The following is a 56,432-nucleotide window of genomic DNA, read 5'->3' as shown; positions in this document are numbered from 1 at the left end:
GTACTTGAAGCCGCCGTCGGCCGGCGGGTTGTGCGACGGGGTGACGACCACGCCGTCGGCGAGGCCCGTGGTGCGGCCCCGGTTGTAGGTCAGGATCGCGTGCGAGACGGCGGGCGTGGGCGTGTAGCCGTCCGCGCTGTCGATGAGGACGGTCACCTCGTTGGCGGCGAAGACCTCCAGCGCGGTGGCCTTGGCCGGCTCGGACAGGGCGTGGGTGTCGGCGCCCAGGAAGAGGGGCCCGTCGGTGCCCTGGGCGGCCCGGTACTCGCAGATGGCCTGGCTGGTGGCGGCGATGTGGTCCTCGTTGAAGGCGCTCGCCAGGGACGAGCCGCGGTGGCCCGAGGTGCCGAACGCCACCCGCTGCCCCGGGTCGGCCGGGTCGGGGTGCAGCGTGTAGTACGCCGTGACCAGCCGGGCCACGTCGACAAGGTCCTCGGGACCGGCCGGCCGGCCGGCGCGCTCGTGCGCCATGAGTCCGTTCCTCCGCTTCGGTGGGGTCGTTCGCTCACCGCCCATCTTTCCTCGCCCGGGGCGTGCCGTGCGAGTGCGCCCCACCAGCCACCCCGACACCGGTGAGCAGGGCGCGGCAGGCCGCCGGACCGCGCCCCCCGGTGTCGGGGTCCGCGCCCGCCGGCCCGCCGCGCCCCACCCGGCCGAGGTCAGCCGATGTGGTAGCTGTCCCCGTACACCTTCCAGTCGAGCGGCGTGTTCAGGTCGAGGTTGCCCTTGCGCAGGAAGACCCGCTGCGCGGTGTCGACGCGGCTGGTGTCGCTGTGGGCCTCCTCCTGTTTCATGGCCCACACCCGGGCGTCCAGGAAGGCGTTGAGGTACGTCGTCTCGTCGCCGCCCTGGGCCGGCGGCTTGGCGTTGCGCAGGGCGCGCTTGCGGATGTTGCGGAAGCTGGTCGGGGCGTCGCCGTCGCCGTGCATGACGATGGCGTCGTAGTAGATGAACTGACCCAGCGCGCGCAGCCCGTCCGTCTTGCCCTGGGCGACGGCGGGGTTGAAGTAGACGCGGTCGCGTTCGTCGTTCTGCGCCTGCTGGAAGGCGGTGTCCTGGGCGGCCTTGCGCCAGTCCTTGGGGTAGTTGGGGTCCAGGCCCTCGTGCGAGTCGGTGCCGTTGACCTTGCGCAGGGCGGGCAGGTACTTGGCCAGGACGTTGCCGGGCTTGCGGTCGGCGTAGAGCTGGACGAGGTCGAGCATGTCGCCGGTGCCGGAGCAGAAGCCGATGATGCCGGCCGTGTAGCCGCGGCCGTCGCCGATGTCCTCGATGTACTTGTACTGGGCCTTCCAGTCGAGCGAGGAGTTCTCCGCGCTCGACACCAGCTTCATGGCGATCTCCTTCTTCGCCGGGTCGTCCAGCCCCGGCGCGGCGGCCGAGGCCGTGCCGGCGCGGGAGACTCCGAGGAGGGCGCCCGAGGCGACGGCGCCGAGCGCGGCGACGACGGTCCGGCGGGAGAGACGGGAGAGGCCGACGGGGCTCGCGGGGGCTGCCGCTTCGCGGTCTGCGTTCACCACAGGGGCTCCAAGTGGGAGTGGGGGGTGGGAAGTTGGTCCGTACCGATACTGGTAGGAAAGTTTCCTATCAAACGCGGTGCGGGCCGGTAACCCGGCGGACGAGAAGTTCGTAGGATCGGACAAGCCCCCGACCCGGCCTCGGCTCAGCCGCGCCGCGCCTTCTCCCGCTCCTGCGTGAGGGCGTACAACTCCCTGGATGTCACGATGAGTTCGCGCCTCTCCTCGCTCGAACCGACCATCGGCTGCGAGCCCTTGAGCGGGACCTGGGCGCTCTCGGGCAGGAACCGGACGGTGAGCAGGCCGATGGCGCCGGCCAGCATCAGGTAGTAGGCGGGCATGAGGTCGTCGCCGGTGACGTCGACCAGAGCGGCGGTGACCAGCGGGGTGGTGCCGCCGAACGCGGCGACGGCGAAGTTGAAGCCGATGCCCATGGCCGCGTAGCGGACGGCGGTCGGGAACAGGGCGGGCAGGGTGGCCGCGCTGGGCGCGGCGAAGCAGGCCAGCAGCGTGGCCAGGAGCAGCACCCCGAGGATCGGCGGCCAGGTGCCGTGCGCCTTGATGAGCAGGAAGGCGGGGACGGCGAGCACGATCATGGCTGCCGCGGCGACGGCGTAGAGCGGCCGCCGGCCGACCCGGTCGCTGAGCCGGCCGAGGAAGGTGATCAGGACGACGATCCACACCATCCCGACGAGCACCAGGACGTCCGCGGAACCGCTGGAGCGGTGCAGGGTCTCGGTCTGATAGGTCGGCAGATAGCCGGTGACCATGTAGTTGGTGACGTTGTAGAGCAGCACCAGGCCCATGCAGACGAGCAGGGGCCGCCAGTGGTTCCTGACGATGTCCTTGAACTCGCCGCCCGCCGACTCCTGCGCCAGGGCCTTCTCGTGGTCGTCCAGTTGCTGCTGGAAGGCCGGGGACTCCTCCAGCTTCAGCCGCATGTAGAGGCCGATCACGCCGAGCGGCCCGGCGATCAGGAACGGCACGCGCCAGCCCCAGGAGAGCATCTGGTCATCCGTCAGGGCCAGGTTGAGCACGGTGACCAGGGCCGAGCCGAGTGCGTAGCCGGTGAAGGTGCCGAAGTCGAGCCAGCTGGAGAGGTGACCGCGCCGGCGGTCCGGGGAGTACTCGGCGACGAAGGTGGTGGCTCCGCCGTACTCGCCGCCGGTGGAGAAGCCCTGGACCATCCGGGCCAGCAGGAGCAGCACGGGCGCGGCGATGCCGATGGTGGCGTAGCCCGGGATCACCCCGATGGCGAAGGTGCCGATCGCCATCATGATCATGGTCGTGGCGAGCACCTTCTGCCGCCCGATCCGGTCGCCGAGCGGCCCGAAGACCAGCCCGCCGAGGGGCCGTACGACGAAGGCGGCGGCGAAGGTCGCGAACGAGGAGATGACCTGGGCCGCCGGGGAGGCCCCGGGGAAGAACACCTTGCCGATGGTGGCGGCGAGGTAGCTGTAGACACCGAAGTCGAACCACTCCATGCAGTTGCCGAGCGCGGAGGCGCCGACGGCGCGCCGGAGCAGCGGGGGCTCGACGACCTGGACGTCGTCCGCGCGGAAGGCGCCCCTGTTGCGGCGCAGCCTGCGGGTCAGCTCCTCCCGGACCTGACGCGGCAGCCGCGCCACCGCCCCCGCCGCCCGCATCCCGTCCCGGTCCTGCCGTTCCCCACCGGACCGCGCACCGCTCATGAGCGCCTCCTTGCTCTCGCTCCGTCGATCACCGCCTGCCCGGGTGTCCGATTCAGAAACGGAACCGCTCAATCCCATCCGGGACGACGGTTGGACTTGAGCGGCGCCACGGAGCAGGGTGGACGGGCCCGCGCGTACATGCGGGGCACCCCTACGGCACCACCCGGAGAAGACCCGATGACGTACGTCGCGGACCCCGCTCGCTACGACGGCATGCGCTACCGGCGCACCGGCCGATCCGGACTGGACCTGCCGGTCCTGTCCCTGGGCTACTGGCACAACTTCGGCGACGACCGCCCGTTCGAGGCCCAGCGCGAGATCGCGCTGCGCGCCTTCGACCTCGGGATCACCCACCACGACCTCGCCAACAACTACGGCCCGCCGTACGGCTCGGCGGAGGTGAACTTCGGGCGGCTGCTGAAGCGCGACCTGGCGCCCTACCGCGACGAGCTGGTGATCTCCACCAAGGCCGGCTGGGACATGTGGCCCGGCCCCTACGGGCAGGGCGGCGGCTCCCGCAAGTACCTGCTGGCCTCCCTGGACCAGTCGCTCGGCCGGATGGGCCTCGACTACGTGGACATCTTTTACTCCCACCGGCTGGACGCGAGCACGCCGCTGGAGGAGACCATGGGCGCGCTCGACACCGCCGTCCGCCAGGGAAAGGCCCTGTACGTCGGCATCTCCTCCTACGACGCCGAGCGGACCCGGCAGGCCGCCGCGATCCTGCGCGACCTCGGCACGCCGCTGCTGATCCACCAGCCCTCGTACAGCATGCTCAACCGCTGGATCGAGACCGACGGCCTGCTGGACGCGGCCCAGGAGGAGGGCTTCGGCGTCATCGGCTTCACGGCGCTCGCCCAGGGCCTGCTCACCGGCCGCTATCTGGACGGCGTCCCGGCGGACTCGCGGGCCGCCCGGGGCACGTCCCTGGACGCCTCCTGGCTGACGGACGACCTGCGGGGCCGGCTGCGCGCCCTGAACGACATCGCGGCGCGGCGCGGGCAGACGCTGGCCCAGCTGGCGCTGGCCTGGGCACTGCGGGACGAGCGGGTGACCTCGCTCGTCATCGGCGCCTCGCGGGTCGAGCAGCTGGAGCAGAACGTCGCCGCGCTGCGGAACCTGTCCTTCAGCGACGAGGAGCTGGCCGAGATCGACCGGTACGCGACCGAGGGCGGCGTGGACCTGTGGCGCGACGCCCGGCTGGGGAACCTCGGCTGAGGCGTCGGGGGCGGGTTCGCGGTCGTGGCCGCCCGGTGAGCGCGGTGGCCCCCCGCGGCGCGCGGTGGCACCCGATGACATCCCGGTGACATTCCATGACATTTGTCACTGACATGGGGGAATAAGTAGGACATAATGGACGTCGTTCAGATCGCTCGCCCTGTCCCGCGCACCACGCCCCGCGACTGCAAGGAGCCGCTCACCGTATGGCGCACGGAGCCCACCGCAGCCCCTTTCTGCCTCCCCACCCCGATCTGACCCTCGCCCGCGACTGCGAGCAGTGCCTGGGCTGGGGGACCGTCGTCACCCGCGACGGGGATCACGAGCTGTGCCATCTGTGCCAGCCCGATCGCGACGGCGACCAGGACACCGCGACCTTCGGTTCGTGACGCTCCACCCCCGCCCGCCCAGCCCCGCCCGCCTGTCCGCTCCCCTGCCCGCACCGGCCCCCTCCCCCGGACGATCAGGCTCCGGGGTAGGGTTCGGTTAAAAGTTTCACCAAGAAACATTCAAGCCGGGCAGGGGGGCAGCCATGAGCGCCGCACGCACCAGCAGGACACCGTTGCCGGGCATCGGCGTCCGGTACGACCTGACGACACGCGAACACCGCAATCTGTCGGTGGTGGCCCACCGGGACGGTTCGCGCACCCTCAGCGCCTACCGGCGCGACGATCCGGACGCCTGTGCCCTGTCGGTCCACCTCAGCGGACAGGAGGCGGAGGCGCTGGTCGACGCCCTGAAACCGACCCACCACAGCCCCACCCTGCTCTCCACCACGGAGCTGGGTCTGGTGGCCGAGCGGATCGAGCTGTCCGGGACCTCGCACTGGAACGGACGGCTGCTCGGCGAGACCCGGATGCGCACCGAGACCGGCGTGTCGATCGTGGCCGTCCTGCGCCGCGCCGAGGCGATCCCCTCCCCCGGCCCCGGTTTCCGGCTGGCCGGCGGGGACACGCTGATCGTCATCGGCACCCGCGAGGGCGTCGACGCCGCCGCCGCGATACTCGGGCGGGAGTGATCCATGCACTCCTCCGCGGTCTTCCTGATCGAGTTCGGCGCGATCATCCTGGGCCTCGGGCTGCTGGGCCGGCTCGCCGCCCGCCTGAGGTTCTCGCCCATCCCGCTGTACCTGCTGGCCGGACTGGCCTTCGGCGAGGGCGGTCTGCTGCCGCTCGGCACCAGCGAGGAGTTCGTCGCGATCGGCGCCGAGATCGGCGTGGTCCTGCTGCTGCTCATGCTGGGGCTCGAGTACACGGCCGGTGATCTGGTCTCCAACCTGAAGACCCAGTACCCGGCCGGGATCGTCGACGCCACCCTCAACGCCCTGCCCGGCGCCGCCATGGCCCTGCTGCTGGGCTGGGGCCCGATCGCCGCCGTCGTCCTGGCCGGCATCACCTGGATCTCCTCCTCCGGCGTCATCGCCAAGGTCCTCGGCGACCTCGGCCGGATCGGCAACCGGGAGACACCGGTGATCCTCAGCATCCTGGTGCTGGAGGACCTGTCCATGGCGGTCTACCTGCCCGTGGTCACGGCCCTGCTGGCCGGAACCGGGCTCGCCGCCGGCAGCGTCACGCTGGCCATCGCGCTCGGCGTGGCGGGCCTGGTGCTGCTCGTGGCGGTCCGCTACGGCCGCCACATCTCCCGGTTCGTCTCCACCGACGACCCCGAGAAGCTGCTGCTGGTGGTCCTCGGGCTGACGCTGGTGGTGGCCGGCGTCGCCCAGCAGCTCCAGGTCTCGGCGGCGGTCGGAGCGTTCCTCGTGGGCATCGCCCTGTCCGGCGAGGTCGCCGAGGGCGCCCACAACCTCCTCGCCCCGCTGCGGGACCTGTTCGCCGCGGTGTTCTTCGTCTTCTTCGGCCTGCACACCGATCCGGCCAGCATCCCGCCGGTGCTGCTGCCCGCCCTCGCCCTGGCCTTCGTCACCACCCTGACCAAGATCGCCACCGGCTACTGGGCGGCCCGCCGCGCGGGCATCTCGGCCCGGGGCCGGTGGCGGGCCGGCGGCACCCTGGTCGCCCGCGGCGAGTTCTCCATCGTCATCGCGGGGCTCGCCGTCACCTCCGGCATCGACTCCGACCTCGGCCCGCTGGCCACCGCCTATGTGCTGCTGCTGGTCGTGCTGGGCCCGCTGACCGCCCGGTACACCGAGCCGCTCGCCCGGCGCCTGACCGGCCACTGGGACCGGCGAACGGCGGCCGGGGCCGGCCCGGACCCCGTCACGCGGGACCAGCAGGACGAGCGGGACCAGCAGGACCAGGAAGCCTCGGTCAGCCGGCCCTGATCGCCGCACGGCCGACCGACGTACCGTTGAGGCATGTCGCCTCCCCTTCCGGGCCCGCTGGCCCACCTGGAGCCGCTGCTCGGCCACTACGGCTACTGGGCCGTGGGGGCGGTGGTCCTCGTCGAGGACTTCGGCGTCCCCGCACCGGGCGAGACCATCCTGCTCGCGGCGGGGGTCTACGCGGGCGCGGGGCGGCTGAACATCGTGGCCGTGGGGCTGATCGCGTTCGTCGCGGCGGTCGCCGGGGACAACCTCGGCTACCTGATCGGCCGGGTCGGCGGGCGGGCCTTCGTGCACCGCTGGGGCAAGTACATCTTCCTGACGCCCAAGCGGTTCGAGGCCGCCGAGGCGTTCTTCACCCGGCACGGCGGCAAGATCGTGACGGTGGCGCGGTTCGTCGAGGGCCTGCGCCAGGCGAACGGCGTCATCGCGGGCACCACCGGTATGCACTGGCGCCGCTTCCTCGCCTTCAACGCCCTCGGCGCGGCCCTGTGGGTCGGTCTGTGGGCGACCCTGGCCTACCTCGCGGGCAGCCACATCACCGCGATCTACGACGAGATCCGCCGCTACCAGCTCTACGTCGTCATCGCCCTCGCCGCCGTCGTCGCGGCCTTCGTCGTACGGCACGTCGTACGGCGTCGCCGCGAGCGCTGACCCGCACATGGGTTTGGACGGCGGCACAGCGGCAATTCGGATGGCGACCAGAGACCACGTCGATGTGGGGATGTGACACGTGATGGCCGGCAACCAGAAGGCGAAGGCCAAGGCGGAGCAGGCCAAGGGCAAGGCCAAGGAGGCCGCGGGCCGCGCCGTCGGCAACGAGAGCGTGGAGGCCGAGGGCCGCATGAAGGGCGCCAAGGGCGACGCCCGGCAGGCCAAGGAGAAGATCAAGGACGTCTTCAAGCACTGAGAAGGGCCGAAGGACGATCCGGCCGCACCACGGGCCCGGAGATCCGCGCGAGCGGGTCGCCGGGCCCGTCGCGCTGTGTGCCCACGCCGCCCGCGCCACCCCTCAGCAGGCGTTCGTGAGCATCCGGAGGATTCCTCGGAGACGTCCCCTTGACCGGCGGCCCAGCGGGTAACCGAGCAGGGACGGTACGACCCCCCTGTGCACAGGAAGGGCCCCTGACCCCAGAGGAAAAGGGCAACGAGGTATGGACATCCCGCTCAGGACCCACGCGACGACGCAGGACCGCGCCGCGCCCCTGCGCTACAGCCGCACCTGGGACACCGGCGTATCCAGCATCGCCGAGGCGAGAGACGCCGTCGTGGCCCTGCTGGCGCGAGCGCGGCCCGCACCCGGGCGGCGCCCGCTGCAGGATGCCCAGCTCGTCGTCAGCGAACTCGTCACCAACGCGGCCAAGCACGCGCCCGGCCCGTGCGCGCTGCGCCTGGAGCTGCTGCCCGACGCCACCGCGCTGCGCATCTCCGTCACGGACACCTCCGAGGAGCCGCCCCGGCGGCGTCCTCCGGATCCCGGGCGGGTCGGCGGCCACGGTCTGCATCTCGTGGCGATGGTCTCCCGCGGCCTGGAGGTGACCTGGCTGTCCCGCGGCAAGCGGGTCACCGCGACCGTGCCGCTCGGCCAGGCCGCCGCCTGACCGGCGGCGCCCAGCCGGTCGGACAGGTCACGCCACCCTGATGCCGACGATGCAGGTGTCGTCGTCGGTGTCCGACCTGCTGTAGGTGAGCAGCCGGTCCAGTTGCTGGTCCAGCGTGCTGGGCGCCGCGCGCGCCGTGTCCAGCAGATGGGACAGCGACTCCTCCACCGAGCGGTCCCGGCGCTCGATCAGGCCGTCGGTGTACATCAGCAGCGTGTCCCCGGCGGCCAGCTGCACCTCCGTCTCCTCGTAGCGCGCCTCCGGGACGGCCCCCAGCAGCAGCCCCTTGACGGGGGACAGCGCGGTGGCGTCCGCCTCGCGCACCAGCACCGGCGGCAGATGGCCCGCCCGTGCCCAGCGCAGGGTCCGTCGCTCGCCGTCGTACAGGCCGCACACGGCCGTCGCGGTGACGGCACCGGTCAGATGGTGGGCGACGATGTTCAGCCAGGACAGCAGCTGCGCCGGCCCGGCGCCGGTCACCGCGAGCCCGCGCAGCGCGTTGCGCAGGACGACCATGCTGGTCGCCGCCTCGATGCCGTGCCCGGCGACGTCGCCGACGCACAGCAGGACCAGTCCGGAGGGCAGCACCACGGCGTCGTACCAGTCGCCGCCGACCAGGTGCTCGGTCTCGGCGGGCCGGTAGCGCACCGCCACCTGGAGGCCGGGCACCCGCAGCGGGGCCTGCGCCGGGGGCATGATGGCGTGCTGGAGCTGGAGGGTCAGCCGGTTGCGCTCCACGGCCTGCTGCTCGGTGTGGGCCAGCTGGTCGCGGGTGGCGGCCAGGGCCACCTCGGTCCAGTGCTGGGCGGAGATGTCCTGGTAGGCGCCGCGGACGACGAAGAGCTGGCCGCCGGTGTCGAGGACGGGCTCGGCGACCACCCGGATGTGCCGGGTCACGCCGTCCGGGCGCAGCAGCCGGAACGCGGCGGAGGCGGGCCTGTGGCGGTGCAGCAGGGTGCGCAGGAAGCGGCCGAGGACGACGGCGTCGTCGGGATGGGCGTGGGCCGGCAGGTCCTGCAGCGCGACCGGGGGGCTCGTGGGCGGGCGGCCGTACAGGCTGAACAGCTGGCCGTTCCAGGTGATCTCGCCGGTGAGCAGGTTCTCCTCGAAGCCGCCGATCCGGCCGAGCCGCTGGGCGTGCTGGAGCAGGCTGGCCAGCCGCGCGGTCTCGTCCTCGATGCGCCAGATCAGCAGCACGCTGGAGCCGTGCCGGCTGACGCTGATGTCGGCGACGGCGGACAGCGGCACCTGGTCGACCAGGGCGGTCAGCCGCATCCGGCGGGCGCGGAACGGCTCGCCGGTGGCGTAGACCCGTTCCACCCGCTGGAACAGCTCGCTGTCGCCGGCGGCCATCGGGTAGGCCTCCAGCAGCAGGGCGCCGCCCACGACGGCCCGGGGCCGCCCCGCCGGGTCCAGGAAGCGGCTGTTGACGTGCTGGATGCGGAAGTCCACGAGCTGCCCGGTGTCGTCGAGGTGCGGCACCAGCACCAGGGCCGGGTCGTGCAGCCCGTCGGCCAGGTCCATCAGCTCGACCACGTCGGGCAGCAGCCCGGGTTCCGGTCCGGTGCCGGGCGACGGCACGAAGGTCTCCAGGGAGTGCGCGCACAGCTCGGCGAGTGCCTCCACCTGCCGGACGACGGGGCGCGGCAGCGGTTCCTCCGGCTTCGGCCAGGCGATCTCCAGGACGCCGTGGATCCGGCCGCCCGCCCCGGCGGGTACGGCGATCCGGGCGCCCTCGGCGTACTCGCGGCGGCCGATCGTGGGCAGTCCGGACCCGGCGAGCGACGGCAGCCACTGCCCGTCGGGCTCGGTCAGACCGCGCCGGGCCACGGTGGCCACGTCGGGCGGGACGTAGTGCCAGCGGGCCGCCTCGCCCGGCGGGAAACCGGCGCTGCCCGCGAGGGTCAGCGAGCCGTCGGAGCCGACCGACCAGATCGCCACGGCGACCGCGCCCAGCGGGCGCAGGGCGTGGTCGAGCAGGGAGTCGGCCATCGCCTGGGTGTCGTGTGCGGCCAGGAGACCGCTCTCGGCGGCGCGCAGCCGTACGGCGGCGGACCCCTCGACGGGCCCGGACGGGTCCGCGGCGACGGACAGGAACGCCTCGGTGACCTCCGCGACGCGGTCCCGGGCCGCCTGGTTGATGACCTCCACCGCGAACTCCAGCGGGGTCACCTGCGCCTGCTCGGTGAGTTCGGCGAGCTGACGGGCGGCCTGGGCGGGTCCGCAGCCGAGGCGTTCGACCAGGATGCCCTTGGCCAGTTCGATCAGCGCCCGGCCCTCCGCCTCGGCCTGCGCCGCCCGTACCTCGCGGCGCAGCCGCTCCACGGTGGCGGCGAGCCGGCCGACCGGGGAGGTGGCGGGTGCGTCGGACTGCGCCGCGTCGGCGGCGGGGAGCTGGGCGGGCACGCTTGCCGGCGTGCCCGGTTCGTACGCGTTCACCGGATCGGTACTCCTCGGCCTGCGGTGGGGCGGGCGCACTGTGCCGTGCTCGTCGCGGTGCTCATGCGGGGAGCCAGCGCCGGACACAGGCGATGAGGTCATGGGTGTCGACCGGCTTGGTGACGTAGTCGCTGGCGCCGGAGGCGAGGCTCTTCTCCCGGTCGCCCTGCATGGCCTTGGCGGTCACGGCGATGACCGGCAGGTCGGCGTACTGCGGCATCTTGCGGATCTCGGCCGTGGCGGTGTAGCCGTCCATCTCGGGCATCATCACGTCCATCAGGACGAGTTCGACGTCCGGGTTGTTCAGCAGCGTCTCGATGCCCTTGCGGCCGTTCTCCGCGTGCAGGACGCGGAAACCGTGCAGTTCGAGGATGCCGCTGAGCGCGAACAGGTTCCGGGCGTCGTCGTCGACGACGAGGACGGTACGGCCACGGGTGTGCTCGTCGATCAGGTGGGGTGCGGTGTGCTGGGTCTCGTCCCCGCGGACCAGGGTGAGCACCTCGCCGGGCTCCTCGGCGGACAGGTGCAGCGCGATCCGTTCGCGCAGCTCGTCCAGGCTGAACAGGTACTCCAGCGAACCGCCCGCGGTGTCCTCGGCGAGGGGCTCGGTACGGTGCGAGCCGTGCACCAGCACCGGGACGCCGGTCAGGGCCGCGTCGGCGCGCAGCGCCTCCAGGAACCGGGCCGACTCCCCGTCGGGCATGCCCAGTTCCACGACGACGCAGTGGCAGGGTTCGGCGGCGAGGGCACCGGCCGCCTCCTGGGCACCGACCGCGGTGATGATGTCGACGGGCGTGCCGTCGCCGTCGGTGCGGCCGGTTTCCAGGTCCCGGACGACGCTCTCGGCGACGAGCGTCAGCAGCCCGCGCGGGCGCTCCTCGACGACGAGCAGGCGGCGTGGCCGTTCACGCCGTGCGAGGGCCGGCGTCCGCTGCTGAACGAGGCCGTCCGGCGCGTCCGTGCCGTCCTGCCCGGTCCTCGGGAGGGAGCGGCCACTGCGCAGGAGTTCGTCGAAGTCCGGCCGGGCCACGGGCAGGAAGAGGGTGAAGGTGCTGCCCCTGCCGGGGGTGCTGTCCACAGTGACGGCGCCGCCGAGCAGGTGGGCGATCTCCCGGGTGATGGACAGGCCGAGCCCGGTGCCGCCGTACTTGCGGCTCGTGGTGCCGTCCGCCTGCTGGAACGCGCCGAAGATGGTCTCCAGTTGCTGTTCGGGGATGCCGATGCCGGTGTCCTTCACCCGGAAGGCGACGACCGCGCCGCCGCGTACGACGCCGCCTGGCACCTCGTCGTCGGTGGCGGGTTCGACGCGCAGTTCGACGCCGCCCTGCTCGGTGAACTTGACCGCGTTGGACAGCAGGTTGCGCAGGATCTGCCGGAGCCGGGAGTCGTCGGTGAGCAGGTCGGCGGGGGCGCCGGGGGCCGTGGTGACGGTGAAGTCGAGGCTCTTCTGCGAGGTCATCGGGCGGAAGGTGGCCTCGACGTAGTCGATGAGCTGCCGCAGCGGGACCCGTTCGGGGCTGACGTCCATCTTGCCGGCCTCGACCTTGGACAGGTCCAGGATGTCGTTGATGAGCTGGAGCAGGTCGGAGCCGGCCGAGTGGATGATGCCCGCGTACTCGACCTGCTTCGGGGTGAGGTTGCGGGAGGGGTTCTGGGCCAGCAACTGGGCGAGAATGAGCAGGCTGTTGAGCGGGGTGCGCAGCTCGTGGCTCATGTTCGCGAGGAACTCGGACTTGTACTTGGAGGCGAGCGAGAGCTGCTGGGCGCGCGCCTCCAGTTCCTGCCGGGCCTGTTCGATCTGGAGGTTCTTCGCCTCGATGTCCCGGTTCTGCTCGGCCAGCAGCGAGGCCTTCTCCTCCAGTTCGGCGTTGGAGCGCTGCAGTTCCTCCTGCCGGGCCTGCAACTCGGCCGAGCGGGACTGCAGCTCGCTGGTCAGCCGCTGCGACTCCTCGAGCAGTTCGTCGGTTCGGGCGTTGGCGACGATGGTGTTGACGTTCACCCCGATGGTGTCCACCAGCTGCTGCAGGAAGTCCCGCTGGACGGCGGTGAAGGGGGTGACGGCGGCCAGCTCGATGACGCCGAGGACCTGCTCCTCGAAGACGATGGGCAGCAGCAGCAGCGCGGTCGGCTCGACCTGTCCGAGCCCGGAGGAGATGGTGACGTATCCGGGCGGCAGCTCGTCCACGGCGATGGTACGGCGGCTGCGCGCGGCCTGGCCGACCAGGGAGCGGCCGAACGCGATGCGGACCGGCCGGGTGTCGTCCTCGGGCCGGCCGTAGGAGCCGACGAGCCGCAGTTCGGGCCCGGAGTCGTGCTCCTCGGCGAGGTAGAAGGCGCCGTACTGGGCGGACACCTGCGGCACCAGCTCGTCCATGATGAGCTCGGCGACGACGGGCAGGTCGCGGTGGCCCTGCATGAGGCCGGAGATCCGGGCGAGGTTGGTCTTGAGCCAGTCCTGTTCCTGGTTGGCCCGGGTGGTCTCGCGCAGGGACTCCACCATGGAGTTGATGTTGTCCTTGAGGTCGGCGACCTCGCCGGAGGCGTCGACGGTGATGGAGCGGGTCAGGTCGCCCTCGGCGACGGCGCTGGCGACGTCGGCGATGGCGCGAACCTGACGGGTGAGGTTGCCGGCGAGTTCGTTGACGTTCTCGGTGAGCCGCTTCCAGGTGCCGGAGACGCCCTCGACCTCGGCCTGTCCGCCGAGCCGGCCCTCCGTGCCCACCTCACGGGCGACTCGGGTCACCTCGTCGGCGAAGGCGGAGAGCTGGTCGACCATCGTGTTGATGGTGGTCTTCAGTTCGAGGATCTCGCCGCGGGCGTCGACGTCGATCTTCTTCGACAGGTCGCCCTTGGCCACGGCCGTGGTCACCAGCGCGATGTTGCGCACCTGGCCGGTGAGGTTGTTGGCCATGGAGTTGACGTTGTCGGTGAGGTCCTTCCAGGTGCCGGCCACATGGGGCACGTGCGCCTGCCCGCCGAGGCGGCCCTCGGTGCCCACCTCGCGGGCCACCCGGGTCACCTCGTCGGCGAACGCGGAGAGCGTGTCGACCATGGTGTTGATGACGTCGGCGAGGGCGGCGACCTCGCCCTTGGCCTCGACGGTGATCTTCTGGGAGAGGTCGCCCTTGGCGACGGCGGTGGCGACCTGCGCGATGGAGCGGACCTGGCCGGTGAGGTTGGAGGCCATCACGTTGACGTTGTCGGTGAGGTCCTTCCAGGTGCCGGCGACCCCGCGCACCTGGGCCTGACCGCCGAGCCGGCCCTCGGTGCCCACCTCGCGGGCCACCCGGGTCACCTCGTCCGCGAACGCGGAGAGCTGGTCGACCATCGTGTTGATGGTGTTCTTCAGCTCCAGGATCTCGCCCCGCGCGTCCACGGTGATCTTCTGCGACAGATCACCCTGCGCCACCGCGGTGGCCACCTGGGCCACGTTGCGCACCTGCGCCGTCAGGTTCCCGGCCATGAAATTGACCGAGTCCGTCAGGTCCCGCCAGGTGCCCTTGACGCCCTTGACGTCCGCCTGACCGCCGAGCCGGCCCTCCGTACCCACCTCACGGGCCACCCGGGTCACCTCGTCCGCGAACGCGGAGAGCTGGTCGACCATCGTGTTGATGGTGCTCTTCAGCTCCAGGATCTCGCCCCGCGCGTCCACGGTGATCTTCTGCGACAGATCACCCTGCGCCACCGCGGTCGTCACCTGGGCCACGTTGCGCACCTGCGCCGTCAGGTTCCCGGCCATGAAGTTCACCGAGTCCGTCAGGTCCCGCCAGACCCCGGCGACCCCCGGGACCTGGGCCTGCCCGCCGAGGCGGCCCTCGGTGCCCACCTCGCGGGCCACCCGCGTGACCTCGTCCGCGAACGCCGACAGCTGGTCCACCATCGTGTTGACGGTTTCCTTCAGCTGGAGGATCTCGCCGCGTGCGGGCACGTCGATCTTCTGGGACAGGTCGCCCTTGGCCACGGCGGTGGCGACCTGCGCGATGTCACGCACCTGGGTGGTGAGGTTGCCCGCCATCGCGTTGACGGAGTCGGTCAGATCGGCCCAGGTGCCGGAGACGCCCGGCACCTGGGCCTGCCCGCCGAGGGTGCCCTCGGTGCCGACCTCGCGGGCCACCCGGGTGACTTCGGAGGTGAACACGGAGAGCTGGTCGACCATGCCGTTGAAGACGGTGGCGATGTCGCCCATGAGCCCGGTGGAGTCGTCCGGCAGCCGGGTGCCGAAGTCTCCGTCGCGCACCGCGGTCAGTCCCGCGAGCAGCATTCTCAGTTCGTGGTCACCCGGGACAGCCTCGGTCGTCCCGGTCGCCTTGCCGGCCATGCGCACCCTCGATCCGCTCCCCAAGAGCCCCCGCGGCGAGGGCTCGGAACCGCGGCCGGGAGCACAGCGCCGCCCGGCCGATGGTGTGTGCATTTCCGCAGTTCACGGATTTGCATGATGAGAAAAATACGCCGAAGGCTAACCCACCTTCACGGCCTCGGACAAAGCATTCGGCCAACCCTCGACGACCATGAAATTCACCGGCCCGTCACAGGTGTGAAGGCGAGTCGACCGGGTATCCGCATCAGTTTGACCGGGGGTGCGCTCAGCCGGACACGCGCAGGAATCTCGTCAGGGGCGTGCGGAGCGGGGCCGGGCCGGATCCGTCCGCCGTGCCCACCGCGGCAGCCCAGTCCGGGGGCGTCTCGCCGTCCACCACGAACTCCAGCAGCAGCGGCCCGCGTCCGGCGAGCACGTCGGCCCAGACGGAGCCGACGTACCGGGGCCGGTCGCAGCGGACGGCGGGCAGTCCGGCGAGGCGCGCGCATTCGGCGTACGGCAGGGCGGGGACCTCGGCGGAGAGCGGGATCAGCGGGCGCAGCGTCCCCGGACCCGGCGGGGCGAGGCAGCAGCCGGGCCGGCCGGTGAGCTTGGCCTCGGCGCAGGCCATGAGCGCGGCGGACTCCGCACCGCGCGCCTGCACGAACTCGGGGGCGTCCGGACCGCCGCACAGGGCGCCGACGAGCGGGTCCACGGCCGTCCCCGGCACCCCGTACACCCGGTGCACGCCGAACTCCCGCAGCCGGGCGGCGACCACTTCGGACACGTTCCCCACGGCGACCTCCTCGCGCCCGGCCGTCACTCGTCCGCACCACCGGGTAGCCGCGCGCCTCCCCGCGCAAACGGCCCGCGCGGACGGCCCGGCCGTTTCGGGCGAGCGGAGCGGGGGCACCCGTGCCAGGCTCGAAGCAGAGAGTGAGGCATCCAGCACCGGGCGGAAGGCGAGCGCGCAGTGGCGGTGTCGGAGGAGCAGCGGCCGTCCCGGCCCGAGGGACGCGGCGAGCGCCTGGTGACGGCGCTGGACCAGCGGCTGCCGGTCACCTCGGCGGGCCGCGAGTTCCTGCGCAAGTCCTTCCCGGACCACTGGTCGTTCCTGCTGGGCGAGCTGGCCCTGTACAGCCTGCTCGTGCTGGTGCTGACGGGTGTGTACCTGACGCTGTTCTTCCATCCGGACATGACGGAACGGCCGTACACCGGCTCGTACGCGCCGCTGCGCGGCACGATGACGACCGACGCGTACGCGTCGGTGCTGCACATCAGCTTCGACGTGCGCGGCGGTCTGCTGGTCCGGCAGCTGCACCACTGGGCGTCGCTGGTGTTCGTCGCGGCGATCGGCGTCCACCTGCTGCGGATCTTCCTCACCGGCGCCTTCCGGCGGCCCCGGGAGATCAACTGGACGGTCGGGGTGACGCTGTTCCTGCTCGCCCTGCTGGAGGGCTTCTGCGGCTACTCGCTCCCCGACGACCTGCTGTCCGGCACCGGCCTGCGCACCTCGCAGGGCATCGTGCTGTCGATCCCGGTCGTCGGCACCTACCTGTCGTTCCTCCTCTTCGGCGGTCAGTTCCCGGCGCACGACATCATCTCCCGGCTGTACGTGGTGCACGTCCTGCTGGTGCCGGGCCTGCTGCTCGCGCTCGTCGGGGTGCACCTGACGTACATCGTGGTGCACAAGCACACCCAGTGGCCGCGGCCCGGCCGGACCAACCGGAACGTGATCGGCAAGCCGCTGTTCCCGCAGTACGCGGCGAAGTCCGCGGGCCTGTTCTTCCTGCTGGCGGGCGTGCTGACGCTGATGAGCGCGCTGTTCCAGATCAACCCGGTGTGGGCGTTCGGACCGTACCGCGCCGACCAGGTCTCCCTGGACTCGCAGCCCGACTGGTACGTGGGCTACCTGGAGGGCGCGCTGCGGCTGATGCCGGCCGCGGAGACGGACCTCGCCGGGCACACCATCGCCTGGGACGTGTTCCTGCCGGGTGTGATGCTGCCCGCGGTGCTGTTCCTCGTCCTGTACGGCTATCCGTTCTTCGAGCGGTGGCTCACCGGCCCCCGCCCGGAGCAGCACCTGTGCGACCGGCCGCGCAACCAGCCCACCCGGACGGCGCTGGGCGCGGCGGCCGTCTCGGTGTACGGCGTGCTACTGATGGCCGGCGGACAGGACGTGCTGGCCTACCGGTTCGACCTGCCGGTGGAGTTGCTCACCCGTACCTTCCGCGCGGCGGTGTTCGTGGTGCCGTTCGTGGTGTACCACGCCACCAAACGCGCGTGCCTCGGTCTTCAGGCGGCCGACCGGCGGCGGTTGCTGGACGGGGCGGCGACGGGCGAGGTGCGGCGCACGGCGGGCGGCGGCTACGAGGAGGCGTACACCCTGCTGTCCCGCGAGGAGGCCTACCGCATCCTCGTGCGGGACACGCCCCGGCCGCGGGCCGAGGGCACGGAGGCGTGGCGCTGGTTCCACCGGCACCGGCTGCGCAACGCCCTCAGCCGCTGGTACTTCGCCCGGAGCGTGGAGATGCCGGCCACCGGCTGGCAGCGGCGCCGGGTGGATCACGTGCGGGCCGCGCCGGGCGAGACGTCCGAGGAGGCCGGCGAGACCGGCGGGACAGGCGAGTCGTGAGCGAGGAGGACGGTATGAGCGACGGCGATGGGGGCCACGGGAATCTGCTGTACGGCCCGCAGCCGGACGTGGCCGGCGCGTCCGGCTACCCGGACGCCCCGCCGCGGGTGGGCTTCTTCACCGACACCTCGGTGTGCATCGGCTGCAAGGCCTGCGAGGTGGCCTGCAAGGAGTGGAACGCCATCCCGGAGGACGGCCTGGCGTTGTCGGGCATGTCCTACGACAACACGCTCGGCCTAGGCGCCGACACCTGGCGGCACGTGGCCTTCGTGGAACAGCGGGCGCCGTTCGGCGGGCCGGAGCCGGGGGACGCGCACGACGACGTCGACGTCTTCAGCGCCGCGGCCCGGCTCGGCACCGAGGCCCCCTCCCCCGGCCCCGCCCCGGAAGGCGCGCCCGCGGGGCGGATCTCGCCCGTCTCCCCCGACGGCCGCCCCGAACTGCGCTGGCTGATGGCCTCGGACGTGTGCAAGCACTGCACCCACGCGGCCTGTCTGGACGTGTGTCCCACGGGCTCGCTGTTCCGCACCGAGTTCGGCACGGTCGTCGTCCAGGAGGACATCTGCAACGGCTGCGGCTACTGCGTGCCGGCCTGCCCGTACGGCGTCATCGACCAGCGCAAGGACGACGGCCGGGTATGGAAGTGCACCCTGTGCTACGACCGGCTCGGCGTCGGTCTGGAGCCCGCCTGCGCCAAGTCCTGCCCGACGGAGTCCATCCAGTTCGGGCCGCTGGAGGAACTGCGTGAGCGGGCGCGGGCCCGGGTGGCGCAGTTGCACGCGGCCGGTGTGACCGACGCCCGGCTGTACGGGGACAGCCCGGACGACGGGGTCGGCGGCGCGGGCGCGTTCTTCCTGCTGCTGGACGAGCCCGAGGTGTACGGCCTGCCCCCGGACCCGGTGGTCACCACCCGGGACCTGCCCGCCATGTGGCGGCGGGCCGCGCTGGCCGCCGTCTCGCTGGCCGCGCTCGCGGCCGGCAGCTTCGTGAGGAGGCCGCGATGAGCGAGTCGGATGTCACCCGGGACGGCGTGCGCGGTGCGCGGCCCGGACGGGAGGCGGTGACGAGCGCCCACGCGGGCCGCCGCAGGGGGCGGCGCGGCCGGGGCGAGCAACCGATGGTGCCGGAGGCCGAGTTCGCGTCGTACTACGGCACCCCCGTGCTCAACAAGCCGGTCTGGAAGCCGGTGGACATCGCCGGGTACCTGTTCCTCGGCGGGCTGGCCGGGGCGTCCTCGCTGCTGGCGGCCGGGGGTCAGCTGACCGGGCGGCCGGGGCTGGCGGCGCCGGCCAAGTTCGGCGCGGCCGGGGCGATCTGCCTCTCCCTGGTGGCGCTGGTGCACGACCTGGGCCGCCCGGCCCGGTTCCTGAACATGCTCCGGGTGTGCAAGCCCACCTCCCCGATGAGCGTGGGCTCGTGGCTGCTGGTGGGGTACGCGCCGCTGTCGCTGACCGCCGCGGCCACCGAGGTGGCGGGCCGGTACCGGATGCTGGGCTCGGCCGCCACGGCGGCCTCGGCCGTCCTGGGGCCGGCCGTGGCGACCTACACCGCGGTGCTGGTCTCGGACACGGCGGTGCCGGCCTGGCACGAGGGGCACCGGGAGCTGCCGTTCGTCTTCGCGGGCTCGGCCGCGAGCGCCGCGTCGGGGCTCGCCCTGGCCGCGGCCCCGGTCGCCGAGGCGGGGCCCGCCCGCCGGCTGGCCGCGCTGGGGGCCGCGCTGGAACTGGGTGCCTTCCAGGTCATGAAGCGGCGCATGGGCCTGGCCGCCGAGGCCTACGAGCAGGGCAGGCCACGCCTGTTGCTGCGCGCGGCGGAGGCGCTCACGGCGGGCGGAGCCGCCCTCACGCTGTGTTCCGGACGGCGCCGGAGCCTCGCCGTGGCCGCCGGTGCCGCGCTGCTCGGCGGGTCGGCGGCGCTGCGCTTCGCCGTCTTCCACGCCGGGGTGGCCTCGGCGGAGGACCCGAAGTACACGGTCGTGCCGCAGCGGGAACGGCTGTCGGGGCAGGGCGGCTGACGTCAGCCCTCCGCCCCTCGGACCGCCTCCCGTTCCTCCCGGTTCACCCAGGACCAGGTGACCGCCGCCGCGGCGATGCCGATCGGCAGCATGCCGGTGATCATGGCGAGTCCGGCCGCCGTGCGGCCCGCCGCTACGACGGCCACCGCGGGCAGGTCGAGCAGCGGTGTGGCGAGGAACAGGTACAGGCTCCGGCCGGCGTCGTCCAGCCGGTGCCGGGTGCGGGCGACGACCGGCAGCCAGAACAGCACGGCCGCCGCGAGCAGCAGCGGTTCCGTGACGAACGCGCCGCCCGGCAGCCGCGGTCCGGTGAGGTCGCCGAGGACCGCCCAGGCGTGCGTGAGCACCAGCAGAGGCAGGGCGACGGGTGCGGGGACGCTGATCCGCTCCCACAGCGGGGAGCGCCGCAGGGCGCGGACGGCGGCCGGGACCACGACGGCGACCAGCAGTGCCGACCAGGCCATCGGTACGACGGACGGGTGGCCCGCGTGTTCCATGGCCCGCCTCACCTCTCCCGGGCCGTCGTCCCACGCACCGCGAGGGCCGCCGCCACGGCCAGCAGAGGCAGGGCGACGGCCAGCAGCCAGCGGCCGTAGACGAAGCACAGCGCGACCAGCAGCAGCCCGGCCGCGGCGGGCAGGACCGCGCCCGCTCCCCGGTCCGGGACGCGGTAGCGGACGTGCTGGTCGGGGGCCGTGCGGGAGGACAACAGCACGGCGAGGGCTGCCAGTTGGAGGAGGACGAGGACGCCGCCCCACAGCCAGTACACCATCGGGCTCTCGCCGTAGACCGCGAGGACGGCGAGCAGGACGCCGTTGAACAGTCCCCAGCCGGCGACCAGCGCGGGGGACAGGTGCCGTCTCATGGGCGGCTCCCCTCGCGGCGCTTGAGGTCCAGCAGCGGGGCGAAGCTGGTGACGGGCGGGACGGGACGGTCGGCGGGGAAGTTGAGGCGCGGGGGCGGAGACGGGGTGGCCCACTCCAGGGTGTGCGCGTCCCACGGGTCGTCGCCGGCCGGTTCCGCACGGCCGAGGTACAGGCGGCGCAGGGTCCACAGGACGTTGACCACGAACACCGTCATGCCGGCGGCGAGGAGGGCGGCGCCGATGGTCGCGAGCAGGTTCAGCGGGCCGAAGCCGTCGAAGGAGGCGTAGGTGGCGACCCGGCGCGGCATGCCGAGGTAGCCGAGGGCGAACATGGGCAGGAAGGTCAGGTTGGTGCCGGCGACCAGCAGCCAGAAGTGCAGGCGGCCCATGCCCTCGTCGAGCAGGGTGCCGGTGACCTTCGGGAACCAGTAGTAGACCGCGGCGAAGAGACCGAAGGCGCTGCCCGCGAAGAGCACGTAGTGCAGGTGGGCCACGACGAAGTAGCTGTCGGTGACGTGATAGTCGATCACCGGGGTGCCGACCATGATCCCGGTGAGGCCGCCGATCAGGAACTGCGGGACGAACGCGAGCGCGAACAGCATGGGGGTGCGCGGCCGCAGCCGGGCGCCGAGGATCGTGCCGAGCATGCCGAAGTACTCGACGCCGGCCGGGACGAGCAGGGCGATGGAGGTCAGGGAGTAGTAGTCGTTGGCCGCCTGACCGGTGGCGAACATGTGGTGGCCCCACACGCTCATGGACAGGGCGGCGAACACCAGCAGCGACAGCACGGTGCCCCGGTAGCCGAAGAAGCGGCGGCCGGAGAACACGGCGAGCACCTCGGCGACGGCGGCGAGGTACGGGAAGAACATCACGTACACGACGGGATGACCGTAGAACCAGAAGATGTGCTGGTAGCCGATGTTCCACACGTTGGACGCGAACACCGAGGGATCGGCGCGGCCCACGGCGAGCAGGGTGAGCGCGGCGAGCAGCGCCGGGAAGGCGCCGATCACCATCAGGCAGGTGGCGATCATCGCCCAGCAGAACAGGGGCAGCCGCAGCATGGTCATGCCGCGGGTGCGGCGGCGCAGGACCGTCCACAGCACCGCCCAGCCCTGGAGGATGGTGCCGGTGACGGCGAGGAACACACCGACGATCCACAGGTCGGTGCCGGCGCCCGGCGAATGCTCGCTGTCGGCCAACGGCGGATAGGAGAACCAGCCGCCGGCGTGCGCGCCGACCGGGGTGGCGAAGCCGGCGAGCATGGTCAGGGCGCCGAAGACGTAGAGCCAGTAGCCGAGCAGGGTCAGGCGGGGCAGCGCGATTCCGGGGGCGCCGATCTGCAGCGGTACCAGGTAGATGCCCATGCCGATGGCGAACGGGGTCATGACCATGTAGATCATGCCGGAGCCGTGGATCGTGAAGAGCTGGTCGTAGGTGTGCGGGGCGAGGAACGTCTCCTCGGGCTGGGCGAGCTGACCGCGCATGAGCAGGGCGAACACGCCGTACACCAGCAGGAGGACCAGGGAGGTGCCGGCGGTGAGCAGGCCGATGCGCTTGTGGTCGGTGGTGGCGACCCAGCCGCCCGGCGGGACGGGCCGGCCGGAGTCGTCCCGCTGTGCTTCGGCGGAGGGCGCGACCGTCATGCCGGGGCCGTCCCGCCGTGGGCCCAGCGGTCGTACTCCCGCGGGGGGACCGCCTTGATCCAGAAGTCCATCGTCCAGTGCCGCTGCCCGCAGAACTCGGCGCACCGGCCGCGCCAGCGGCCCGCCCGGTCCAGGGTGAAGGTGAAGGTGTTCACGTGGTGCGGGAAGGCGTCCATCTTGTAGCGCAGGCCGGGCACCCAGAGGGAGTGGATGACGTCCCGTGAGGTGAGCCGGAGCTGCACGCTGCGGCCGGTCGGGACGACGAGGGTGGGCATGTCCTCGCCCTTGCAGGTGCCGGAGACGCTGCGGCGGTCCGGGGCCTCGGGGTACCGGAAGGTCCAGCACCACTGGAAGCCGGTGACGTCGACGCGCAGCGGCTTCGGGCCGACCGCGGGGTGTTCCTCGTGGTTCTGCCAGGCCGTCCAGGCCACCAGGAAGACCGCGAAGGCGGCGAGGGCGCCGACGTAGTACGCCTCCAGGCGGGGCCGCTCGGACCGCTCGGCGGCGCTCCCGGTCCGCCGCCGTACCAGGGCCAGGACGAGGACGGCGAGCACGGCGAGGAAGACGCCGGCGGCGACCACCGCCTCCACGGTGAACACGGTGCCGAAGACGTGACGCTGCCTCACCGCGCCGCTGCCTTCGCCCCGACGCCGCCGACCACCACGCGGACGCCGCTGACCACCATGCGATCGCTCCCGTCACTCGTTCGGGACCGTGACGACCCGGACATTACGGGCACCCTGTCCGGTCCATGTGCCGACACACCGCAGCGCTGAGTCCCCCGGAACCGGCCTCCGACACCCCCCGGGCCGTTTGGCGGCACCCGGCGCGGGTACTCCGCGCCCCGGCGACGGCCGAGATGCCGTGCCCGCACGGGCGCGGGAGAATCGAGGAAGCGAGCGGGAGGAGGCCTGTCGTGGGCGTACGCACCTGGATCGACTCCTGGCCTGTGTACCGCCAGCTCACCGGCACGGACCCGCTCGGCCGCGGCGCCGCCGCGAAGAGCGGGCACAGCGCACGGCTGACACCCCGGGTCGCCTCGGCCGACCGCGTGGTGAAGTCCGTCTGCCCGTACTGCGCCGTCGGCTGCGGCCAGAACGTGTACGTGCAGGACGAGAAGGTCACCCAGATCGAGGGCGACCCGGACTCCCCGATCTCACGCGGACGGCTGTGCCCCAAGGGGGCGGCGAGCCTCCAGCTGACCACCGGGGACGCCCGCGAGCACCAGGTCCTCTACCGGCGCCCGCACGGCACCCAGTGGGAGCGGCTGGACCTGGACACGGCGATGGACATGATCGCCGACCGGGTGATCGAGGCCCGCAGGGCCGGCTGGCAGTGGGAAGTCGACCAGACCCGCACCCGGCGCACCCTGGGCATCGCCAGCCTCGGCGGGGCCACGCTCGACAACGAAGAGAACTACCTGCTCAAGAAGCTGTTCACCGCGCTGGGAGCGATCCAGATCGAGAACCAGGCGCGTGTTTGACACTCCTCCACCGTTCCCGGTCTGGGAACCTCGTTCGGCCGCGGCGGCGCGACCACCTTCCAGCAGGACCTGCAGCACGCGGACTGCATCGTCATCCAGGGCTCGAACATGGCCGAGTGCCATCCGGTCGGGTTCCAGTGGGTGATGGAGGCCAAGGCCCGCGGCGCGAAGGTGATCCACGTCGACCCCCGGTTCACCCGCACCAGCGCGCTCGCCGACCTGCACGTGCCGCTACGCGCGGGCACGGACATCGCCTTCCTCGGCGGGATCGTCAACTACGTGCTCCAGCAGGAGAAGTACTTCCGCGAGTACATCGTGGCGTACAGCAACGCGCCGATGATCCTGCGGGAGGACTTCCGGGACACCGAGGACCTGGCCGGCGTCTTCTCCGGCCTGGACGCCGACAACCGCAGCTACGACAACGCGAGCTGGCAGTACGAGGGCACCGAGGTGCAGGCGGCCTCCGGCGAGCGCGACCAGGAGTACGAGAAGCGCACCCGCGGCGGCAGCTCGGTGTCCGAGGCGGCGCGCGGCGAGGCCCACGGCTCCGGCGGCGCGGCGATCGGCAAGGGGGAACCGGAACGGGACGAGACGCTGTCCCACCCGCGCTGTGTGTTCCAGGTGCTGAAGCGGCACTACGCCCGCTACACGCCCGAGCTGGTCGAGCAGGTCTGCGGGGTGCCGCAGGACCTTTTCCGTCAGGTCTGCGAGCTGGTCACGGAGAACTCCGGACGCGACCGGACGACGGCCTTCGCCTACGCGGTCGGCTGGACGCAGCACACGGTCGGGGTGCAGAACATCCGGGCGGCCTCGGTCCTGCAGACCCTGCTCGGCAACATCGGCCGGCCCGGCGGCGGCATCCTGGCCCTGCGCGGGCACGCCTCCATCCAGGGGTCCACGGACATCCCGACCCTGTTCAACCTGCTGCCCGGCTACATTCCGATGCCGCACGCCCACCAGAACCAGGACCTGGACGCCTTCGTCGAGGCCGAGGCCGCGCACAAGGGCTACTGGGGCAACATGCGGGCGTACGTGGTGAGCCTGCTCAAGGCGTACTGGGGTGACGCGGCGAGGGCCGACAACGACTTCTGCTTCGACTACCTGCCCCGGCTGACGGGCTCGCACTCGACGTACGAGACGACGATGGCCCAGCTGGACGGCGTCTGCAAGGGCTACTTCCTGCTCGGCGAGAACCCCGCCGTGGGCAACGCCAACTCCAAGCTGATGCGGCTCGGCATGGCCAACCTGGACTGGCTGGTCGTCCGCGACTTCTCCCTGATCGAGTCGGCGACCTGGTGGCAGGACGGCCCCGAGATCGAGACCGGGGAGCTGCGCACGGAGGACGTCCGCACCGAGGTGTTCTTCCTGCCGGCCGCCGCGCACACCGAGAAGGACGGCAGCTTCACCAACACCCAGCGGCTGCTCCAGTGGCACCACCAGGCGGTCGAACCGCCCGGCGACGCGCGCAGCGACCTGTGGTTCGCCTACCACCTGGGGCGGATCATCCGGCGGAAGCTCGCCGGGTCCGCCGACGAGATGGACCGGCCGGTGCTCGACCTGGCCTGGGACTACCCGACGAAGGGCCGGCAGGCCGAACCGGACGCGGAAGCCGTCCTCGCCGAGATCAACGGCCGGGACGCCGAGGGGAATCCGCTCTCCTCCTACGAGCAGCTCAAGCCCGACGGCTCCACGGCCTGCGGCTGCTGGATCTACTGCGGGGTGTACGCCGACGGCGTCAACCAGGCGGCCCGCCGCAAGCCGGGCCGGGAGCAGGACTGGGTGGCGGCCGAGTGGGCGTGGGCCTGGCCGGCCAACCGGCGGATCCTGTACAACCGCGCCTCCGCCGACCCCGAGGGCAGGCCGTGGAGCGAGCGGAAGGCGCTGGTGTGGTGGGACCCGGAGCGCGGCGAGTGGACCGGGCACGACGTCCCCGACTTCAAGAAGGACAAGGCGCCGGACCACGAGCCGCCCGAGGACGCGAGCGGGCCGGAGGCCCTGTCCGGCACGGATCCGTTCATCATGCAGGCCGACGGCAAGGCCTGGCTGTACGTGCCGTCCGGACTCACCGACGGACCGCTGCCCACCCACTACGAGCCGCAGGACTCCCCGTTCCCGAACCTGCTCTACGACCAGCAGCGCAACCCGGTACGGCAGTTGCTCCGGCCGCACCCGGACAACCGCTACCAGCCGAGCGGCGACGAGCCCGGCTCCGGGGTGTTCCCGTACGTGGCCACCACCTACCGGCTCACCGAGCACCACACGGCGGGCGGCATGTCCCGCTGGCAGCCGTACCTCGCGGAACTCCAGCCGGAGTTCTTCTGCGAGGTGTCCCCGGAGCTGGCCGCCGAGCGCGGTCTGGCGCACACCGGCTGGGCGACGATCGTCAGCGCGCGCGGCGTGGTCGAGGCGCGGGTGCTGGTCACCGACCGGATGGCCCCGCTGACCGTGCACGGCCGCCGGCTGCACCAGGTGGGGCTGCCGTACCACTGGGGTCCCAACGGCTACAGCACCGGGGACGCGGCCAACGAGCTGCTGCACCTGTCCCTGGACCCGAACACGCACATCCAGGAGACGAAGGCGTTCGCCGTCGACATCCGGCCGGGCCGGCGGCCCCGGGGCCCGGCCGCGCCGGCGCTGGTGCGGGCCTACCGGATCCGGGCTGGCATCGACGAGCACACGGGGACGGAGCCGTGAGCGCGGTGACCGCGCGACTGCCGTGAGCGTGTGAGTGCCGTGAGCGTGTGAGTGCTGTGACCGGTGTGAGCGGTTCTACCTGAGCACGACGGAGTGGGTTCCGCGCGGCACCAGCTCCCCGACCACCGGAGCCCCGGGCACCTCCCCGGCGACGAGCAGCCCGCCGGAGGTCTGGGCGTCGGCGAGCAGCAGCCGGGTGTCCGCGTCGGTGTCCCCGAAGTCGGTGTGCGGGGCGACCCACTCCAGGTTCCGCCGGGTGCCACCGCTGACGTACCCGTCCCGTACGGCCTCCCGAGCCCCCTCCAGGTACGGCACGGCGGCGGTGTCGACCACGGCCGTGACGCCCGAGGCGCGGGCCAGCTTGTGCAGGTGGCCGAGGAATCCGAACCCGGTGACGTCGGTGGCGCACTCGGCGCCGGCGGCCAGCGCGGCCTCGGAGGCCTCCCGGTTGAGGGCCGCCATCGTGGCGACGGCGTGCTCGAACCGTTCGCCGGTGGCCTTGTGCCGGTTGTTCAGGACGCCGATGCCCAGTGGCTTGGTCAGCGACAGCGGCAGCCCGGGCCGGCCGGCGTCGTTGCGCAGCAGCCGCGCCGGATCCGCGATGCCGGTGACGGCCATGCCGTACTTGGGCTCGGGGTCGTCGACGCTGTGCCCGCCGCCGACGTGGCAGCCCGCCTCGGTGGCGACGTCCAGTCCGCCGCGCAGCACCTCGCGGGCGAGGTCGAACGGGAGCCGGTCGCGGGGCCAGGCGAGCAGGTTGACGGCGAGCACGGGCCGGCCGCCCATGGCGTACACGTCGGACAGGGCGTTGGCGGCGGCGATCCGGCCCCAGTCGTAGGGGTCGTCCACGACCGGCGTGAAGAAGTCGGCCGTGCAGACCACGGCGGTCCCCCGGTGCGTGACCACGGCCGCGTCGTCGCCGGTGGCGAGGCCGACGAGCAGCGGGGTGTCACCGCCGGCGAGCGGCTGTGCCGTCAGCCCGGCGACCACCTCCTCCAGCTCCCCGGGCGGGATCTTGCAGGCGCAGCCGCCGCCGTGGGCGAACTGCGTGAGTCGAACGGGCGCCTGATGGGTCGGTGTCGTTGTCATACCGGCGGTCTCCTGGGGCAGTAGCCTGACGTGCGGTGGAGGCGTGTGGGTGCCTGGTGGCCCTCCCGGTCTTCAAAACCGAGGTGCCCGAGGATCTCGGGCAGGCGGGTTCGATTCCCGTCCGCCTCCGTTCCCCGCCTCGCTCCGACAGCGCCGGCGCTGGTCGTCGACGCGTTCCGTGTGGCCGCGGGCGTCCAGGAACTCCAGCAGCGGTACGGCAACCCGGCGCGTGGTGTCGAGGGCGCGCCGGGCCTCGCTGAGCGTGAACGGCTGGGGCAGCGCCCGCAGGACGGCGGCGGCGTCGGCGTCCGCGCCCGGCAGCAGCACGATCCCGTCGGCGATCCGCAGCAGCGCCCCCGCTGCCGCCGCCGCGGCCAACGCACGGCGGTCGAGGCCCAGTTCGGCGAGCCGCCCGGCCTCCGGGGCGCGGAACGGGGTACGGGCGAGGTCCCGGCGCAGGGCGTCGACGGCGGCGCGGACGGGTGCGGGCAGGGCGGGCCCCGGGCTGTCGGCGGGGTACAGCCGGCCCTGCCTCGCCCCGAGCCGGGGCTGTGCCGCCGCCAGCGCGTCGACCAGGGCGCGGTCGGGCAGGCCGAGCAGCCGGCGGGCCGCCTCGGCGGGCAGGCCGGGGTCCAGCGGATGGGCGCGGGCGTGTTCCAGGACGTGGCCGGCCAGCCGGTCCTTCAGGAGGGTCCAGTGCGCCGGGTCGGCGAGCCAGTCACCGGCGACGGGGTCGCCGGGCGCCGGGACGCCCATCGCCCGCAGGTCGGCGCGGCGGACGAGCTTGCGGCGGCGCAGTTCGGCGGCGCCGTCCGGACGTCCGGTCATCGTCTCCAGTTCGGCCGCGCGGGCCCGGCCGGCGCCGCGCCGGGTCAGCCGGGGCGGCCGTACGTCGAGGACGGTGACCCCGCAGGGCGTGCGGGTGCCGCCGGGTTCGCGGAGCACCGCGCGGTCGCCGACCCGGAGGGGCAGCCCCCGGCTCAGGGTGAGCCGGGCGGTGTCCGGGCCGAGCGGGCGGACCGTCACCGGCACGGCTGCCGTTCCGATGTGCAGGGTGACGTGCCGGGGCAGCTCGGCCACCGGCTCCCCGGTGACCCGTACGTCGGCGGCCTCGGTGCACAGCCAGCGGTCCGGGGTGAGCAGCACCTGACCGCGGGCCAGGGTGGTGTCGCCCTGGCCGTGCACGTTGACGGCGACACGGGCCACCGCGCCGACGGCCGTCCGCTCCTCGTGCAGGCTCTGCAGGCCGCGCACCCGCACGGCCGATCCGTCCGGGGTCACCAGCCGGTCACCGACGCGCAGGGTGCCGGCGCCGAGGGTGCCGGTCACCACGGTGCCGTGGCCCCGGACCGTGAAGGCCCGGTCGAGCCACAGGCGTACGTCGGCGTCGGTGTCGGGCGCGGGCAGCCCGGCCGCCAGCCGGGCCAGTTCGTCGCGCAGGTCGTCCAGTCCCGCGCCGGTGACCGCGCTGACCGCGACCTGGGGAACCTTGCCGAGGGAGGTACCGGCCAGCCGCTCGACGGCGTCGGCGCGGACCGGCTCCGGGTCGGCCAGGTCGCTGCGGGTCACCGCGAGGACGGCGTGCCGGACGCCGAGCGCGTCGAGGATGGCCAGGTGCTCCTGCGACTGGGGCTGCCAGCCCTGGTCGGCGGCGACCACGAACAGCACGGCGGGGACGGGGCCGACACCGGCCAGCATGGTCGGCACGAACCGCTCGTGACCGGGTACGTCGACGAACGCGAGGTGGTCCGCGCCGAGCCGGGTCCAGACGAAGCCCAGGTCCAGGGTGAGCCCTCGGCGCCGCTCCTCCTCGTACCGGTCGGGCTCCATCCCGGTCAGGGCCCGGACCAGCGCGGACTTACCGTGATCGACATGCCCGGCGGTGGCGAGAACGCGCATCACGCCTCCCTCTCGGAGGGGGCCGGCATCAAGTCGCCCGCCCTGGCACGGGGGCCCGGCATGGTGCCGCCCATTCCGTCACGGCGGCCTGGAGCCGTGCCGCCCGCGTGGTAACGGCGAGCACGCGGACCGCGCATCATGGCCGCCCTTCCACGAGGACCAGCATCACACCGCCCGCCCTTCCACGGGGACCCCGCACCACGCGGTCACGCCGCCACGCGGGCTCCGCGTCGCGTCGGCACGCCCTCGCACGGGCATCCGGGGTGGCGTACGCCGTCCCGCACATCCCCTCATCACTCCTCCCGCCCTTCCGCCGCCGGCCGCGCCGACCGCACGGCCTCGGCCAGCCGGTCGTCGTCCTCCGGGGGCACCGCCCGCAGGTCCAGCAGGCAGCGGCCCGCCTCCAGGCGGCCGACGACCGGGACGCGGCCGGTGCGCAGCGCGGCGGCGTACGGCTCGGGCAGGGAGAGGGCGGCGCTGGGCAGGGTGACGCCGGGGGCGCCCCCGCCGCCGACCGTCGCGGCGCTCTCCACGGCCCGTACGTCGATCCCGTCGGCGGCCAGCGCGGCGGCGAGCCGGTCGGCGCGGGCCCGGAGCCGGTCCGGGTCGGCCGTGAGGGCGAAGGCGGTCGGGGTGGGCGGGCCGGTGAGGGTGGCCTCCAGGGCGGCCAGGGTGAGCTTGTCGACGCGCAGGGCGCGGGCCAGCGGGTGCCGGGCCAAGGCGCTGACCAGGTCCTCCCGGCCGAGCAGCAGCCCGCACTGGGGTCCGCCGAGCAGTTTGTCGCCGCTCGCGGTGACGAGCGCGGCACCGGCGCGCAACTGGGTGTCGGCGTCGGGCTCCTCGGGCAGGGCCGGGTGGGGCGCGAGCAGTCCGGAGCCGATGTCGACGACGACCGGCACGCCGAGGCCGGTGAGCTCGGCGACCTCGGCGGACCGGGTGAAGCCGGTGATCCGGAAGTTGGACGGGTGCACCTTCAGCACGAACCCGGTGTCCGGCCCGACGGCGGCCGCGTAGTCGGCGGGGGCCGTGCGGTTGGTCGTACCGACCTCGCGGAGCCGTGCGCCGGTCGAGACGAGCAGGTCGGGCAGGCGGAAGCCGTCGCCGATCTCCACCATCTCGCCCCGGCTGACGACGATCTCCTTGCCGGCCGCGAGGGCGGTGGCGGCGAGGACGAGCGCGGCGGCGCCGTTGTTGACGACGTGCGCGGCGCCGGCGGCCGGCACCCCGGCGCGCAGCGCGGCGAGCGCGGAGCGTCCTCTGCGGGCCCGGACACCGGTCGCCAGGTCGAGTTCGACGTCCGTGCAGCCGGCCGCTTCCTGGACGGCCCGCCGGGCGGCGGCGGACAGCGGGGCCCGGCCGAGGTTGGTGTGCAGCAGCACCCCGGTGGCGTTGAGCACCGGGCGCAGGCCGCTCGCGGTGCCGGGCAGCAGGTCCAGGGCGGTCTGCGGGACCTGTTCCGGTGGGATGCCGCCGGAGCGGGCCCGCTCCTGCGCCTGCCGTACGGCGGCCTTCACCCGGTGCGCGCCGAGCCGTTCCACCGCCTCGGCGAGCCGGGGGTCGCGCAGGAGGGCGTCGGTGCGCGGGATGCGGCGGCGTGCGTCGTCGGCCGCGTCCCGCTGCCGGGGCGGGTCCGTGGTCACGGGCGCGCCGCGCGTGCCGTTCCCGGCTGCCCCTCCTGGTACCGGCCGCTGTTCCATGCCGCCCCTGTCCTCCCGGTCCGGCCCTGTGCCCGTACGGACTCGGCCCATCGTCTCCCAGTGCCCCCGGCGGGCCGTCCGACACGCCGGGAGGGACGTTGACGGTGGCCGTCGCCCGGGTACTCGGCGCCGCATGAAGGACCACGAGCGCGAGCGACAGGACGAGAACGCGACGGCGGCCGAGCGGGCCGCGCGCCGGCAGCGCGAGGCGGACCGCGAGCGCGCCGAATCGGAACCGTTCGACTACCCGTATCCGGAGCGCCGGGCGAACGTCCGGGCCCGGCGGCACATCAGCGAGGCGCAGGCCGCGGCGGACACACCGCCGGGGATTCCCGGGGGCTACGGCACCACGGGTGGCGGGCAGCCCGGCGCCACCGGTGCCGCCCACCCACCGTCCCGCGAGCAGCGCACCACGAAGGCGGGGACGCCGGCCGCGGAGCCGGGCAGCGACGACGAGGGGCCGGTCAACCGCTCCGAGCGGTGACACGCCGCTGCGACGAGGGCCCGCGGAGGGTGCACCGGCGCCGCGGGAGGTTCACGGTGTCCCGGTGGGCCACGGCCGGTCGTCGACGTCGTCGGCCTCCGTCTGCGGCCGGGGCGGCGGCGCCTCGCCCGCGGTGAGGTGTTCCAGCACCTCCACCAGTTCCTGGCAGGCCTTCTCCACCGAGTCTCGGGTGTTGCGCTGCTCGATGATCACCGCGGACAGCAGCAGCGCGGTCAGGGCCATGGCGCCGTTGAAGGCCTGGAGCTTGACCATGACCTCGATCCGGCTCAGCCCGGCGAACGCGCCGACTTGGTCCGTCGCGGCGACGGTGGCCACCACGGAGGTCAGCAGCGCGCAGAGCACACTGCCCACGAGCTGGAACCGCAGGGCCGCCCAGATGATGAGCGGGTAGACGAGGAAGAGCAGGCTGAGCGAGCTGTGGGCGGCCAGCGGTACGAGGGCGCAGGCGACGACGGCCAGCGCGGTCGCCTCCTTCCAGCGGCGCAGGGGCAGTGGTCTGCGGACGCGGCGCAGCAACAGCAGCAGCAGCGGGGTGACGAGCAGGACGCCCATCGCGTCGCCCACCCACCAGGCGAGCCAGACGGGCCAGAAGCTGTGCATCGGCACGCTGTCGGTGAGGACGAGGACGCCGACGCCGACGGTCGCGCTGATCAGCATGGCGCCCAGCGCGCCCAGGAACACGAGGGCGAGGCCGTCGCGCAGCCGGCTGAGGTCGGTGCGGAAGCCTGCCCGGCGCAGCAGCAGCGCCGCGCACACGGGGGCGGCGGTGTTCCCGAAGAGGATGCCGAGCACGTCGGGTCCGGGCGTGGTGAGGGACAGGACGGAGAAGAGGGCGCCGAGGGTGATGCCGGGCCAGCAGCGCAGGCCGAGGATGAGCAGCACGGCGACGGCGACGCCGGTCGGCGGCCAGATGGGGGTGACGACGGCTCCCTCGACCGTCAGCTGGCGCAGCAGGCCGAGCCGGGCCGCCGCGTAGTAGCAGGCGGCGACGGCCAGCAGCTCGACGGCACGGCCACCCGGTCGGCGCAGCTCCTCGAAACCCACCACAGCAGCAATCTCACACCGATGGCCGCCGGTCGGCGAGGCGAGACGGGCGGCGGTCCGGCCCTATGGCTGACGGCAGCCGGGTACGGAACGGCTCGGGACCGGATACCGGTACGGCTCAGGACCGGAAAACTGGTACGGCGCAGGACCAGGTGCTGGAGCGATCAGCACCGCGTGCCGGGCCCCGCTCGGGCCCCAGGCACCGGACCGCTCACGCCGGGGCGGCGGGGCCGTCCAGGCCCACGACCAGCACGGCGGCGTCGTCCTCGTGCCCGACGCTCTCGGCGCCCTTGATCACGGCCGCGGCGAGCGCGCGGGCCTCCAGGCCGGCGACGGCGGCGATACCGGCGAGCCGTACCACCTGGTCCAGGCCGTCCTCGATGTTGAGCGACGGCCCTTCCACGACACCGTCGGTGAGCAGGACGAAGACCCCGCCGGTGGTGAGCCGGTGCCGGGTGACCGGGAACTCCATGCCCTGTTCGATGCCGAGCGGCGGTCCGCCCTCGTCGTCGACGACGCCGGACTTCCCGTCCGCCGTGGCCCAGACGAAGGGGATGTGACCGGCCCGGGCGCTCTCCAGCACCCCGGTGGCCGGGTCGAGCCGCATGAAGGTGCAGGTGGCGAACAGATCGCTGCCCAGGGAGAGCAGCAGGTCGTTGGTGCGGGCCAGCAGCTCCCCGGGATCGCCGGTGACCGAGGCGAGCGCCCGCAGTCCGGCCCTGACCTGGCCCATGAAGGCCGCGGCCTCGATGTTGTGACCCTGTACGTCGCCGATGGACAGCCCGATCCGGCCGTCGGGCATGGTGAAGGCGTCGTACCAGTCGCCGCCCACGTTGAGACCGAGGTTGGCGGGCGTGTACCGCACCGCGAGATGGAGGCCGGGCGCGGTCGGCAGGTCCCGGGGGAGCATGCCGCGCTGCAGGGCGACGGCCAGTTCGACCTGGGTGCGTTGCAGCTCCGCGCGTCGGCGCGCCTGGGCGGTGAGCGAACCGAGTCTGGCCAGCAGCTCGTCGCCATCGTCCGTGGTGCGCTTGCGGGGCATCGATCACTTCCGGCGGGACGGGTGGCCCTCGGGGGCGGGTCGCCTGAATTATTCGCAAACGTCTAGATTTTACCTAAATGGGATGATCGCGCCTCGCGGATGGCCGACCGGGCCCGGACCCGGCCCCGCCCGGTGCCCCGGTCGTGCTCGCGGTCAGCGGACCTCGGAGTCGATGCCGGTGATCACCGCGGGCCCGAGCGGTGCGGTCCGCTCATCCAGTCCCGCCTGCTGGAGCGCGGAGTCCGCGAGCCTGCGGGCCTCTTCCTCGGCGTGCCGGCCGGTGTCCGCCTCCACGGTCAGGCGCAGGGTGAAGGTGTTGTCGTCGTTGACGCTGAGCGCGTCCAGGTCCTCGGCGTTGCCCATGTGCGTGCCGTGCGGATCGGCGGGCCGGAGCGCCCGGGCCAGCCGGGTGCGGGTGTCTGCCTCGATCCCGGTGGTGAAGGTGCCGGGGACGCTGATCACGTAGGTCGTCATGAGACGGTCCTTTCCTCGGGCGTCCCCCCGTCTACCCCGATTCGCGGGCTTCGCACAGCGGACGGCGGGGCGTCGTCCCGGTTCCACCGTCGTCCCCCGGACGGTGGACGTGTGCGTGTCGGCTCCGGGGCACGGTGCGGCGGGGGTGGGAGATTACGGCTGCGGCCCCTCGGCCCGCCTCTCCCCCGACCCCGCCCAGCGAAGGACTCGCCCATGCCAAGGAAGGACCCGCGCATGTCGACGACGGCCACGCCCGTGTCGGCGAAGGCCACGCCCGTGCGCCTGTGTCGTCCGCTCGCCGCCGTTCTCGGCGGTCTCGCCCTCGCTCTGACCGCCACGGGTTCCGCGCTCGCCGCCGACGGCACGTTCATCTGGATCGGACCCCAGGGCAAGGCGTACGCCCTCGACAACCCGCCGGACGACAAGTGCCTCGACATGGCCCAGGAGGCGCGAGGCGCCCGCAACGGGACCAAGAAGCCGCTCGTCGTCTACACGAAGAAGAGGTGCAAGGGGTCCGCGCTGCGGCTCGCCCCCGGCCGGTCGGCACCCGCGAACGCCCGCTTCGCCAGCGTGGTCTTCAACCCGCGCTGACCGTCCGCCAACCGTCCTCGGGGGGCTGAGCCCCCCTCAGATCCAGCCGCCGAGCGCGCCCATGAAGCCGTCGAAGTCGTCCCGGTAGACGCAGTGCCCGGCGCCCTCGACCGTCCGGACCTCGAAGCCCCGCCGCACCAACTCCTCGTCCAGGCCGGGCCGTACGAGTTCGCCGGTGCCGGCCAGCACCACCAGGGAGGGCACCACCGGGCGCGCCGGTGTCCGGCTGACCGCGTAGATCTCCGGGAGGACGCGGGCCGTGGCGGGGTCCCAGTCGGCGAGCGTGGCCAGTTCCACGTCCACGTCGGCTTCGTCCCAGCGCGGGTTGAGGCTCTTGACCATCGCGCGGTTCGCGGACTTGAAGACGGCGAAGTACGCGGACGCCTCGACCAGTCTCCGGCGTAAGTCCCAGGCGGGGTCGCAGTAGACGGCCCGGGCGGGCGCCAGCCGTTCGACGGCGCCGGCCAGGGCCAGGGCCCCGAGCGAGTGACCGACCACCAGTTCCGGCCGTTCGGGAAGGGTTTCGACGAGGTCGCCCGCCCAGGCCTCGGGGGTGTACTCGCCCCGGCCACTGGCGCCGTGCCCGCGCAGGTCCACGCCGATGACCCGGTACCCCTTGCCGGCGAGGACCGGTGCGACCCGGTGCCAGGTGCGGTGGTCGGACATGATTCCGTGCACGAGGACGGCGATCCGGTCGCCGGTCCCCCACTCGTGCGTGTGCAGCCTCATCGGCGCTTCCTCCCCGTCGTCCTGCGGCTGATCATGGCATCGGGGCCGGGCCGGTGCCGGATCCACACCCGGCGGGCGCCCGGTCTCCATAGTCCCGCGCGCGCCGCGGAAATCCGGGTGGCGCGCGCCCGTGTCGGCACGTTAGCGTGCCGGACATGTCCAGCCCCGAGGCATCCAGACGGTAGCCACCGGCCGTCCGGTGGCTTTCCTCGCGTCGGCTCTGTCCGCGCCCGGCGTCGGCTCCCCCGGCGCTCGGCGTCGGGCTTCTCCGCGTTCACGCCATCACCGGGCTGCCGTCCTCCGGGTTCCGGACCGGCACGCACCCTCTTCTCCCCGTGCCATCTCCCCCTTCGTGCGATGCGCGTGATGCCGCACCCCTCCGTGCGGCGTGACCGCGCCGGCCGGGACCGCACGCCCGCGCGTGCTCGCCCTCCGTCCGCGACACGGTGTGTGGAGTCTTCATGCCTTTCGCTCTGTATCTCCTCGGCCTGGCGGTCTTCGCCCAAGGCACCTCCGAGTTCATGCTGGCCGGCCTGGTGCCGGACATCGCCCGCGATCTCGGGGTCTCCGTCCCCACCGCGGGCACCCTCACGTCCGCCTTCGCCGTCGGCATGACCGTGGGCGCGCCCCTGACGGCACTGCTCGGCCGGCGCCGGCCGAGGCGGCAGTCGCTGCTGGTGTTCCTCGGCGTGTTCCTGGCCGTCCATGTCGTCGGGGCCCTCACCTCCGACTTCTCCGTGCTGCTGGCCACCCGGGTGCTCGCGGCGCTGGCCAACGCCGGTTTCCTGGCCGTGGGCCTGGTGGCGGCGACCGGCATGGTCGCGCCGGATGCCAAGGGCCGGGCCACCGCCGTTCTGCTCGGCGGCACCACGCTCGCCTGTGTGGTGGGGGTGCCCGCCGGTGCGGCCTTGGGCCAACTGCTGGGCTGGCGTTCGGCGTTCTGGGCGGTGGCCCTGCTGTCCGCCCCGGCGTTCGTGGCGATCGCCCGGTCGGTGCCGCGCGGCCCGGCGGATGCCGCGGGACCGGACCGGAGCGCCCGTACGGAGCTGCGGGCGCTGCGCCGTCCCCGGCTGCGGTCGGTGCTCTGCCTCGCCGCGCTCGTGAACGGCGCCACCTTCTGCACCTTCACCTACCTGGCGCCGCTCGTCACCGAGGTCTGCGGACTCGGCACCGGGTGGGTGCCGGCCGTACTGGCGCTGTTCGGGGCCGGCGCGTTCGCCGGGGTGACGGCGGCGGGCCGGCTGTCGGACCGGGTGGCGGAACGGGTGCCGGAGCAGCCGGCGGACCGGCTGGGCGATCGGTCCGCGGACCGGCCGGTGCACGGCAGCGCCCGGACGGTGCCGACGGCCGCCGGGATCGCCCTGCTCGTCGGGTGGGCCGCACTTGCTCTGGTCGCCGGGCAGCCGGTCGTGGCCGTCGCTCTGGTGCCGGTCCTCGGACTGCTGGCCTTCGGGGTCGGCTCGGTGCTGATCACACGGGTGCTGTACGAGGCGGTGGACGCGCCGTCCCTCGGGGGCGCGTTCGCGACGGCTGCGCTGAACGTGGGCGCGGCGCTCGGTCCGGTGCTGGGCGGGGCCGCGCTCGACGGCGGGCTCGGCCCTCGCTCCCCGGTGTGGGTCAGCGCGCTGATGGTGGCCGTCGCGGGCCTGGTCGGCCACCGCGCCGGACACCGGCGGGAACAGCTCGCGTGATCCCGGCGGTGGCTCACAGCGGGGAGTGGGCCACCGCCGTCACATAGGCGCCGAACAACAGGGAGACGAGGGTGAGGGAGCCGTAGACGACCATCGCCGCCGGCGGGCGCAGCCACCAGGTGCGGGCGAGCGCGCGTGCCATCGGGACGAGCAGCGGGAAGGCCGGCAGCAGGAACCGCGGCTTGGAGGAGAAGGAGCCGGAGCCGCCCACCACGAGCAGGACCAGGACGCCGGAGAAGACCATCAGGGCGAGCGGGGGGCGGTCCAGGCAGAGCAGGGCGAACAGCAGGACGCCCGTCACGACGATCAGGAGGGCCGCCGGGTAGACGACGCCTCCGCCGTACAGGAACAGTGCCTTGAGGAAGCGCACCGAGCCGGCGCCGAAGTCGAAGCGGGAGTCCCAGGCGCGCTGGACCGTGAAGTAGCCGCCGAGGAGGTCTCCCGTGCGGCTCCCCACCCACAGCACGTAGCCCAGCCAGCCCAGGGGGGCCAGGAGGGCCCCGGCCCACAGCCGCGCGGAGGCCCGGCCGCGCCGGCGCAGCACCTGGTGCCCGACGGCCAGGGCGACGGCCACCGCCACCGCGAATCCGCTGGGCCGCGCCAGGCCCGCCAGCGCGGCCAGGGTTCCGGCCCACAGCCAGCGGCCCGTGAGCACGCAGTACAGCGCCCACGCGGCGAGTGCGGCGAACAGCGACTCCGTGTAGGCGATGGTCAGTTCGACGGCGTGCGGGAGGACGGCCCACAGGGCGACCAGCATCGTGGCGACGCCCCGGCCGTACAGGTGGTGGCCGACGAGGTAGATGCCGTACGCGGCCACGCCCGCGGCCGTCCAGGCGATGAGCAGGGCGGACCGGCCCGGGGTGAGCGGCAGGACGGCGGTCAGCGCTCGGATGAGCGCCGGGTAGAGGGGAAAGAACGCCCAGTCGGTCTGGACGGCACCCTGCGGGGAGATCCAGACGAGGTGGCCGTAGCCGTGGGTGGCGATGTGCAGGTACCAGCGGGAGTCCCAGGAGTGGGCCAGGTTCCTGACCAGCGGATGTCCTCGGAGTTCGTTCGTGAGGATCACCGTGAGGAGCCCGGCGAGCCGGACCGCCGCGAACAGGGCGAGCGCCGGCAGGACGCCGTGCGGCCGGGCTGCCCCGGCCGGCCGGGGCAGCCGGAGGCGCCTCAGGGGTCCGGACGGGGCCGTCGGTTCGGGCCGGGGGACGGAGGAGGTGCTCACGGCGTCGACCTTGGGCACGCCGCTGGGCAGGTGCAACGCGCGACCCGGGTTTCCGCCACCCCTCCCCCGGTTTTCACGCGTCCGGACGTGTCACCGGCCTCTCTCACCCCCTCCAAGGGGCCCATGGAGGGTGTGGTTATCATATGAGCGCTGCCTAGCTCGAAAGATGGATCCGTGACTGTCAACGACGACTCGTTCACCAACTGGAAGATCCGCGAGGAGATCGCGGAGTCGATGATCCCGCTCATCGGGAAGCTGCACCGCGAGCGGGACGTGACCGTCCTGCTGCACAGCCGCTCCCTGGTGAACAAGTCGGTGGTCAGCATCCTGAAGACGCACCGCTTCGCCCGGCAGATCGCCGGCGCCGAGCTCTCGGTCACCGAGACCATGCCGTTCCTCCAGGCCCTGACCGCCCTCGACCTCGGGCCGTCGCAGATCGACCTCGGCATGCTGGCCACCACCTACAAGACCGACGACCGCGGCCTGAGCGTGGCGGAGTTCACCGCCGAGGCGGTCGCCGGAGCCACCGGCGCCAACAAGATCGAGCGCCGCGAGCCGCGCGACGTCGTCCTGTACGGCTTCGGCCGCATCGGCCGGCTCGTCGCCCGTCTGCTGATCGAGAAGGCCGGCTCCGGCAACGGCCTCAGGCTGCGCGCCATCGTCGTGCGCGGCGGCGGCGGCCGGGCCGCCGAAGACCTCGTCAAGCGCGCCTCGCTGCTGCGCCGCGACTCCATCCACGGCCAGTTCCAGGGCACGATCACCGTCGACGAGGACAGCAGCACGATCGTCGCCAACGGCAACGCCATCAAGGTGATCTACGCGGACGACCCGTCGCACGTGGACTACACCGAGTACGGCATCCGGGACGCCATCCTCATCGACAACACCGGCAAGTGGCGCGACCGCGAGGGGCTGTCGAAGCACCTGCGCCCCGGCATCGAGAAGGTCGTGCTGACCGCGCCGGGCAAGGGCGACGTCCCGAACATCGTGCACGGCGTCAACCACGACACCGTCAAGCCGGACGAGCAGATCCTGTCGTGCGCCTCCTGCACCACCAACGCGATCGTCCCGCCGCTGAAGGCCATGGACGACGAGTACGGCGTGCTGCGCGGCCACGTGGAGACGGTCCACTCGTTCACCAACGACCAGAACCTGCTGGACAACTACCACAAGTCCGAGCGCCGGGGCCGCTCCGCGCCGCTCAACATGGTCATCACCGAGACCGGCGCCGCCTCCGCCGTCGCCAAGGCGCTGCCGGACCTCAAGGCGAAGATCAGCGGCAGCTCGATCCGCGTCCCGGTGCCGGACGTGTCGATCGCGATCCTCAACCTCCAGCTGGCCCGCGAGACCACCCGCGAGGAGGTCCACGACTACCTGCGCGAGGTCTCGCTGACCTCGCCGCTGAAGCGCCAGATCGACTTCACCACGGCGCCCGACGCGGTCTCCAGCGACTTCATCGGCTCGCGCCACGCCTCGATCGTGGACGCCGGCGCGCTGAAGGTGGACGGCGACAACGCGATCCTCTACCTCTGGTACGACAACGAGTTCGGCTACTCCTGCCAGGTCGTCCGGGTCGTCCAGCACGTGTCGGGCGTGGAGTACCCGACGTACCCGGCGACGGCCGTCTGATCGCCCGGACCGTGCGCACGCGTACGGCCGCCGACCGGGGTTTCCGGTCGGCGGCCGTTCTGCTGGGCGTGTGCGGTCAGGCCGAGGCGGGCCGGGTGCACGCGCCCGCGGCGCACGCCGTGAGCCACTGGTCGAAGTCGGCGTCGTAGCGGGTGCCGATGCCGTCGTGGTAGACGGCGTATCCGCCGGCGTAGTCACCGACGCGGAAGCGGGCGAGCATGCGCTGGACGTCGTCGGGGTGCCGCTCGAGCATGTAGCGCACGGCGAGGTGGCCCCACGGGTAGGTGCGGGTCACGTCGCTGTTGTCGTAGGTGTTCTCGAACAGGGTGCTCAGGCGGTACGTGTGCCGGCCGGCCTCCTGGACCGCCTGGTCGTCGGCGAGACCTCGGTAGCCGTAGGAGACGTACTCGGCGATGCCCTCGATCCACCACACGTCCGGCACGGAGATCTGCCGGGCGAAGTCGCCCTTCATGTCGTCGCGGGCGTCCAGGAAGTGCGTGTACTCGTGGTTGAGGTTCCAGATCCGGGCCGGGAAGCCGTCGTCGTGGTTCTTCTGGTACATGACCGACATCGGCTTGTTGGCCGGGTCCGACGGGTCGCCGCCCAGCGTCATGCCGCCGTTGTCGGTGCTGATGCCGTACATCGCGCCGGCGTACGTCTGGTAGTCGGCGCGGCTCGCGAACACCACGAGCTGGACCGTGGAGGCGTACTGGCCGGGTATCGCGCCGCCGGCCTTCACGACCGACCGGAACCAGGCGTCCTGGCCGAGCACACTGGCGCAGACGGCGTCGAGGTCGGCGGCGGTGAGCGCCTGGGCCCGGACGGTGACGTTCGCGTCGCAGTGCCGCGTGACGGACAGGACGGCCTTGTCGAGCTTCTCCGGCAGGTCGCAGACGTCGTAGTACGAGCAGTCGGCCTGGTCGTAGGAGTTCGCCTGCGTGGCCACCGCCACCCAGAGCCCGGCCGTCGGGCCGGTGATGCCCGTCCGGTCCAGCAGGTCCTTGGTCAACGGGCGTACGACGCCGCGCAGTTCGGAATGCCCGGTGTAACGGGCCAGGTTCATCCCGGCGTTGGAGTCCAGGAACGCCAGATCCGTGCCGAGCTGGTCGGTGTTGGCCAGCGCGAAGTCGTACAGGGTGTCGGCGATGCGCGGGTCGGCCTCGACCGCCCGCACGTACGCCGGGTTCCAGTTGCCGCGCCACAGCGGTGTGTAGACGTCGTTGACGGCCCTGACCATGCTGTCGATCGCGTCGTACGAGCTGTCGTAGTCGGTCAGCAGCCGCCGGTACACGGAGAGGTAACGGCCTTGCTGGTCGGCGCTGTCGGTGAGGATGACCGTCTCGCCGAGGATGTCGCCGTTGGCCGCAGTGACGTCACGGGAGTGGGAGCGCGCGAAGAAGGTGTCCATGCCGCTGGTGACGGCGGTGGTGAGGCGGGAGGTGTACGCGCCCACGTCCCCGGGGTGGTTGAACTGCACGTAGTAGCCGGCGCGCAGGAAGAGGACCAGTTGCAGCAGGCCGCCGGAGTTGTCGCCGCGGTACTGCCCGGCGGTGCGGGTGAACGCGTTGGCGACGGTCAGCATCTGGGCCTGACGGAAGACGTCGCGCGCGTCCGTGCCGGTCACCGAGAAGAGGGTGTTGACGCAGTCCGCGGTCGCGGCCCTGACGTAGGAGACGAGGGCGGAGCCGGTACGGCTGCCGAAGTCGGCCGGGGTGCAGGAGGCCGCCTGCGCCGCACGCGGTGAGGAGTGCCTGGTGAACGTGGGCCGCTGCGGCGGGAGTTGCACCGGGCTGAGCCGCCGGGCCTGGGTCGCCGGACGCTCGGTCGCGGCGGTGGACGCGGCGGCGGGCGACGGCACGGACAGGTGCGCGCGGGGTGCGGTGGCCGGGGCCGTGTGCCACTGGGACGCCGTGGCCGCGGCGGTGTGCGGCCGGGGCGCGGCGAGTGCCGGGGTGGACAGCAGTCCGGCCAGGGTGACGCAGACGGCGGCGGTGCCGGCGATGCGGCCGGCCGTGCCTCTCGGCACGCGTCCGGGCAGCGCGAAGCGATAGCGCATCGGGATTCCTCCACGAAGGGATGCGCCTCTGTGGGGTGTTGAGGCGTGTGACGCACTGTCTCAGCGCACCGCACGCTCAACAATGGCGTGTGACATAGCACATGGCACTGGCCGCTCATAACATCGCGGCGCACCCGTGACACCCGCCGCTACGCCCCCGCGACGCTCCAGGTGCGCGAGGCCCAGGTACGCAGGTGGGGCGCCTGGGCGACGAGGTCGCGGTAGGCGGCCGTCGCGGACTGGAACAGCGTCTCCACGACGTCGTCGGTGACCGTGTCGGGCCGCCAGGCCAGCACATAGCGGCACCACAGCGGGGAGCCCACCAGCGGTTTGACCGTGACGTGCGGGATCGGCCGCAGCGTCGGCTGCACCAGGGACACCCCGAGACCGTCGGCGATCATGCTCTGGAGCTGGGTCTGGTCGCCGAGCCACTCGTGGACGGTCACCGGTGTGAACCCGGCCGCGGCGCAGGCGTCGTAGAACACCCCCGGCCAGCCGGCGCCGTCGTCCGGGGTCACGAACCAGGCGTCCTCGGCGAGGTCGGCGAGCTGCACCTGAGCACTCTGCCGGAGCCGGTGGCGGGCGGGTAGGGCGACGAAGGTGGGCTCGGTGACGATGCCGCGGTGCATCACGGCGGCCGAGTGCCGAAGTTCCATGCCCGGGTAGTCGGCGGCTATGGCGGCGTCCACCGTGCCCTCCTCCAGCAGCTCGACGATCCGCGAGGACGCGTAGACGCTGGTGACCGAGAGGGAGAGCTCCGGCAGCTTCGCACGGACCCGGGAGACCGTGCCGGACAGCACGGGCGAGTTCGTCGCGGCCACGCGCAGGGTGCGGCCGGGGCGGGCGGCGGGCGGGCGGTGCCCGATCGCGGCGGCCCGCGCCAGGACGTCCCGGGCCTGCTCGACGACCTCGTCGCCGTAGCGGGTCGGCCGGACCCCGCCGGGCCCGCGCTCGAAGAGCGGCTCGCCGAGGTGGCGTTCGATGCGCCGTAGCTGGGTGCTCACGGCCGGTTGCGAGTAACCCAGCTGTGCGGCGGCACGGCCCACGCTGCCCGCGTCGGCGATCGCGCACAGCACCCGCAGATGCCGCAACTCCAACTCCATCGCTCCACTCCCCGCCCATACCGGCCCCCGGTGCTCTCTCGCCGGGGGCCGACCACGCCGGTCCGCCACAGCCGTCGCCGACCGTACTCGCGACCGGCGGACCGAAGCGTTCCATTGTGCCCTCCCGGGCACAAGCCGCAGGTCGGCCAGGGCACGGACGCCTGCCGACGGAGAAGCCCCGGGCACGGCGCACTCCGGGTCCGCGGCAGTACGCCCCCGGCCTCCGGGCGGAGGGGCGGCTCGCTCTTCAGCCGCCCGGCGTCTGTGGCCATGGCCGCACCTCGACCTCCTCACCGGCGGGATTCCGAGCCCGGCGGAACGTGAGATTCGGCGATTCGCCCTGGCCTGTACCGATTCCTCCCGTTCAGCGCCGGCCCGAGCGTCACCGCGGGTCAGCGCTGACCGGCCGGGCCTCGGCTGCCCCGGTCCACCGAGACCCGGCCCTGACACGGGCGTACGCCGAACCGCACCGGCTTCCGGCGACCTACGCCTCCTCCCCCGAGGCGCGGCGCGGCCTGTGAGGTGACCTTCGACCACTGGCGCGTCTCTGGGCCGAGCAGCCGCGTCCTCCGCCGCCCGCCGCCACGCCCGCGCGCACGGCGCGGTGAGCGCGTCCGACACCCCCGGAACCGGCCGCCGGGCGGCGAGCGGGCCGGCGGCCGACCGGTGTCCCGGTGCCGCGCCGTCTCAGTGCCGGCCCAGCACCTCCGCCACCCGCATGAACCCGTCCGTGCCGTGGCCGAGGCCGATGACACGGCGGGCCAGGCCCTCCACGGCCCGCATGACGCCCGCGTCGATGCCGTGGGACTCGGAGACGTCGACGATGTGGGCCATGGTGGAGGCCGCCGAGGTGACGGGGTTGATCTCCCCCGAGTAGGTGCCGCTGTCGGCGTCCTGCGCGAACCGCTCGAACAGCGGCGGCAGGATGGCGCCGATGCCCTGGGCGAAGGGGGCCAGTTCACGAGCGGTGACGCCCTCCGCGCGGGCGATCGCCACGGCGTGCGCGTACCCCGCCATCGCGGTCCAGAAGATGTCGAGCAGCGCGATGTCGTAGGTGGCGGCGCGACCGATCTCCTCGCCGAGGTGGGTGTGCGTCCCGCCGAGCGCCTCCAGCACCGGCCGGTGCCGCTCGTAGAGGTCGCGCGGTCCGCTGTGCAGGAAGACGGCCTCCGCTGTGCCGATGCTGGGCGCCGGCGTCATGATCGCACCGTCCAGGTAGCCGACGCCGTGGGCCGCCGCCCACTCCCCGGTGTCCCGGGCACGCTCCGGGGTGTCGGCGGTCAGGTTCACGACGGTGCGGCCCTTCAGTGCCCGGGTGACCTCGGCACGGCGCAGGATCGCGTCGGAGGCGTCGTGGTTCACCACGCAGACGACGGTCAGTTCCGAGGCCGAGACCGCCTCTTCGGCCGACCCCGCGACGTGCGCCCCGCCTCCGGTCAGCTCGCGGTCCCTGCCCGGTGTGCGGTTCCAGACCGTGGTCGGCAGGCCGGACGCCAGGAACGCGCCCGCCAGCGCACGGCCCATCGGGCCGAGACCGAGCACCGTGACGGCAGGAAGATCCGAGGATGTGGACATGTTGCAACTCCCGTATTCAGTACGGAAAGACAAGGGACACGACCGGAGCGGAAGAGGACGACGATGACGCGCAGCCGTGCCCAGGACCCGAACGTCTGCGGAGTGACCGCCGCGATCGCCGTGATCGACGGCAAGTGGAAGACGTCGCTGCTGTGGCTGCTGGAGTCCGGCCCGCACCGGCCCGGCGAACTGCGCCGCCGACTGCCCGGGCTCAGCGAGAAGGTGCTGACCCAGGCGCTGCGCGAGATGACGGACGACGGGCTGGTGCACCGGGAGGTGCACGATGTGCTGCCGCCGAAGACCGTGTACTCGCTGACCGGGTTCGGCCGCGATCTGGCCGAGGCGATCGGTCCGATGGCCGAGTGGGGCCACCGCCGTCTGGAGCGGCTCCGCGAACGAGAAGCGGCCTCCTGAGGCGATGCGGCCTTCTGGGGCGCGCACCGCGTCGTTCTGAGGCGCGCTGCCGCTGTCACCTCCCGTCCGTTCCCCGGCAGCCCCTGACCTCGGAGAACAGCCTCTCCCGGGCGGACGGGAGCTGCCAAGTACCCACAAAAAAGTGGGTGTCCGGCCCCTCGCCCGGCCCTCCGGATCGAGCGCAGCGGCCGGCCGATCGAGCTGAGCCTGTCCCCCGGCACCGACGTCTCCACCATGTGGCACGTCTGCGACGACCCGTGGAACCGGTGGGAGGACGTCGAGGCACAGTTCGCCCGGATGGCCCGGTGGGCGCCCTGGCAGGGCGAGGGCGGCTGGGCGGACGCCGACATGCTGCCGCTCGGCCGCATCGGCATCCGCGCCGAGCGCGGCACGGACCGGCCGTGCTCCCTCACCCGCGGGAGTCCACCGGCGGCTGAGCCAGTCTAAACAGTAATCCTGTTTGCCTAAATCCTTTAGGAAATTGCACAATGGGCTTCGACAGACGGGAGACACAGTGATGGCACGTGCGGGGCTGACCACCGAACGCCTGGTGCAGGCCGGCGCGGAGCTGGCCGACGAGGTCGGCTTCGAGCAGGTGACGGTGTCCGCGGTGGCCCGGCGGTTCGACGTGAAGGTCGCGAGCCTGTACTCGCACCTGAGGAACTCGCAGGACCTCAAGACGCGGATCGCGCTGCTCGCCCTCGCGGAGCTGGCCGACCGTGCCGCCGAGGCGCTGGCCGGCCGGTCCGGCAAGGACGCCCTCGGCGCCTTCGCGAACGTCTACCGCGACTACGCCCGCACACACCCCGGCCGCTACACGGCGGCCCGGCACCCGCTGGACGCCGAGACGGCGGCCGGCAGCGCGGGGGTGCGGATCGCGCAGCTCACCCGGGCCATCCTGCGCGGCTACGACCTCACCGAGCCGGACCAGACCCACGCGGTCCGTCTCCTCGGCAGCGTCTTCCACGGCTACGTCAGCCTGGAGACGGCCGGCGGCTTCAGCCACAGCGCGCCCGACTCGCAGGAGTCCTGGACCCGGATCCTGGACGCCCTCGACTCCCTGCTGCGCAACTGGCCCGCCCAGCCCTGAACCTCACGGCTCCCCCACGGCAACCCCCCTGGAATCGCAGGCAGACACGATGCACACCATCCCCCTCACCGCCGATCTGATACGCGGTGCCCTCGAACTGGAGCGCACCGCGCGCGGCCTGCTGCCGCACCGGCTGCCCGCCCGGGCCCGCGCCCAGTGCGCCGACCCGCAGCTCGCCCTGGCGGAGTCCCAGCCCTCCGGCGTACGGCTGACCCTGCGCACCCGCGCCACCACCGTCGAGCTGGACACCCTGCCGACGAAGCGGGTCTACGCCGGCGCGCCGCCGCGCCCGGACGGCGTGTACGACCTGCTCGTCGACGGACGCCCGGTCGGCAGCGCCTCCCTCACCGAGGGCGACACCCTCACCATCGACCTGGGCACCGGTTCCGCCGAGCACCGGCCCGGCCCGGTGGGCACCGTGCGCTTCACCGGTCTCCCGGACGCCCTCAAGGACGTGGAGATCTGGCTGCCGCACAACGAGACGACCGAGCTGGTCGCGCTGCGCGCCGACGCCCCCGTGGAGCCCGTACCGGACCGGGGCCGCCGGGTGTGGCTGCACCACGGCAGCTCGATCAGTCACGGCTCGGACGCGGCGAGCCCCACCACCACCTGGCCGGCGCTCGCCGCGTCCCTGGGCGGAGTGGAGCTGACCAACCTCGGGCTGGGCGGCAGCGCGCTGCTCGACCCGTTCACCGCCCGGGCGCTGCGCGACACGCCCGCGGACCTGATCAGCGTCAAACTGGGCATCAACCTGGTCAACACGGACCTGATGCGGCTGCGCGCCTTCGGCCCCGCCGTGCACGGCTTCCTCGACACCGTCCGCGAGGGGCACCCCGGCACCCCGCTGCTCGTCGTCTCGCCGGTCCTGTGCCCGCTGCACGAGGACACGCCCGGCCCCACCGCCATGGACCTGGCCGCCCTGGGCGAGGGGCGCCTGCGGTACCGGGCCACCGGGGATCCGGCCGAGCGGGCCGCCGGGAAGCTCACCCTGGGAGTCGTCCGGGAGGAGCTGGCCCGGATCGTACGCGAGCGGGCGGCCGAGGACCCGGCCCTGCACTACCTGGACGGCCGCGAGCTGTACGGGGAGGCCGACTTCGCCGAGCTGCCGCTGCCCGACGGCCTCCACCCGGACACCGCCGGCCACCGCAGGATCGGCGAGCGGTTCGCGGCGCTGGCGTTCGCCGCGGACGGGCCCTTCGCGGACCGCGCCGCCTGACCGGGGCGAACCGGCGTCCCGGCGCGCACCGGAACCCCCTCACACCAGGTGCGCGAAGACGACCAGGTTGTCGGTGTAGTCCCGCACCGTTCGGTCGTAGTCCCCGGCGCAGGTGATGAGCCGGACCTCGGGGCGCGACGCGTCCGCGTACACCCGTTTGCTGGGGAAGTCGTCCTTGGCGAAGGTCTCGGCGCTGTCCACGACGAAGTCCGCCGTGCGCCCGTCGACCCGCTCCACCGAGAAACGGTCGCCGGGCTCCAGCGCGTCGAGGTTGGCGAAGACGGCCGGGGAGGTCGCCGTGTCGACGTGTCCGGCGATGATCGCGGTGCCCCGTTCGCCGGGCGCGACACCGTCGGCGTACCAGCCGACGAGATTGGTGTCGGCGGCGGGCGGCGGCTGCAACTGGCCGGTGTCGCCGAGTTCCAGGGTGGTGAAGGGGGCGTCCACGGAGATCTTCGGGATGCGCAGCCGGGTCGGTGCGGACCTGGGCAGCGCGTCGTCGGCCTGTCGTGAGCCGGACTGCCGCGAGTCGGACTGCCGCGAGTCGGCCGCCGGCGGGGCGCCGGTGCCCGAGGCCCGGTGTGCCTCCGGCGTGCCGTCCGGCTGGTGGTGACCGCCGAACATGCTGACGGCGAGGAAGACGGCCGCCACACCCCACAGCGTCAGCCGCCCGCCGTAGCCGGCGCGCTGCTCGTCCGCCGCCGGTCCTGACGGGGTCGGGGAAGAGGGATCTGCTGCCATCGGACACCACCTCACTCGGGCACGGCAGCACGGGGATCAGGGCGGGGGAAGACGGCGCCGGGAGCGGCGTCCGGGACGGGGGCGCAGGGGGCGCGGGCCGCCGACGCGGGGCGCGCCGACGGCGTCCGCAGCCCCTGGGACGTACGGCCCGTCAGGACGCCGGCTGAGCGGCCTTCTTCCGGCGCAGCGCGTAGGCACCGGTGGCGCCTACGGCCAGGACGGCGAGGCCGCCCGCGGTGACACCGGGCGTGGCGAGCGCGCCGCCACCGGTGTGCATGCCACCGCGCGGCTTGTCGTGGTCGTCACCCCAGTCGCCCTTGTCACCCTTCTCGCCCTTCTCGCCGCGGTCGCCCTTCTCACCCCGGTCGCCCTTGTCGCCCTTGCCGCCGCTGTCCTCACCGTCCTTGTCGCGGTAGCTCTCGGGGTCGAACCGGCTGTCGCCGCCCGAACCCCACTCCTCGCTGCGCACCGTGGCGAGAGCTCCGCCACCCGTGTGCATTCCGCCGCGCGGCCCGTCGTGTTCGCCGCCGCCGCCGCGCTTGTTGCCGTACTCCTTGTCCTGGTCGCTGTCGGATCCCTCGTCCTCGTCGGAGTCGTCGTCGTGCCCCTTGCTGTACGAGGAGCCGTCCCGGCCGCCACCGTCGTGCTCGGCCGCCACGGCGAACGCGGCGCCGGGTGTGGCGAAGGATAGGGCGGCGGCGGCAGCCGCCGTTGCCAGGAGCATGCGGGCAGAGCGCATAGTGATGTCCTTCCGCCGTGACCGGGCAGCGGATACCTCATCAGCTGGATGGACCCGGCCCCGACATGAACCACCGTCAGTGAGGCCCCTGGCTCCCACCATCCGAGCCGCCCAGCCGGGTCACCACGCCACCCGTCTGCCCCAGCGCACCGGCTCCGGGACCCCTCGTCCGGCTCAATCGCCGCCGCGGTCGTACGCCTGCCGGAGTGATCGCGTCGTTCGGCAGCCGGGGCCGCCCTCACTCCCCTGCCTGTGCGGCGCCGCCCGAAGGAGGCATCCCATGTCCACGAACACCCGGCACGGAGGGCGGGTCCGGTGGCCGGCCGCGGCGTGGACCGGTGCCGTGCTCGCCGTCACCGCCGTCACCGCCGTCACCGCCGGCGCCGCTCCCGCCCGCGCCGGGGCGGACACGGTGACGGAGTACCCGGTGACCACGACGGCCGGTGCCGCGCCCGTGGGCATCACCGCCGGCCCGGACGGCGCGCTGTGGTTCGCGGAGCACGGCGCCGGACGGATCGGGCGGATGGCGGCCGACGGCACGGTCACCGACATCCCGACCTCGGGTCCGGACACCGGCCCGGCCGAGATCGTCCAAGGGCCGGACGGGGCCCTGTGGTTCACCGAGACCACCGCCGGGCGGATCGGCCGCGTCACCCCCTCCGGGCTGCTCACCGAGTTCCCGCTGCCGGCGCCCGACAGCGGCCCGGCCGGGATCGCGCCCGGCCCGGACGGGGCGCTGTGGTTCACCGAGACGACCGGGAACCGGATCGGCCGCATCACGACCGACGGCCGCATCACCGAGTACCCGGTGCCCACCCCGGACTCCTCTCCCCACTCCATCGCGGCGGGCAGCGACGGCGCGCTGTGGTTCACCGAACTGAGCGGCGGCAAGATCGGGCGGATCACCCCCTCCGGACGGTTCACCGAGTTCCCGCTGCCCGGCGGGGCTTCCGGCTTCCCCGGCGGCATCGTCGCCGGACCGGGCGGCATGTGGCTCACCACGTCCGGTGGGCGGGCAGTGGTGCGCGTCGACCACACCGGGCGCGTCACCCGGTTCCCGCTGCCCGGCCCGGACAGCCTGGCCGGTGGCATCACCCGCGGGCCCGACGGCCAGGTCTGGTACGCCGACCAGGCCGGCCGCGTCGGCCGGATCACCGCGACCGGCGCCATCACCACCTTCCCGGTGCCGGACGGCGGCGAGAAGGTGCCGCTGCGGCTGACGGCCGGACCGGCCGGGGACGTGTGGTTCACGGAGCTGCTCGGCAACGCCATCGGGCGGATCCAGGTCCCCGCCCGCTGAGGCCGGCCGCCTCTCCCGGCCGACGCCCTCTTGTTATGACCGCTGTCATAACGCAGGCTGGTGCCGACAGCACGTCGAGGCCGACGCGGTGGGAGGAAGCAGTGGCGGACGGGATGGCGCGGGCCCTGTGGGAGAGGTACGAGCCGGTGCACAGCCTCGTGTACTTCACACCGGAGGCGCGCCGGGCCGCGGACGGGCTCTGGCTGCGCGGGTTCTGGATGGGCTACTTCGCGCTGCGCGCCGCCCCGCTCGGCGCCGCGCCCCCGGCCGTGGTGACGAGCTGCTTCTACGTCTTCCACCCGGCCCGGGTGACCCGGGCGCTGCCGGACGCCTGGTCGTACGCCACCCCGGCGGACGCGCTGGCGGCCCGGCTGGAGGCGATGGACGCGGCGATGACCCGCCTGTTCGGAGCGGACACCGTCGGCTCCGCCGCGTTCACGGAGGCCGCGGACCTCGCCTGGGAGGCCGCCGCGGGCGCGGACACCAGGGGCCGGGTGCTCGGTGCCGCCAATCAGGCGCTGGAGCGGCCGGACAAGCCGGCCGCCCGCCTGTGGCAGGCCCTGACGACCCTGCGCGAGCAGCGGGGCGACTCCCATGTGGCGGTGCTGGTCGGCCTGGGGCTCGGACCGCTGGAGGCCATGGCGCTCAAGGCGGCGGCGGGCGAGTCCGACGGAACCTTCCTGCGCGAGACCCGGAAGTGGCCGGAGGACGAATGGGCGGCGGCCGTGGCCCGGCTGCGCGCGGACGGCCGGCTCACGGCGGACGGCTCCCTGACGCCGGCGGGGGCGGCCCTGCGCGCGGAGGCCGAGGCGCTCACCGACGCGGCGGCCGAGGGACCGTGGACGGCGCTGGGCACCGAGCGGAGCGGGCGGCTGGCCGCGCTGCTGGAGCCGCTGGCCCGCACGGTCGGGGAGTCGGGCCTGCTGCCGCCCGGGAATCCCGTGGGGCTGACCCGGGGGACGTACCCCGTCGGCCGCTGAAGGCACCCCGGTCGCCGGCGCCCCGCCCGGGGACGCACTTGATCAGGCCCGGCGGCTTGGGATTGAGCGCCTTCATCACCGCGCGGCGCGGCCCCGCCCCGGTGGTGTTGCCCATGTCGTTCACGACCTCGGGCGGGATGAGCGCGTACTGCCGGGGAACGCCGGGGACGGAGGTGTCCTTGAGGGAGAACCGGTCGTCCGCAGCAGCTGCGCGCTTGTCTGCGCGTCATCCTTCGGTGAGTGCCTGTGAACAAACCCCGTCTGCGCGCAGCGGCGTCCGGTGCGTCCGCCCTTCGGGCGGACGGCGGTTTGTCCACGAGCTCTGAGCTGAACCGCTGGCGGGGTGGTTCCGGAACACACCAGAGACCTGCCTTTTGCCAGTAGCAGAACACCGGCCCGACCGGGTTCGACGATCACTACAGTCCAGGCTCATGACGACGGTGACAACGCGCACGATCGAATACGCGGCCGACGGCCTGACGATGATCGGGCACCTCGCGCTCCCGGCCGGTGTCGACCACCGGCCCGCGGTCCTGGTCGGGCCCGAGGGGATGGGGCTCAGCGACGTCGAGCGCCGCCGGGCCGATGCGCTCGCCGAGCTGGGATACGTGGCGCTGGCCTTCGACCTCCACGGCGGGCGCTATCTGGGCGACCCCGAGGAGATGCTGGCCCGTTGCATGCCGCTGCTCGCTGACCCCGACCGGATGCGAGGCATCGGCCACGCGGCGCTCGACGTGCTCCGCGCCGAGCCGCGGACCGACCCGGACCGGATCGCCGCCGTCGGCTACGGCACCGGGGGCGCAATCGCGCTGGAACTCGGGCGCGACGGCGTCGACCTGCGCGCGATCGCGACAGTCAACGGACTGACCACGGGCCGACCGGGCGAGACGGCGCGCATTCACTGCCCGGTGTGGGCCGGGGTCGGGTCGGAAGACCCGATCATGCCGCCCGCGCAACGGGACGCGTTCACCGCCGAGATGCAGGCCGCGAGCGTCGACTGGCGCCTCGTGGTCTACGGCGGGGCCTTGCACGCCTTCCATCACCCACCGGTCGACCACATCGTGCTTCCCGGGGTCGGTCATCACCCTCAGCACGCGCAGCGAGCTTGGCGGGACGTCGTCGCCCTGCTCGCCGAGTGCCTGCCCATAACGGAGTGATCCGGGCAGACTGGCGTTTGTTCACGGGCTCTGACAGCCCCTTGCTTCGAGGCATCGCTCTGGGGAGCGTGACTCGGACTCCTGCGGACGGCGGCGTGCGGGGATGCCGAGGTGGACGGCTGGTCGCTGAGCTCGGCGTTGGGTCTCGTCGCGCTTCGCGCGCAGGAAGGTGAGGGTGAGGTCGATGCCCTCGATCTCACCGATCCAGCCTTCGACCTCGGCCTGCGTCCCGCTCGTCAGAGGTGGTGTCTCGGCATTCGTCTGTGGGACGGATCTGGCGCCGGTGTTCCAGGTGCTCCTGGTAGTGGCGGATGACGTCTTCGTCGAACACCGCGACGCAGCCGCGAGTGGACTGGACGTTCAGATGCCCGAGCAGGGCCGCCCCGATGTGGATCGCCAGGCCGCTGTTGACGAGTGCGGTGATGAGGATCCGGCGGAAGTCGTGCGGGGTGAACTTCAGCCTCTTGAAGGGGTGCACTTCAGCGAGGGCGCGGATCGGAGATGGAGCGCGGAGGCCGGCTGGCAACCTTCTGGCGCACCCTGGCCCGGCCCGACACCGGCTTGGGCTCCAGCGGGCCCGGGTGGCTCAAGACCCGGCGGCGCTGGGGCGAGGCGGGCACCGGGATCGCCACCGGGCCGTGGTCACGGGGGAGATCCTCCGCCGCGCGCTGGTCCCTGCGGCCCTGTGCCCCCGGTGTGGCGACGCGGCGCGCTCACGCCAGCCGTACGGGATCAGCACGGGTAGTGACCGGCTGGGTTTGGCTGAAAACAGTCGTATCAATGGTCGAAATGCCCGGCGAGCGGCCTTGATTGCGGGTCGTACGCTGGGGCCGTGGTCAACCGAGACGAGGATCCAGGACAGGTGGCGGCCCGGCTCACCGGGCGCCCGGTCAGCGAGGCCCGGCGGTCGTCGGGCTCGCCCGCCGAAGTACTGCTGGACGGCGGGGCACCGGTGATGGTCAAGCGTGGCGACGGCCCCGGGGCGGTGCGCGCCGAGGTGGCGGGGCTGCGCTGGCTGGCCGCGGCGGACGCGGTCCGGGTGCCGGCGGTGCTCGGGCACGACGAGCACTGGATGGTGACCGAGCGGGTGTCCACCGGTTCTCCGGACCCCGAGGCAGCGCTGCGTTTCGGCCAGGCCCTGGCCGCGCTGCACGCGGCCGGCGCACCCCACTTCGGGGCACCGCCGCCCGACGGACCCGAGGACGCCTACATCGGCCTCGCCCCCATGCGCAACGCACCGGGCACCGACTGGCCCCGCTGGTACGCCGAGCACCGCGTGCTGCCGTATGTGCGCGGCGCGGTCGACCGCGGCACGCTCCGGCCGGACGAGGCGACGGTGTTCGAGCGGGTCTGCGCGCGGCTGCCGGAGCTGGCGGGGCCGGCCGAGCCGCCCGCCCGGCTGCACGGCGACCTGTGGAACGGGAACGTGCTGTGGGGCGCCGACGGCGAGGTCCGGCTGATCGACCCGGCCGCGCACGGCGGACACCGGGAGACCGACCTGGCCATGCTCCAGTTGTTCGGCTGCCCCCATCTGGACCGGGTGCTCGCCGGCTACCGGCGGGCGGCGCCGCTGGCCGACGGGTGGCGGGACCGGGTGGGGCTGCACCAGCTCTTCCCGCTGCTGGTGCACGCGGTGCTGTTCGGGCGGGGATACGCGGAACAGGCGCTGGTGGCGGCGCGGGGCGCGCTCGCGCGATGACCCCGGAACGAACCCCTCCGAAGGGTGCTCACGCAGCGTGAGGAAACCAATCACCCGTTCGACTCGTATAAGGACGTGAAAGCCGAATCAGGGAGAGACCATGCAACCGTTCACGCTCAACTACGCGCGGCCCGCAGTGCAGTTGGACGTCACCGCTCCGTATGCGTACGACTCCGGACTGCAGTTGAACGTCCTCCCGGACGGGCGGATCGCCGCCACCGACCACGCGACCCTCAGAGCACTCGGAACGACGACCTCGACCGCCGGTTCCAAGACGCACTTCGACGACTGAACCGCGGGCTTCCACAGATGACCGTGCTCATCCTGACCAGTGAAGAGGACGTGACGGCGGACATGGTGGTCCTCCGGCTGGGCGAGGCGGGCGTGCCTGTCGTCCGGCTCGACCCCGCCGACCTCACCAACGGGGTGGCGCTGTCGGGCGAGTACGTGCGAGGCGCCTGCCGGGGGCATCTGTCCGTCGGCGGGCGCCTGGTGAGCATGAACGGCCTGCGCTCCGTCTGGGTGCGCAGGCCGGGCGTCCCGGCCGCCCGCGCCGCCCAGCCGTCCGCCTGGCTGACCGAGGAGTCGTCCCAGGCGCTGTACGGCATGCTGCGCTGCACCGACGCCCGCTGGATGAACCATCCGGACGCCGCGCGCCGGGCCCGGCACAAGCCCTGGCAGCTCCGTCTGGCCCAGCGCAGCGGCCTGGCCGTGCCGGCCACCCTCATCACGACGTTCCCGCAGGCGGCGCGGGAGTTCGCGGAACGCTTCCCGGACCTGGTGGTCAAGCCGGTCTCCGGGGCGCACCCGCAGGAGCCGCCCCGGGCGGTGCCGACCAGCCGGGTCGCGCCGGACGCCGACTTCACGGCGGTCGCCTTCGGCCCGACCCTGCTGCAACGGCGGATCGCCAAGCGGGCCGACATCCGGCTCACCGTCGTCGGCGACGCGCTGCTGGCCGCGCGCAAGCCCGCCGACCCGGACGCCCACCCGGACGACGTGGACGTCCGGTTCGCCCCGTCGGTCTCCCCCTGGCTGCCCGCGGAGGTGCCGCCCCGCGTCGCCGAGGGCGTGCTGCGCTACATGGCGGGGGCGGAACTGGCGTACGGCGCCTTCGACTTCGCGGAGGACGCGGACGGGATCTGGTGGTTCCTGGAGTGCAACCAGTCCGGCCAGTTCGGTTTCGTGGAGATGGACACCGGTCAGCCGATCGCCGCGACCATCGCCAAGTGGCTCGCGGAAGAAGGCGATGCCGGCCGCGGACGTGCGGACGGCGACCGGAGCACAGCATCTTGAAGTGCGGGGAACCGCTCGGAGAAAGGAACGCGACATGCGCATCGGACTGCTGGGAACGGGCCCGTGGGCCCAGGCGGCGTACGCCCCGGCCCTCGCCGGGCACACCGGCGTGGAGTTCGCCGGGGTGTGGGGGCGCCGGCCGGAGGCCGCCACGGCGCTCGCGGAGCAGTACGGCGTGACCGCGTACGCCGACGTGGACGCCCTGCTGGCCGACGTGGACGCGGTGGCGGTGGCCCTGCCACCGTCCGTGCAGGCCGAGGTGGCGGTGCGGGCGGCCCGGGCGGGCCGCCATCTGCTGCTGGACAAGCCGTTGGCGGTGTCGGTCGCCGAGGGGCGCGCCGTCGTGGAGGCGGTGGAGAAGGCCGGGGTGGCGTCGGTGGTGTTCTTCACCACGCGCTTCCAGAAGGAGCCGGAGGCCTGGATCGACGAACAGGCGGCCGCGACGGGCTGGTTCACGGCGCGGGCGCAGTGGCTGGGCGCGGTGTTCACGAGCGACAGCCCGTTCGCGGCCTCGCCGTGGCGGCGGGAGAAGGGCGCGCTGTGGGACGTCGGCCCGCACGCCCTGTCGGTGCTGCTGCCGGTCCTCGGTGACGTACGGCAGGTCGTGGCGGCGGCGCACGGTCCGGCGGACACCGTGCACCTGGTGCTCGACCACTCCACCGGTGCGTCGAGCACCCTCACGCTGAGCCTGACCGCTCCGCCTGCGGCGGCCGGGGCCGACGTGGAACTGCGCGGCGAGGCCGGTGTGACGGTCCTGCCGGAGAGTTCCGAGGGAGCGGTCCCCGCGCTCGCCCGGGCCGCCGACGCGCTGGTGCGGGCGGCCCGCACGGGCCGGCCGCACTCCTGCGACGCCGCGTTCGGCCTCCGGGTCACCGAGATCCTGGCCACCGCGGAGGCGCGGCTGGCGGACGGCACGCGGTGAGCGGCCGCGGTGCCGGGGCGGGGGGCCGGCTCCCCGCCCCGGCACCGCCGGTCACCGCGCCGTCAGCGCGTCACCCGGCCGCGACCTCATGGTCGGTCCAGTAGTTGACGCGTTCCCGTACGACGGGGTAGCCGGCCTTGGTGAAGTGCGCGGCCAT

The 56,432-nt window shown here is 73.2% G+C and carries 50 protein-coding genes, 1 tRNA gene and 1 pseudogene (2 of these 52 cut by a window edge); 27 read left to right on the top strand and 25 right to left on the bottom strand.

Annotation, left to right across the window (positions count from 1 at the left end; all coding sequences use genetic code 11):
• From pgm to OO52_RS06125, 3 genes are all read right to left on the bottom strand, one after another.
• Positions 1 to 471: the 5' end (the start) of a phosphoglucomutase (alpha-D-glucose-1,6-bisphosphate-dependent) gene (pgm, locus tag OO52_RS06135; protein ID WP_030641752.1), read on the bottom strand. Its footprint begins 1,170 nt before the window's first position; only the first 471 of its 1,641 coding nucleotides appear in the window; it begins with the start codon at positions 469 to 471; its stop codon lies beyond the left edge, outside the window.
• A 188-nt stretch (positions 472 to 659) separates the two neighbouring features.
• The gene (locus OO52_RS06130) at positions 660 to 1,517 is read right to left on the bottom strand and encodes a chitosanase (RefSeq protein ID WP_030641750.1); all 858 of its coding nucleotides are present in this window, start codon (positions 1,515 to 1,517) and stop codon (positions 660 to 662) included.
• A 143-nt stretch (positions 1,518 to 1,660) separates the two neighbouring features.
• On the bottom strand, positions 1,661 to 3,160 hold the full coding sequence (locus OO52_RS06125; protein ID WP_199819898.1) for an MFS transporter: 1,500 nt from the start codon (positions 3,158 to 3,160) through the stop codon (positions 1,661 to 1,663).
• A gap of 222 nt (positions 3,161 to 3,382) precedes the next feature.
• On the opposite strand from OO52_RS06125, the gene mgrA reads away from it, so the two are divergent.
• The 7 genes from mgrA to OO52_RS06095 all read left to right on the top strand — a co-directional run bounded on the left by mgrA (position 3,383) and on the right by OO52_RS06095 (position 8,305).
• Positions 3,383 to 4,423: an L-glyceraldehyde 3-phosphate reductase gene (mgrA, locus tag OO52_RS06120; RefSeq protein WP_030641745.1), complete on the top strand. Its 1,041-nt coding sequence runs from the start codon at positions 3,383 to 3,385 to the stop codon at positions 4,421 to 4,423.
• 206 nt (positions 4,424 to 4,629) lie between these two features.
• The gene (locus OO52_RS06115) at positions 4,630 to 4,812 is read left to right on the top strand and encodes a hypothetical protein (RefSeq protein ID WP_030641743.1); all 183 of its coding nucleotides are present in this window, start codon (positions 4,630 to 4,632) and stop codon (positions 4,810 to 4,812) included.
• Positions 4,813 to 4,955: 143 nt separating this feature from the next.
• Entirely contained in the window at positions 4,956 to 5,441 is a 486-nt protein-coding gene (locus OO52_RS06110) for a cation:proton antiporter regulatory subunit (RefSeq protein ID WP_030641741.1), read from the top strand.
• Positions 5,442 to 5,444: 3 nt separating this feature from the next.
• Positions 5,445 to 6,704 (top strand): cation:proton antiporter, encoded by a 1,260-nt coding sequence (locus tag OO52_RS06105; protein ID WP_030641739.1) that lies wholly within the window; start codon positions 5,445 to 5,447, stop codon positions 6,702 to 6,704.
• A gap of 33 nt (positions 6,705 to 6,737) precedes the next feature.
• The gene (locus tag OO52_RS06100; protein WP_030641737.1) at positions 6,738 to 7,358 is read left to right on the top strand and encodes a DedA family protein; all 621 of its coding nucleotides are present in this window, start codon (positions 6,738 to 6,740) and stop codon (positions 7,356 to 7,358) included.
• A gap of 82 nt (positions 7,359 to 7,440) precedes the next feature.
• Positions 7,441 to 7,614, top strand: a complete 174-nt coding sequence (locus tag OO52_RS46910) for a CsbD family protein (RefSeq protein ID WP_078629903.1) — start codon at positions 7,441 to 7,443, stop codon at positions 7,612 to 7,614.
• A gap of 244 nt (positions 7,615 to 7,858) precedes the next feature.
• On the top strand, positions 7,859 to 8,305 hold the full coding sequence (locus OO52_RS06095; RefSeq protein ID WP_030641735.1) for an ATP-binding protein: 447 nt from the start codon (positions 7,859 to 7,861) through the stop codon (positions 8,303 to 8,305).
• A 27-nt stretch (positions 8,306 to 8,332) separates the two neighbouring features.
• Here the strand turns inward: OO52_RS06095 and OO52_RS06090 are convergent, their stop codons facing one another.
• The 3 genes from OO52_RS06090 to OO52_RS06080 form a co-directional block, all read right to left on the bottom strand.
• On the bottom strand, positions 8,333 to 10,744 hold the full coding sequence (locus OO52_RS06090) for a SpoIIE family protein phosphatase (RefSeq protein ID WP_030641732.1): 2,412 nt from the start codon (positions 10,742 to 10,744) through the stop codon (positions 8,333 to 8,335).
• A gap of 61 nt (positions 10,745 to 10,805) precedes the next feature.
• A complete protein-coding gene (locus OO52_RS06085) occupies positions 10,806 to 15,062 on the bottom strand; it encodes a HAMP domain-containing protein (RefSeq protein WP_030641730.1) in 4,257 nt (1,418 codons plus the stop codon).
• 265 nt (positions 15,063 to 15,327) lie between these two features.
• Positions 15,328 to 15,837: a thiamine pyrophosphate-binding protein gene (locus tag OO52_RS06080; protein ID WP_199819897.1), complete on the bottom strand. Its 510-nt coding sequence runs from the start codon at positions 15,835 to 15,837 to the stop codon at positions 15,328 to 15,330.
• A 183-nt stretch (positions 15,838 to 16,020) separates the two neighbouring features.
• Between OO52_RS06080 and qcrB the strand changes: the two genes are divergently transcribed.
• From qcrB to nrfD, 3 genes are read left to right on the top strand one after another with little or no spacing between them, the layout of a single operon-like run.
• Entirely contained in the window at positions 16,021 to 17,676 is a 1,656-nt protein-coding gene (qcrB, locus tag OO52_RS06075; protein ID WP_234339369.1) for a cytochrome bc1 complex cytochrome b subunit, read from the top strand.
• A 14-nt stretch (positions 17,677 to 17,690) separates the two neighbouring features.
• The gene (locus OO52_RS06070) at positions 17,691 to 18,680 is read left to right on the top strand and encodes a 4Fe-4S dicluster domain-containing protein (RefSeq protein WP_030641724.1); all 990 of its coding nucleotides are present in this window, start codon (positions 17,691 to 17,693) and stop codon (positions 18,678 to 18,680) included.
• Positions 18,677 to 19,690, top strand: coding sequence for an NrfD/PsrC family molybdoenzyme membrane anchor subunit (nrfD, locus tag OO52_RS06065; RefSeq protein WP_030641722.1), 1,014 nt, complete (start codon positions 18,677 to 18,679; stop codon positions 19,688 to 19,690). The genes OO52_RS06070 and nrfD overlap by 4 nt, the downstream gene beginning before the upstream one ends.
• Positions 19,691 to 19,692: 2 nt before the next feature.
• Here nrfD and OO52_RS52500 read toward each other — a convergent pair whose 3' ends face one another.
• The 4 genes from OO52_RS52500 to OO52_RS06045 are packed head-to-tail and all read right to left on the bottom strand — an operon-like array spanning position 19,693 to position 22,827.
• Entirely contained in the window at positions 19,693 to 20,187 is a 495-nt protein-coding gene (locus OO52_RS52500) for a hypothetical protein (protein ID WP_234339357.1), read from the bottom strand.
• A gap of 8 nt (positions 20,188 to 20,195) precedes the next feature.
• Positions 20,196 to 20,555: a hypothetical protein gene (locus OO52_RS06055; protein ID WP_030641718.1), complete on the bottom strand. Its 360-nt coding sequence runs from the start codon at positions 20,553 to 20,555 to the stop codon at positions 20,196 to 20,198.
• Positions 20,552 to 22,201, bottom strand: coding sequence for a cytochrome c oxidase subunit I (locus OO52_RS06050; RefSeq protein WP_030641716.1), 1,650 nt, complete (start codon positions 22,199 to 22,201; stop codon positions 20,552 to 20,554). The genes OO52_RS06055 and OO52_RS06050 overlap by 4 nt, the downstream gene beginning before the upstream one ends.
• Positions 22,198 to 22,827, bottom strand: coding sequence for a cytochrome c oxidase subunit II (locus OO52_RS06045; protein ID WP_030641714.1), 630 nt, complete (start codon positions 22,825 to 22,827; stop codon positions 22,198 to 22,200). The genes OO52_RS06050 and OO52_RS06045 overlap by 4 nt, the downstream gene beginning before the upstream one ends.
• Before the next feature lie 290 nt (positions 22,828 to 23,117).
• On the opposite strand from OO52_RS06045, the gene fdh reads away from it, so the two are divergent.
• Positions 23,118 to 26,378: a formate dehydrogenase gene (fdh, locus tag OO52_RS06035; RefSeq protein WP_158712474.1), complete on the top strand. Its 3,261-nt coding sequence runs from the start codon at positions 23,118 to 23,120 to the stop codon at positions 26,376 to 26,378.
• Between the two features lie 75 nt (positions 26,379 to 26,453).
• Here the strand turns inward: fdh and selD are convergent, their stop codons facing one another.
• The gene (selD, locus tag OO52_RS06030; RefSeq protein ID WP_030641708.1) at positions 26,454 to 27,467 is read right to left on the bottom strand and encodes a selenide, water dikinase SelD; all 1,014 of its coding nucleotides are present in this window, start codon (positions 27,465 to 27,467) and stop codon (positions 26,454 to 26,456) included.
• Between the two features lie 37 nt (positions 27,468 to 27,504).
• On the opposite strand from selD, the gene OO52_RS50700 reads away from it, so the two are divergent.
• Positions 27,505 to 27,597: transfer RNA gene (locus tag OO52_RS50700), tRNA-Sec, on the top strand.
• Positions 27,598 to 27,680: 83 nt separating this feature from the next.
• Here OO52_RS50700 and OO52_RS06025 read toward each other — a convergent pair.
• Positions 27,681 to 29,366: pseudogene (locus OO52_RS06025) on the bottom strand (GTP-binding protein); the annotation flags it as partial.
• Positions 29,367 to 29,659: 293 nt separating this feature from the next.
• On the bottom strand, positions 29,660 to 31,063 hold the full coding sequence (gene selA, locus OO52_RS06020) for an L-seryl-tRNA(Sec) selenium transferase (RefSeq protein ID WP_030641704.1): 1,404 nt from the start codon (positions 31,061 to 31,063) through the stop codon (positions 29,660 to 29,662).
• A 133-nt stretch (positions 31,064 to 31,196) separates the two neighbouring features.
• Between selA and OO52_RS06015 the strand changes: the two genes are divergently transcribed.
• Complete coding sequence (locus OO52_RS06015) at positions 31,197 to 31,547, top strand: hypothetical protein (protein WP_030641702.1); 351 nt, start codon at positions 31,197 to 31,199, stop codon at positions 31,545 to 31,547.
• Between the two features lie 51 nt (positions 31,548 to 31,598).
• On the opposite strand, the gene OO52_RS06010 is transcribed toward OO52_RS06015, so the two are convergent.
• The 3 genes from OO52_RS06010 to OO52_RS06000 form a co-directional block, all read right to left on the bottom strand.
• Entirely contained in the window at positions 31,599 to 32,615 is a 1,017-nt protein-coding gene (locus OO52_RS06010; RefSeq protein WP_030641700.1) for an MASE1 domain-containing protein, read from the bottom strand.
• Between the two features lie 208 nt (positions 32,616 to 32,823).
• Positions 32,824 to 33,654: a PP2C family protein-serine/threonine phosphatase gene (locus tag OO52_RS06005; RefSeq protein ID WP_030641698.1), complete on the bottom strand. Its 831-nt coding sequence runs from the start codon at positions 33,652 to 33,654 to the stop codon at positions 32,824 to 32,826.
• Positions 33,655 to 33,807: 153 nt separating this feature from the next.
• Positions 33,808 to 34,128, bottom strand: coding sequence for a hypothetical protein (locus OO52_RS06000; RefSeq protein WP_030641696.1), 321 nt, complete (start codon positions 34,126 to 34,128; stop codon positions 33,808 to 33,810).
• 213 nt (positions 34,129 to 34,341) lie between these two features.
• Here OO52_RS06000 and OO52_RS05995 point away from each other — a divergent pair, with 213 nt between their 5' ends.
• A complete protein-coding gene (locus OO52_RS05995) occupies positions 34,342 to 34,719 on the top strand; it encodes a hypothetical protein (protein ID WP_234337754.1) in 378 nt (125 codons plus the stop codon).
• Between the two features lie 36 nt (positions 34,720 to 34,755).
• Here OO52_RS05995 and OO52_RS05990 read toward each other — a convergent pair whose 3' ends face one another.
• On the bottom strand, positions 34,756 to 35,448 hold the full coding sequence (locus OO52_RS05990) for an alpha/beta fold hydrolase (RefSeq protein WP_030641692.1): 693 nt from the start codon (positions 35,446 to 35,448) through the stop codon (positions 34,756 to 34,758).
• Positions 35,449 to 35,909: 461 nt separating this feature from the next.
• Between OO52_RS05990 and OO52_RS05985 the strand changes: the two genes are divergently transcribed.
• Positions 35,910 to 37,139, top strand: coding sequence for a Cmx/CmrA family chloramphenicol efflux MFS transporter (locus tag OO52_RS05985; RefSeq protein WP_030641690.1), 1,230 nt, complete (start codon positions 35,910 to 35,912; stop codon positions 37,137 to 37,139).
• 13 nt (positions 37,140 to 37,152) lie between these two features.
• Here OO52_RS05985 and OO52_RS05980 read toward each other — a convergent pair whose 3' ends face one another.
• Positions 37,153 to 38,379, bottom strand: coding sequence for a membrane protein (locus OO52_RS05980; protein ID WP_030641688.1), 1,227 nt, complete (start codon positions 38,377 to 38,379; stop codon positions 37,153 to 37,155).
• Between the two features lie 156 nt (positions 38,380 to 38,535).
• On the opposite strand from OO52_RS05980, the gene OO52_RS05975 reads away from it, so the two are divergent.
• A complete protein-coding gene (locus tag OO52_RS05975; RefSeq protein WP_030641686.1) occupies positions 38,536 to 39,990 on the top strand; it encodes a glyceraldehyde-3-phosphate dehydrogenase in 1,455 nt (484 codons plus the stop codon).
• Positions 39,991 to 40,066: 76 nt separating this feature from the next.
• Here the strand turns inward: OO52_RS05975 and OO52_RS05970 are convergent, their stop codons facing one another.
• The 3 genes from OO52_RS05970 to OO52_RS05960 form a co-directional block, all read right to left on the bottom strand.
• Entirely contained in the window at positions 40,067 to 42,046 is a 1,980-nt protein-coding gene (locus OO52_RS05970; RefSeq protein WP_030641684.1) for a collagenase, read from the bottom strand.
• 149 nt (positions 42,047 to 42,195) lie between these two features.
• Complete coding sequence (locus tag OO52_RS05965) at positions 42,196 to 43,149, bottom strand: LysR family transcriptional regulator (RefSeq protein WP_030641682.1); 954 nt, start codon at positions 43,147 to 43,149, stop codon at positions 42,196 to 42,198.
• Positions 43,150 to 43,836: 687 nt separating this feature from the next.
• Positions 43,837 to 44,724 (bottom strand): NAD(P)-dependent oxidoreductase, encoded by an 888-nt coding sequence (locus OO52_RS05960; protein ID WP_030641680.1) that lies wholly within the window; start codon positions 44,722 to 44,724, stop codon positions 43,837 to 43,839.
• 63 nt (positions 44,725 to 44,787) lie between these two features.
• Here OO52_RS05960 and OO52_RS05955 point away from each other — a divergent pair, with 63 nt between their 5' ends.
• The 4 genes from OO52_RS05955 (at position 44,788) to OO52_RS05940 (ending at position 47,444) form a co-directional block, all read left to right on the top strand.
• On the top strand, positions 44,788 to 45,138 hold the full coding sequence (locus OO52_RS05955) for a winged helix-turn-helix transcriptional regulator (RefSeq protein ID WP_030641678.1): 351 nt from the start codon (positions 44,788 to 44,790) through the stop codon (positions 45,136 to 45,138).
• A gap of 234 nt (positions 45,139 to 45,372) precedes the next feature.
• Entirely contained in the window at positions 45,373 to 45,585 is a 213-nt protein-coding gene (locus tag OO52_RS05950; protein WP_030641676.1) for a hypothetical protein, read from the top strand.
• Positions 45,586 to 45,655: 70 nt separating this feature from the next.
• The gene (locus OO52_RS05945; RefSeq protein WP_030641674.1) at positions 45,656 to 46,228 is read left to right on the top strand and encodes a TetR/AcrR family transcriptional regulator; all 573 of its coding nucleotides are present in this window, start codon (positions 45,656 to 45,658) and stop codon (positions 46,226 to 46,228) included.
• A gap of 49 nt (positions 46,229 to 46,277) precedes the next feature.
• A complete protein-coding gene (locus tag OO52_RS05940; RefSeq protein ID WP_030641672.1) occupies positions 46,278 to 47,444 on the top strand; it encodes a GDSL-type esterase/lipase family protein in 1,167 nt (388 codons plus the stop codon).
• Between the two features lie 39 nt (positions 47,445 to 47,483).
• On the opposite strand, the gene OO52_RS05935 is transcribed toward OO52_RS05940, so the two are convergent.
• Both OO52_RS05935 and OO52_RS05930 read right to left on the bottom strand, forming a co-directional pair.
• Positions 47,484 to 48,185, bottom strand: a complete 702-nt coding sequence (locus OO52_RS05935; RefSeq protein ID WP_030641669.1) for a class F sortase — start codon at positions 48,183 to 48,185, stop codon at positions 47,484 to 47,486.
• Between the two features lie 151 nt (positions 48,186 to 48,336).
• Positions 48,337 to 48,924, bottom strand: coding sequence for a hypothetical protein (locus tag OO52_RS05930; RefSeq protein WP_030641667.1), 588 nt, complete (start codon positions 48,922 to 48,924; stop codon positions 48,337 to 48,339).
• A gap of 280 nt (positions 48,925 to 49,204) precedes the next feature.
• On the opposite strand from OO52_RS05930, the gene OO52_RS05925 reads away from it, so the two are divergent.
• The 3 genes from OO52_RS05925 (at position 49,205) to OO52_RS05915 (ending at position 52,361) form a co-directional block, all read left to right on the top strand.
• On the top strand, positions 49,205 to 50,224 hold the full coding sequence (locus OO52_RS05925) for a Vgb family protein (protein WP_037628716.1): 1,020 nt from the start codon (positions 49,205 to 49,207) through the stop codon (positions 50,222 to 50,224).
• A 101-nt stretch (positions 50,225 to 50,325) separates the two neighbouring features.
• Positions 50,326 to 51,204, top strand: a complete 879-nt coding sequence (locus OO52_RS05920; protein ID WP_037628714.1) for an SCO6745 family protein — start codon at positions 50,326 to 50,328, stop codon at positions 51,202 to 51,204.
• Between the two features lie 431 nt (positions 51,205 to 51,635).
• Positions 51,636 to 52,361, top strand: a complete 726-nt coding sequence (locus OO52_RS05915; protein WP_030641660.1) for a dienelactone hydrolase family protein — start codon at positions 51,636 to 51,638, stop codon at positions 52,359 to 52,361.
• A gap of 196 nt (positions 52,362 to 52,557) precedes the next feature.
• Here the strand turns inward: OO52_RS05915 and OO52_RS50690 are convergent, their stop codons facing one another.
• Positions 52,558 to 52,839: a site-specific integrase gene (locus OO52_RS50690; RefSeq protein ID WP_030641658.1), complete on the bottom strand. Its 282-nt coding sequence runs from the start codon at positions 52,837 to 52,839 to the stop codon at positions 52,558 to 52,560.
• 384 nt (positions 52,840 to 53,223) lie between these two features.
• Between OO52_RS50690 and OO52_RS05905 the strand changes: the two genes are divergently transcribed.
• The 4 genes from OO52_RS05905 (at position 53,224) to OO52_RS05890 (ending at position 56,275) form a co-directional block, all read left to right on the top strand.
• Positions 53,224 to 54,060, top strand: a complete 837-nt coding sequence (locus OO52_RS05905; protein WP_037628711.1) for a fructosamine kinase family protein — start codon at positions 53,224 to 53,226, stop codon at positions 54,058 to 54,060.
• A gap of 100 nt (positions 54,061 to 54,160) precedes the next feature.
• Positions 54,161 to 54,352, top strand: coding sequence for a putative ATP-grasp-modified RiPP (gene tgmA / locus OO52_RS05900; protein WP_014670659.1), 192 nt, complete (start codon positions 54,161 to 54,163; stop codon positions 54,350 to 54,352).
• Positions 54,353 to 54,369: 17 nt separating this feature from the next.
• Positions 54,370 to 55,353 (top strand): ATP-grasp ribosomal peptide maturase, encoded by a 984-nt coding sequence (tgmB, locus tag OO52_RS05895; protein WP_030641653.1) that lies wholly within the window; start codon positions 54,370 to 54,372, stop codon positions 55,351 to 55,353.
• A 34-nt stretch (positions 55,354 to 55,387) separates the two neighbouring features.
• Positions 55,388 to 56,275, top strand: a complete 888-nt coding sequence (locus OO52_RS05890) for a Gfo/Idh/MocA family protein (protein WP_030641651.1) — start codon at positions 55,388 to 55,390, stop codon at positions 56,273 to 56,275.
• Positions 56,276 to 56,345: 70 nt separating this feature from the next.
• Here the strand turns inward: OO52_RS05890 and OO52_RS05885 are convergent, their stop codons facing one another.
• On the bottom strand, positions 56,346 to 56,432 hold the 3' end of the coding sequence (locus OO52_RS05885) for a GNAT family N-acetyltransferase (protein ID WP_030641649.1). 822 nt of this gene lie beyond the right edge of the window; only the last 87 of its 909 coding nucleotides appear in the window; its start codon lies off the right edge, out of view — the gene reads right to left on this strand; the stop codon is at positions 56,346 to 56,348.

Source organism: Streptomyces flaveolus (assembly GCF_000716535.1).
Taxonomy (GTDB): domain Bacteria; phylum Actinomycetota; class Actinomycetes; order Streptomycetales; family Streptomycetaceae; genus Streptomyces; species Streptomyces flaveolus_A.
Note: the sequence above shows the minus strand (reverse complement) of the source record. Positions and strands in the feature narration are given on the sequence as shown.

Coding starts and splice junctions, on each gene's coding strand:
- OO52_RS06125 (WP_199819898.1), bottom strand. CDS start 3,160: ATGCGGGCGGCGGGGGCGGTGGCGCGGCTGCCGCGTCAGGTCCGGGAG.
- mgrA (WP_030641745.1), top strand. CDS start 3,383: ATGACGTACGTCGCGGACCCCGCTCGCTACGACGGCATGCGCTACCGG.
- OO52_RS06115 (WP_030641743.1), top strand. CDS start 4,630: ATGGCGCACGGAGCCCACCGCAGCCCCTTTCTGCCTCCCCACCCCGAT.
- OO52_RS06110 (WP_030641741.1), top strand. CDS start 4,956: ATGAGCGCCGCACGCACCAGCAGGACACCGTTGCCGGGCATCGGCGTC.
- OO52_RS06105 (WP_030641739.1), top strand. CDS start 5,445: ATGCACTCCTCCGCGGTCTTCCTGATCGAGTTCGGCGCGATCATCCTG.
- OO52_RS06100 (WP_030641737.1), top strand. CDS start 6,738: ATGTCGCCTCCCCTTCCGGGCCCGCTGGCCCACCTGGAGCCGCTGCTC.
- OO52_RS46910 (WP_078629903.1), top strand. CDS start 7,441: ATGGCCGGCAACCAGAAGGCGAAGGCCAAGGCGGAGCAGGCCAAGGGC.
- OO52_RS06095 (WP_030641735.1), top strand. CDS start 7,859: ATGGACATCCCGCTCAGGACCCACGCGACGACGCAGGACCGCGCCGCG.
- OO52_RS06085 (WP_030641730.1), bottom strand. CDS start 15,062: ATGGCCGGCAAGGCGACCGGGACGACCGAGGCTGTCCCGGGTGACCAC.
- OO52_RS06070 (WP_030641724.1), top strand. CDS start 17,691: ATGAGCGACGGCGATGGGGGCCACGGGAATCTGCTGTACGGCCCGCAG.
- nrfD (WP_030641722.1), top strand. CDS start 18,677: ATGAGCGAGTCGGATGTCACCCGGGACGGCGTGCGCGGTGCGCGGCCC.
- OO52_RS52500 (WP_234339357.1), bottom strand. CDS start 20,187: ATGGAACACGCGGGCCACCCGTCCGTCGTACCGATGGCCTGGTCGGCA.
- OO52_RS06055 (WP_030641718.1), bottom strand. CDS start 20,555: ATGAGACGGCACCTGTCCCCCGCGCTGGTCGCCGGCTGGGGACTGTTC.
- OO52_RS06050 (WP_030641716.1), bottom strand. CDS start 22,201: ATGACGGTCGCGCCCTCCGCCGAAGCACAGCGGGACGACTCCGGCCGG.
- selD (WP_030641708.1), bottom strand. CDS start 27,467: ATGACAACGACACCGACCCATCAGGCGCCCGTTCGACTCACGCAGTTC.
- selA (WP_030641704.1), bottom strand. CDS start 31,063: ATGGAACAGCGGCCGGTACCAGGAGGGGCAGCCGGGAACGGCACGCGC.
- OO52_RS06015 (WP_030641702.1), top strand. CDS start 31,197: ATGAAGGACCACGAGCGCGAGCGACAGGACGAGAACGCGACGGCGGCC.
- OO52_RS06005 (WP_030641698.1), bottom strand. CDS start 33,654: ATGCCCCGCAAGCGCACCACGGACGATGGCGACGAGCTGCTGGCCAGA.
- OO52_RS06000 (WP_030641696.1), bottom strand. CDS start 34,128: ATGACGACCTACGTGATCAGCGTCCCCGGCACCTTCACCACCGGGATC.
- OO52_RS05995 (WP_234337754.1), top strand. CDS start 34,342: ATGCCAAGGAAGGACCCGCGCATGTCGACGACGGCCACGCCCGTGTCG.
- OO52_RS05990 (WP_030641692.1), bottom strand. CDS start 35,448: ATGAGGCTGCACACGCACGAGTGGGGGACCGGCGACCGGATCGCCGTC.
- OO52_RS05985 (WP_030641690.1), top strand. CDS start 35,910: ATGCCTTTCGCTCTGTATCTCCTCGGCCTGGCGGTCTTCGCCCAAGGC.
- OO52_RS05970 (WP_030641684.1), bottom strand. CDS start 42,046: ATGCGCTATCGCTTCGCGCTGCCCGGACGCGTGCCGAGAGGCACGGCC.
- OO52_RS05965 (WP_030641682.1), bottom strand. CDS start 43,149: ATGGAGTTGGAGTTGCGGCATCTGCGGGTGCTGTGCGCGATCGCCGAC.
- OO52_RS05960 (WP_030641680.1), bottom strand. CDS start 44,724: ATGTCCACATCCTCGGATCTTCCTGCCGTCACGGTGCTCGGTCTCGGC.
- OO52_RS05955 (WP_030641678.1), top strand. CDS start 44,788: ATGACGCGCAGCCGTGCCCAGGACCCGAACGTCTGCGGAGTGACCGCC.
- OO52_RS05950 (WP_030641676.1), top strand. CDS start 45,373: ATGTGGCACGTCTGCGACGACCCGTGGAACCGGTGGGAGGACGTCGAG.
- OO52_RS05945 (WP_030641674.1), top strand. CDS start 45,656: ATGGCACGTGCGGGGCTGACCACCGAACGCCTGGTGCAGGCCGGCGCG.
- OO52_RS05940 (WP_030641672.1), top strand. CDS start 46,278: ATGCACACCATCCCCCTCACCGCCGATCTGATACGCGGTGCCCTCGAA.
- OO52_RS05935 (WP_030641669.1), bottom strand. CDS start 48,185: ATGGCAGCAGATCCCTCTTCCCCGACCCCGTCAGGACCGGCGGCGGAC.
- OO52_RS05930 (WP_030641667.1), bottom strand. CDS start 48,924: ATGCGCTCTGCCCGCATGCTCCTGGCAACGGCGGCTGCCGCCGCCGCC.
- OO52_RS05925 (WP_037628716.1), top strand. CDS start 49,205: ATGTCCACGAACACCCGGCACGGAGGGCGGGTCCGGTGGCCGGCCGCG.
- OO52_RS05915 (WP_030641660.1), top strand. CDS start 51,636: ATGACGACGGTGACAACGCGCACGATCGAATACGCGGCCGACGGCCTG.
- tgmA (WP_014670659.1), top strand. CDS start 54,161: ATGCAACCGTTCACGCTCAACTACGCGCGGCCCGCAGTGCAGTTGGAC.
- tgmB (WP_030641653.1), top strand. CDS start 54,370: ATGACCGTGCTCATCCTGACCAGTGAAGAGGACGTGACGGCGGACATG.
- OO52_RS05890 (WP_030641651.1), top strand. CDS start 55,388: ATGCGCATCGGACTGCTGGGAACGGGCCCGTGGGCCCAGGCGGCGTAC.